Genomic DNA, 56,700 nt, shown 5'->3' with positions numbered 1-56,700 from the left:
GTCGCAGCCATGTGCTCTCGGTGATCGTGGGCGTGGGCGTGATCTGGTTGGCCTATGCCACCTCCGGCTTGACCTCGTACATTGTCGGCGCGCTGTCGTTCTCGCTGGTGTTGTACCTGAGCATCAGCGTTGCGGTTGCCCGGCGTAAGCCTGCTCCGGTCGCCGAGCCTTACCGCGACCGCAAGATCGCGCCCAGCGAAGCCGAGGCGACCTTGCGCGCCCTGCATGCGCTGATGGCCGACGAGGGCCTGTACAAGGACGCGGGCCTGACCCTGGCCAAGCTGGCCAAGCGGCTCAACATACCTACTGCCCGCTTGTCGCAGCTGCTCAACGACAACCTCAAGACCGCCTTCAAGCCCTACCTGGCGCAGGTCAGGATCGAAGCGGCCAAGCAGTTGCTGCGCGCGCAGGCGTCGGCATCGATGGACGATGTGGCGGAAGCGTCCGGCTTCCTGTCCACCTCCACCTTCTACAGCAGCTTCAAGAAGGTGGAAGGGACCACGCCTGCGGCGTGGCGGCAGGCCCAGTCGCGCTTGGCGGCCGACTCCTGAAACGTGTTTGGTGAGTCCGCAAACACGCTTCAGTAGATTGATTCGTAAAGGAATTCCGCAGACTTCGGGGCACCCATCCTGCGGAGTCTCTTCATGTCAGTAACGCGTTCCAAGCCGGCCACTGCCGGTGTGATGTCGCTGCCAGCACGCCTCATCCGATGGTTCGCCGTGGCCAGCCTGGCGCTGTGTTTCGGCGGGCTTGCGCATGCCGATCCAGGCGCGGATCAGCGTGAGATCTCCGCAGTCATCCAGGACTATCTGCGCGGCAGTTCCTACAACCAGCGCGATCGGCTCAGTCGGGCCTTCCATCCCGATGCGCGGCTGTACCTGAGCCAGGGCACGGACGGCATGCGCGAGGTGGGCATCGCCGAATACACCAGCTGGTTCGGCAAGGAGCCGGGGCTGTTCAATGGCCGTGTCGGTCGCCTGCTCGGTATCGAGATCGAAGGCAATATCGCCACCGCCAAGGCGGAGATTCTGGTCAGCAAGGATCAGGCGCGCTTCGTCGATCTGTTCCTGCTGAAGAAGCTGGAAGGGCGCTGGCTGATCATCAGCAAGACCGCCACCCGCGAAACCGCACCCGCCCATGGCCGCCAGGTGCTGCTGGCGGTGTCCAATGTGGACACCATGCCCGGCACTCGCCTGAGTGCGGGCAATAGCTTCTTGGAGCTGATCCATGCCTATGCGGACTTCCGTAAGGCCGGCTACGGTGTGCAGTTTGTCAGCCCGGAAGGCGGCGCCGTGCCGCTGGCTTACATCGACACCAGCAACCCCGAGCACAAGGCCAGCATCTACGACGCCGACCTGATGTGGGCGCTGTCCAATACGCGCCGGCCCGACGAGGTGACCGCCAGCGATTATGCCGCGCTGATGTATATCGGCGGCAGTGCTGCGATGTATGGCGTTGCCGAGCATCCAGGCATGCAATGGTTGGCGGTGCGCATCTATGAGCAGCGGGGCGGCATCGTCTCGGCGGTCTGCCACGGCAGCGCAGGGCTGGTGAACCTGACCCTGTCCGATGGCTCCGCGCTGGTCAGCGGAAAGCGTGTCACCGGCTATCCAGACGCCTACGAGGACATAAGCGCGGCGTACTACAAGACCTTCCCGTTCTCGATCGAGCAACGCCTGCGCGGGAGCAAAGGCCAGTTCAGCTACGGCGCACGCGGCACATCGCATGTGGAAGTTGATGGTCGGCTCATCACTGGCATGAACTGGGAATCCACCCGTGGTGTGGTGGCAGCGATCATCCAGCGCTTGGAGGCTGATAGTGCTGCGCTACAGAACGAAACCCAAGCGGGTGGTTGAGTAACTGTAGCCAAGCCGGAGTGCCCGTTGCTGGATGGGAGCGGGCAGGATCGATGACCATTCCGGATGAAGGCAGTTCCAGCCCATCGCTTGCTGCACATCCGGCATCCATAACCTGCTCGCAAGTCTTGTGGTGAATGCGAAGCGTCTGAACTAGGATTGCGCTTCAAGTCGAACAAGGCAGTTGACTATGCATCGCTTGGCCTTTCTGCTTTCTATTGCGTTCTTCAGCGGCTGTGCCCAGGCGGATACGGCTTGGCGGGGCACCAGCACCCAGTCGCTGGTCAGCGGCTCAGGCGATATATCAAATGCCGGCGGCGCAGCAGTGACCTTGTCCGCCGAGTCGACGGGTGCAAATCAGTTCGTCGGTGCCATCACCACAATTGACGCGGCGGCCTTTCAAGGGCGGGAAGTAGTTCTCACCGGCACGCTTCTGGTCAAAAGCGGCACCGGCAACGCTGCGCTCTGGGTCCGCGCGGACGGCCCCGAAGAGCCGTTGGCCTTCGCAAGCACGGGTGACCAGCCTGTGCGCCTCAATGAGGGTTCCCAAGCGAGAGAGGCCCGGCTTTACATTCCGTCTGGGGCGACCAGTCTCAAGCTTGGGGTGACACTTTCGAGTGCTGGGCGTGTAGATGTGGAGCACCTCACGCTCAAAGCCGAGAGTGCAGCCCAGAGCAGCGTGTCTGCTTATGACATGCTCGATAACGCCATTTCCATCATTCGCGCGAACGCGCTGAACGCAAACCGTGTGGATTGGGCGTCCGAGCAGAAGTCACTTCTTACCCCAGACTTGAAGAAGCTTCCCGCACAGGAGGCGTACAGCAGGATCCAGACGGTTTTGACTGCGCTTGCAGACCGACATAGCTCCGTGCAGGCGCCCAGTGCCGTTTCGACCTATCGCGCAGGTGCAGTCGCGACGCAGGCCATGGAAGCCAGGCCAATGCAGGACATCGGCTATCTGTTGGTGCCGGGCCTGCGCGGCTCTGATCCCAAGGCCGGGGATATCTTCAGCACCGAACTTTGTGAGCACATCGCAGGCTTGGCAAGGACGGCGAGCAAGGGCTGGATCATCGACCTTCGTGACAATACGGGGGGCAATATGTGGCCGATGATCAAGGGGCTGAGGCCACTGTTGGGTGACGCCGATCTTGGTGCATTCAGGGACCGCAATGGTGTAGCAACGGCGTGGCGCGCCCAGCCTTCCAAGGGGTGCGATGTCGATCTTTCCCACAGCCGCGTCGCGGTGCTTCTGGGTCCCAGGACGGCAAGCTCCGGCGAGGCGGTGGCTGTTGCCTTCCAAGGCCGCCCTATCACCAGCTTCTTCGGGCAGCCAACGGCGGGACTCTCGACGGCCAACCAGTCGTTTGCGCTTCCCGACGGAGGCGCTATTGCATTGACGACAGCGGTATTTCTCGACCGTACGGGAGTTGCGTATCTGCAAGGTATTCAGCCGGAAAATCCCGTGCCCCGCGAACAAGATGCAGTTGCAGCAGCGGCAGCATGGTTGCGCTCGCAGCCTTGATGGTGTGCTGCCGGCTGGAGCACGAAACCGGGGTCAGAGTCGAATTGTTCGAACTCGGTTTCCGATGCTCCCCTCGCAGGGCCATGGCCTGACGTCGTGAGCAAGCAGAAACCTCGAGCCTTCAGTTGACAGCTGGAGGTGACGCCGTGCTGCTCATTGGCGCATAGAGGCCGTCATAGCCGGGTATCACTCCAACTGCTGGCAGGTAACCCCGCTTGTCGCCAACGTGCCGATTGCCCGCGATCGAGGTGACACCGCATTCCGGCACACAGACCCAGGCTGTGCCGGCCGGCCCGCGCACATAGAGGCTGTGTGGGTTCAGGTCGGACAGCAGGTATCCGGCTGGCTCATAGTCGGGTGCCGACTGTCTGCCCTTTTCGCGACTGGCATGGACGTTCCCCAGCAGCGCAATCACTGCGGGCACGGCGTTGTGTGCTGCCCTGATGCGCGTGGCCATGCCGGCGTCCCGCGATCCTGGCATGCTATCGTCGATGGCCAGCACGCTGATTCGTGCGCCTTCCGCAAGCAGTGTTCGCAGCCGGTGCAACAGTTTCAGCATGGCCGCGCTGGATCGCCCGTCCTGGGGCTGGCGTGTCCAAAATTGGCTGCCTAGAAGTGCCGCCTGGTCCGCATCGGAACCCTTGCTTGCCAGGAAGTTGTCCAGGCTTGTCTGCTCTTCGATTGGAATCTCCAGCGCGACTACCACTGGATTTCCTGACGTTGCGCTGGCGCAGGCCAGGTCGCCAATCAGTGCTGGCGCCTCGTTGGTGCCATGGACCTCACCTACGAGCAGCAGGCCCGCAGAGGGCATGTTCAGAGGCCAGCTGCAGTTGGTGTTCTCATTGGCTGAAGCAACGTCATTTGCGAATGCACCTGACGCCAGCAGCAGAAGTGGAAGGAGTGACTTCATGTCGAGACCCTTTGTCGAGATGCATCCGTGGCACGCCGTCACTGTATACGGTTGCGGCCGACTGCCGTCTTTGTGGAACAGGCAAGGGACGTATGATGCAGGACTTGGTTTTCCTTCGCTTGATCGCTCGGCATCCCCATGACCAAACTGCTCATGACAAGAATCGATGTGCCCGGCTGGGCACGTCCGTTTGCAATGGATATCGATGCGGAGTTCGGCGCGCGGCTCCATCAGGCCGATTCTCAGATGGCTGAGATCCATGCCGCTGCTCATCAGCTGGTCCAGCGTTACGTTGACGAGGTGGCGGACGACATGCTGTTCCCCGACAAGGGGAGAATGACCGGGGATTACTACGTTTCCGAGCTGCGTTGTGACGTTTCGAAGACTGATTCTTTCCAGGAGGCTGGAGCGCACCGGCTAAGCCTGTTTGTGCGATGTCTGGAACATCCCTTCGTGCAACAGCAAACAGATCTCGACTACCTCGGGCTGGAGGTGCATTTCCTCTGGAACGAGGAAAGCACAAGGTTCGAAGCTACCGGCGATATCGATTCAAGTTCGATCTGAGCAGGCCGGTGCTAAGTGACCATCTGATTTGAACTGCCACGCTGAAAGCAACGTCACCAGCGAGAATCGCGCTAAAAAGTGGAATCAGGTGATTGCAGGTCCCGTGCCCCTGCATCTCGGGAAATTGCTGCAGCCCAGGAAGCGTTGCCCCGTGCTTCTATTGACCCGCTGCACCAATGCGCCTCCGCAACGAGGGCAGGGCGCGGCATCTGGCGCTGGATGTTCCGGTGCGGCCAGCGTTGGTTCCATACGCTGATTGATTGGCACGGGTGCATCTTCCACTGTCTTCAACGACTGGATCATTGCCAGCAGTTGTTCGCCGCCGATCAGTTCGATGGGCTTGTCGCGCGCGAAGGTCTCCGCATCCGCAGTGAATGTGCCGATACAGACAATTTTGACGGCCTGCGCTTGATGATGTGCTAGAAGCCCTGCCATCTCGCGCACCACGCTGACGCCTACCTGTTGGCGCTTCCACTGTTTGCATTGCACCAGCGTGCGTTGGCCATCCTTGCGCAGGATGAGGTCGATGCCGCCATCGGGGCCACCCAGCCCGGTTTCTTCCACCGCATAGCCCTGGCGGCGGAATGCTTCGCCTACCAGTTGCTCGAACTGGCGCCAGCCGCCGGCCGCCAGGCTTTCGAGTGTGGTACGCGTGTCCAGGAAGCGGCGGCGTTTGCGGGCATTGAGGTAGGAAGCCAGGGCGGCGATCCAGCAGATGCCGAGCAGCATCCATGCCAGCAGTGCGAAGACAGGACTGGATTGTTGGCCAAAGGCTTGCGCCAACATGCCGCCTTGAAGGGACAGGAACCACTGGATGCCGTAACGCACCAGGATGAAGCCGATGATCCCTGCGAGGATGCCTATCGGCCACGGCATGAATGCCAATGCGCCGATAGGAGATTGTTTTGTTCTGCGTCCCATGCGAACCCCTTGTTCCAGAGGGCAACTTAGCGCTTGGGTGGGGTGTTGTCAGCAGGTGGGGGATTTGTGGGAGATGCGGTGCAAGGCGCGAAGCTTGTTGTGTTGGGTGTTTGGCAGCGGGTTGTGCTGACGGCTTTCCTGCTTCGCGGCTTACGCCGCTCCTACAAATGCGGCGGAGCGTTATCGGACTGGCAACGCTATCGGGCGTAGCGGGGCTGCGTCGCCGCCGCGGATCTTCAGTGGGCCGCCGATGAAAGCGAACTCGTAGACCTTGTCGCGGGCCAGTTCGTCCAGCGCGATCAGCTCGATGATCGGTGCGCCTTGCTGGGCCAGCAGGTAGGTGTGCAGCGGGACGTAGTCGTCGGCCACTTCCGAGGGGAAGGTCTCGAAGCTGAGGTTGTCGGCGCCTACGATCATCGCGCCGCCGTCCTCGACCAGGAAGCGTGCGGCATCCAGGCCCATGCCCGGCGGGTTGGCCATGTAGGCCTTGGGTTGGTTGAACAGCTGCATGCGCCCGGTGCGGATCAGCACGATGTCGCCTTGCTGCAGGCTGACCTTCTGCCGGCGCAGTGCATCCTGCAGGTCCTGGCGGGTGACGCGGTAGCTGTCTGGCAGCATGTCCACGCCCTTGGCGCCGGCGACGTCGATCAGGATGCCGCGGGCAACCAGCGGTGGGAACTTCTCGATGCCGGTGACCTTCCAGCCGCGATCACCGAGGTGTTTGCTGGCCTCGAAACCGTTCCAGATCTTGTCATGGATGCCGAAGTGATTGAGCGCGTCGATATGCGTGCCGGTGTGGCTGTACATCGAGAACGCGGTGCCGGTGTAGCTGCGGGTGATGTTCATTGTCTCGCCCACGCCCATCGGGTCATCGATCACCGTGCCCTGCGGCGTGTGGGTCATCCAGAACTGGTAATGCGGATCGCCTGCGTCCTGCCAGCTCGGCATGCCGACGTAGTAATCGGTGGCCAGGTCGTAGACCTTGCCGCCATTTACCCGCGACAGGATCGCCGCCCGTGATGCATCGGTGATCAGGTTGAGCCGGCCGATCTCGTCGTTCGGGCCCCAGGGGCTGACGCCGACCTGCTGGCCGGAGGGGAGTGGCTCGGGCGTGGCTGAAGGGTGGGCCGCCGAGGGCAGTGCGGTGGCGGCCAGCAGCAGGCCGAGTGCAGTAGTGAGTTTGCGGATATTCATCGGGTAAAGCTCTGTGCGGGGAACGACGCGATGGCGTCGCAACAGGCACGCGGTGGCGTGCACGGGTCTCTGTTTTGCAGCAGGGCCGCCGCGCGCAATGCGTCGGCCGTCGGTTGCGTTGCTGGTAAGGGCAGCGCGCCGACATCAGGCCCGGCTCAGCGGGAGAACGCAGCTTAGGTAGCTGCCGCAGCGCGAAACAGCGGCTGCCGGGCAGCTCAGTATTCGCTGGGCGTCAGCAATCCAGCCCGGCGCAGCGCGGCAGGGCGTCGTGCAGAAAGTCGATGAAGGCGCGGACCTTGGGCTGCAGGTGGCGCTGGGTCGGGTAGACCGCGTAGACGATGCGCCGCGGGTAGTGATGATCCGGCAGCACCTGCTGCAGCTGGCCGCTGGCCAGGGCGGGCGCGGCCAGGAAGGAAGGCAGCGCGCCGATGCCGGTGCCGGCCACCAGCAACTCGCGCAGCAGCAGGCTGTTGTTGGCGCTGACGCGGGTCGGCTGGGTTACCGTCACCTGCCCATCGGGGCCGTGCAGCGGCCAGCTGCCGGGCGAATCGGACAGGCTGTAGGCCAGCAATGCGTGCTCGCCCAGCTGCGCAACCGTGGTCGGCACTGGATGCTGTTGAAGATAGGCGGGCGCAGCGCACAGCACCTGTTGCAAGGAGGCCAGGCGGCGTGCGACCAGGCTGGAGTCGTGCAACTCGGCGCGTATCCGCAGCGAGACATCGAAGCCTTCGCCGACGGCATCCACCACCCGGTCTTCCATCACCAGGTCCAATGCCAGCTGCGGATGCTCGGCCAGGAATCGTGGCAGCAGTGGCGACAGCGTGCTCAACGCGAACGACAGTGGTGCATTGATCCGCAGCCGTCCGCTGATCTCGCCGCTTTGCTGGGCGATGCCGCGTTCCAGCGCATCCAGCTCATCGAGCAGGCGGCAGCACTCCAGATAATAGGCCTGGCCGGTATCGGTCAGGCTCATGCTGCGGGTGGTCCGCTGCAGCAGCACCACGCCCAGATGCGCTTCCAGTGCACGCAGCTGCTTGCTCAAGCCTGCCGCCGACATGCCAAGGTCCTCGGCCGCACGCGCCAGGCTGGCACGCTCGACAATCCGCCGGAAGGCACGCATCAGGTTGAAGGAATCCACGGCAAGCCTCACGACAGAACGCGCACAGGGTAAAGAAAACCGGGGTCAGAGTCAGGTTCTTGTAACTGCCATGAAGAATGCGGCGCGATGCTGCGTCCCTATTTGGTTCATCGCCGTTGCGGGGGCGTCGCTGGACCGAGAGTTAGATGCACGCGCTTCTCCGCTCCAGCCGTGTATAAGCCGTAGGCTCTCCCGACATCGGTGTCCCGGCTGCCGTGCTTCGGGGGCCATCTCCGGTGGCAAGCATCAAGGAGTCTTTATGACGGTCAAGCGCATGGACAACGTGGGTATCGTGGTCGAGAACCTGGATGCCGTCATTGAGTTCTTCGTTGAACTGGGACTTGTGCTTGAGGGGCGCATGCCAATCGAAGGTGAATGGGCTGGCCGCGTTACCGGCCTACGCGACCAGCGTGTCGAGATCGCAATGATGCGTACGCCCGATGGCCACAGCAGGCTGGAGCTCTCCAGGTTCGATGCCCCGGCGATTGCATCCGATCACCGTGCAGCACCGGTGAATTCCCTGGGCTACCTGCGCGTCATGTTCGCGGTGGAGGACATCGATGACACGCTTGAGCGGCTCAAGAAGCTGGGGGCGTCGGTGGTTGATGACGTGGTCAACTACGAGAACACCTATCGACTGTGCTACATCCGTGGTGTTGAGGGCATCCTGATCGGGCTTGCCCAGGAGCTGGGGCAACGGGTAGCCGAGTGAGCGTCGTGTGTTGGTGGCAGGGGCCTGCGTCTTCCAGTTCGTGTCAGCAATCACCAGGCTCCAGCTCATCAGGCAACGACGACCTCCCGCCGAACGAAGCAACCGTTTAGCCGGGGTGATATGGCCGCGCCGTTTGCTTGACGGCGGGTTTGAGCGCTGTGACTATCCGCCTGTTCATCATGGCTACCAAGGTTCCACCATGTCTGGCTTGCTCGGCGGGTTGATTGAAGGCGTTGTGGATGTTGTTACAGATATCTGGCTGTTGCGCAGGCAGCGCTCGGGCAGAGGTCGCCCGGCAAACTCCGTTGCCAAGGATGCGACGGATATCGTGGAGTTCAATCTGTGGGCGCTATTGTTCTCCGCCATCGCATTGGCCTGCTTTTCGGCGATGTTCTTTGTCATGAAGCTACCGCTGTGGATCAGCCTGGCACCGGTGGCTGCGGTGATTGCCTATCTCCTATGCCGCTGGTTTGTGCTGGTGCGCGCTGAGTAGTGCGCGTACAAAGCAGATCAGCGACGGTTGGGCGTGGAGTTTTCCGTCCGGTCAGCCGTTGGATGCTGCGTCTGATCATGGCGAGCAGCAGCTCGCGGAGAGTGGGATGTTGCGGTTCCTTGATCCATGGAATGCAGCATGTCGTCTTTCCTGTTGAGCGGTTTGAATCCCGCATTGTTCGCCGATCTTTTCCAGCTTGATGATGCTGCGCTTGCTGCGCGGCAGATTGCCCGCGTCACTGCTACCGAGGCTTCAGGATTTCCCTGCCGGGTCAGCCTCGCTGATGCGATGGTCGGAGAGGAACTGTTGCTGCTTTCCTTTCAGCACCAGGCAGCGGATTCGCCGTACCGGGCGAGTGGGCCGATTTTTGTCCGGCGCGGTGTGGCCCGGGCGGAACTGCAGGTCAACGAGGTGCCATCGCTGGTGCAGCGTCGGCTGATGTCATTGCGGGCGTACAGCGTGGAGGATCGGATCACGTTTGCCGAGGTCTGCGATGGAAGAGATGTTGGCGAGTGGCTGCAAGGCGCGTTCGATGATGCTGCTGTGGCTTATATGCATCTGCATTTTGCTCGCTATGGTTGCTTTGCGTGCCGGGCGGACCGGGTATCGTGAACCTCGCCGTTGTTTGTAGGAGCGGCGTAAGCCGCGAAGCAGATGGTCCGTCAGGTTGCGGGTGTTTGCGCGCTCCGTAGGTGCGGTGGCTTTGCGGCTTACGCCGCTCCCACAATGGGGTCGGTGGGGTTGTGGGGAAGGCTTCTGCCGAGCATGGCTCGGCACTACAGGGCGGGGTTTTGCGAATAGACTGAAGCTACGAATATGGAGATTCCGTTATGAGCTTTGGATCTGGGCACGAGGCTGGTGGTTCTGCCGGCGCGCAGGAAAGCCGTTGTGCATGTTTGTTGCTGCTGGATACATCGGAAGTGATGGGGCGGCAGCGCATCGATCTGCTCAACGCTGGGCTGATGCAGTTCAAGCAGGCCTTGTACGCTGATCCTGAGGCGGCCAAGCGCGTTGATATAGCCATTGTCACTTACGGCCCGGTACGGACAGCCTCTGATTTCGTGGCCGCCGAGAGTTTCTATCCGCCGTTCCTTGTCAGTACTGTTGATGCCCCGCTTGGGGCAGCGATCGAACAGGGTCTGGAACTGATTCGCCAGCGCAAGGATGCGTATACAAGCAGAGGCCTCACTTATTACCGACCGTGGGTGTTCCTGATCGGCGCGGGTGCGCCCAGTGATAGCGTCAAGCGCGCAGCTGAGCTGGTGAGGGAAGGTGAGGCCAACAAGGACTTCCAGTTCTTCGCGGTTGCTGTGGAAGGTGCGGACATGGATGCGCTGCGACAGATCTCGGTGCGTGCGCCGCTCACGTTGAAGGGACTGCAGTTTCCGGAGCTTTTCAGCTGGTTGTCCAGTTCCATGCGCGCGGTTGTTGCTTCAGCGCCGGGCGATACGGTTCCGTTGAGCAACCCGACTTCCGCGGATGGCTGGGCGGCAAAGTAGCGCAGAGGCGGGCTTGCCCGCCTTTTTGTGGGAGCGGCGTGAGCCGCGAAGCTGAGATTGGTGAAATGACCTGTAGCCCGTAGCCGGGAGGATTTTTGGCTTCGCGGCTTACGCCGCTCCTACAAAAGCGGGGGCGGTGGGTTTGTGGGGAAGGCTTCTGCCCAGCATGGCTCGGCACTACCGCGCTGGGGTTGCTTGATTTACATCAAGGTGGGCATTGCCTTGGCGGCGCATGGTTGCTCTCCTGGCATGGAGGGTCGTGCGATGGCAAAGCCATTTCCGTTGAATCCCAAACATCCTGAGCGGATCTGCTGGGGCTGCGACAAGTATTGCGCGACCGATGCGCTGGCCTGCGGCAATGGTTCCGGCCGCACGCAGCATCCGGCGGAGCTGCAGGGCGAGGACTGGTATCTGGCGTGGGGTATCGAGCCGGAGCCGGGGCGACCGGGAAGGGCGGCGTTGGAGAAGAAGTTGTAGGACCGGTGTGAGCCGCGAAGCTGGTGGTTTGTCAGGGTGCGGGCTTTCTTGTGGTTGCAGTGGTGTTGGCTTCGCGGCTTACGCGGCTCCTGCAAGGTGATCGCTGGGGTTTTCGGGAAGGCCTCTGCCGAGCATGGCTCGGCACTACCTGTTGGGTTTTTCTGAATGGTGGCTGTCGCTGGCGGGGGGAGGCTTGATCGTGGCGGTGACCGGCCCCATTACCGGAGAACAGTATCCCGGAGGCCGTATGGACCCCAGTCAGAACCCGAATGTTTTTCATGCCACCACCATCTGCTGCGTACGTCGCGGCGAGCATGTGGCGATTGCTGGCGATGGTCAGGTCACCCTGGGTCATACGGTGATGAAGGGCAATGCGCGCAAGGTGCGCCGGCTTGGCCGCGATGGCCAGGTGCTGGCCGGTTTTGCCGGTGCGGCCGCTGATGCCTTCACCCTGTTTGAATTGTTTGAAGCCAAGCTTGAGAAGCACGGACAGTTGACCCGCGCTGCCGTGGAGCTGGCCAAGGATTGGCGTACCGATCGCCGCTACGGCAAGCTCGAAGCGCTGCTGGCCGTGGCCGACCGCGAGACCTCGCTGATCATCAGCGGTACCGGCGATGTGATCGAGCCGGAAGACGGCATCATCGCGATTGGCTCGGGCGGTTCCTACGCGCTAAGCGCGGCGCGGGCACTGCTCAAGCACACCGATCTGGATGCACGTGGCGTGGCCACCGAGGCGATCAACATCGCTGGCGGTATCTGCATCTACACCAACACCAACGTCGTGGTGGAAGAGCTCTGAGCTCTTCGGCCATCAATCGCGAGTACCCCATGAGCCACAAGATCGAAGTTTCCTCCGCCACCATGACGCCGCGCGAAATCGTGCAGGAGCTGGACCGTCATATCGTCGGCCAGCACGACGCCAAGCGTGCGGTCGCCATCGCCCTGCGCAACCGCTGGCGCCGCATGCAGCTGCCCGTCGAGCTGCGCAACGAAGTGATGCCGAAGAACATCCTGATGATCGGCCCGACCGGCGTCGGCAAGACCGAAATCGCGCGCCGCTTGGCCACGCTGGCCAATGCGCCGTTCGTCAAGGTGGAGGCTACGCGTTTCACTGAGGTCGGCTACGTCGGTAAGGACGTGGAGCAGATCATCCGTGACCTGGCTGATACCGCGGTCAAGTTGTACCGCGAGCAGGCCAAGGTGCGCGTGCGCACGCAGGCCGAAGAGAAGGCTGAAGACCGCATCCTGGATGCGCTGCTGCCGCGTCGCAGTACCGGTATTGGTTTTGATCCGGAGGCGGCACGCAATGAGCCGTCTGCTGCCGATAACGAAACCCGCATCAAGTTCCGCCGCATGCTGCGCGCTGGCGAACTGGATGAACGCGAGATCGAACTGGACGTTGCTGCCAACGTCAGCATGGACATCATGACCCCGCCGGGCATGGAAGAAATGGGCCAGCAACTGAAGTCGATGTTTGCCAATCTCGGCACCGCCAAGTCGAACAAGCGCACGCTGAGCATCAAGGCCGCGCGTCCGCTGCTGATCGAGGAAGAAGCCGGCAAGCTGGTCAACGAAGACGATATCCGCACTGCTGCGGTTGAAGCCTGTGAGCAGCATGGCATCGTTTTCATCGACGAAATCGACAAGGTTGCCAAGCGCAGCGATGCCGGTTCCTCCGGTGGCGATGTGTCACGCGAAGGCGTGCAGCGTGACCTGCTGCCGCTGGTGGAAGGCTCCAACGTGTCGACCAAGTACGGCACGGTGAAGACCGACCACATCCTGTTTATTGCTTCCGGTGCGTTCCATCTGGCCAAGCCGAGCGATCTGATTCCCGAGCTGCAGGGCCGTTTCCCGATCCGCGTGGAGTTGGGTGCGCTGAGCAAGAATGACTTCGTGCGCATTCTCACCGAGCCGAAGGCGGCGCTGACCAAGCAGTACGAGGCTTTGTTGGCGACCGAAGGCGTCAAGGTCAACTTCACTGCCGAGGCGGTGGACCGTCTGGCGGAGATTGCGTTCCAGGTCAACGAGCGTCAGGAGAACATTGGTGCGCGTCGTCTGCACACCGTGTTGGAGCGCTTGCTGGATTCGCTGAGTTATGAGGCGCCGGATCGTGATGGCGACAGTATTGCGATCGACCCGGCGTATGTGGACAAGCACCTGGGTGAGTTGGTGAAGGACCCGGATCTGAGTCGCTATATTCTGTGATTGGTGGTTTGGGTTGGTGAGAAGCGGCGGCACGTTGGTGTCGCCGTTTTTTTTGCGTGTGTTTTGGTTGTTGGCATTGCGAGTAATGCCCCTGCCGAGCATGGCTCGGCACTACGGAGGGGAGGCGGCGCGCCGGCTTTAGCCCTCCCTTTGCCGTAGGCAAGGGGAGGGTTGGGAGGGGTGCTTTGCTTCTGCGTTTGCCTTCGCGTTCGCTTGCTTCGCGGCTTATGGCCCGAGGCCACCCAGCGCCGCTCCTACAAGGTCGCTGTTGCTCTGCAAGGTTGCTCGGTAAGGCCTCTGCCGAGCATGGCTCGGCACTACCGGGCTGGCTTATTCTTCTTCTGGGTCTGGTGGTGGCAGCGGCGAAGGATCTGAGCCGGGCTCGAATACGCCGGGCTTCACGTAGTGCGCCATCAGCGCGTCCAGCATCTCCCGGCTGTCACGCTCCAGGTCGAACTGGGTCGGCTCCAGCATGGCGCTGTACAACACGCCGGTCAGGCCTGCATGGATGATGCGTGCGCTACTTGCAGTGTTCACTCCATCGCGCAGCTGGCCCAGCTCGCGCGCGCGTTCGAGGGCGCGGCGGAAAATCGCCATCTCCTCTTCGACGCTGTCGTGCTGCAGTTGCTGCATCGCCACGATTTCAGCGGACAGGTCGTTGCGCAGCATGATTTCCATCATCTCGCGCAATCGCGGATCGTTGGCCAACTCACTCAAGGACACCAGCATGGCCGAACGCAGGTCCAGGATCGGCGTGTTGCGCAGCGGCGAGTAGGTCTGGCGCAGGCGTTTGATGAACGGCACGCGCTCGCGGTTGATCATCGCTTCCAGCACTTCGGTTTTGTTCTTGAAGTGCCAATACACCGCGCCACGGGAGACGCCCGCGCGCTCGCCTATCGCCGCCAGCGAGCTGCCGGCGACGCCGTGTTCATGGAAGCAGGCCAGCGCGGCATCCAGGATGCTTTCGCGGGTGACTGCTGCCTCTTCTTTGGTCTTTCTGGCCATTGCTCTGTGCAAATGCTGGATGAAACCGACCTGAATTGTACGCGTTTACAAACATGCGTGTATGTATGTATATTTCCCCGGCTTGCTTTGCAGGATGGCCGTGATGTGTGTGGTGGTGGCGGTTGCCACGGCTGTGCCCGTAACGTATGCGGTACGGAAGGATATGCCTCGGCATACCTCAGGTTCCGCCCGATCCTCGAGCGCCACTTTTCCCCATTGAGCTCCTCTCCCATGCCTGCTATCAGTCGCTACCGTCTCGTCGCGCTTTCCCTCGCACTATCCGTCGCGCTCGTTGCCTGCAAGGGCGGCGGGGAGCAGCCGCAGCAGGGTGGGCCGGGTCAGGTCACCGTGGTCACGCTGAAGCCGGAAACGGTCACCTTGACCCGCGAACTGGCCGGCCGTGCAAATGGCTACCAGGTCGCCGAAGTGCGCCCGCAGGTCAGCGGCATTGTTGCCAAGCGCCTGTTCACCGAAGGCAGCGTGGTCAAGGCTGGCGATCCGCTGTATCAGCTGGATGACGCCGCTTACCGCGCGCAGGCCAACAGCGCCCGCGCGCAGCTGGCACGTGCCGAAGCCAGCGCCAATGCCGCCCGTCTGGCCGCACGCCGCAGCAGCGAGCTGGTCAAGTCGCGGGTGATCAGCGTGCAGGACGACGAAAACGCACAGGCCGCCTGGAAGCAGGCCGAGGCCGATGTGCTCGCCGCCCGCGCATCCCTGGATGCGGCCAACGTGACGCTGGGCTATGCCCGCATCACCGCGCCGATCAGCGGCCAGATCGGCAAGTCCTCGGTTACCCAGGGCGCGCTGGTCAGTGCCGGTCAGGCTGAGCCGCTGGCCACCATCAACCAGCTTGATCCGATCTATATCGACGTCACCCAGTCCTCGGCCGAGCTGCTGCAGCTGCGCCGCGAACTGGCCGCCGGTCGCCTGGAAGGCGCCTCGGAACTGCCGGTCGATATCGTGCTGGAAGACGGCAGCACCTTTGCCCACAAGGGCAAGCTGGAGTTCTCCGAAGTCAGCGTTGACCCGGCCACCGGCAGCTACGCCATGCGCGTGCGCGTCGAGAATCCGGATCAGGTGCTGATGCCTGGCATGTTCGTGCGTGCGGTGCTGGGCAGTGGCGTGCGCCCGAACGCTCTGCTGGTGCCGATGCAGGGCGTTGCCCGCGATCCCAAGGGCGATACCTCGGCGATGGTGGTTGATGCCGAAGGCAAGGTTGCTGTTCGCCCGGTCAAGGTCAGCCGCACCATCGGCGACAAGTGGCTGGTCGAGGACGGTCTGAAGGCTGGTGACAAGGTCATCGTCGAAGGCCTGCAGAAGATCGGCCCGGGGATGCCGGTGCAGGCCACCGAGAAGGGTGCCGAAGCCGCCAAGCCAGCCGCCGCGCCTGCCGCGGCGCCGGCTGACAAGCAGTAAGCGGAGAACTACATGGCACGCTTCTTTATCGACAGGCCCATCTTCGCGTGGGTCATCGCCATCATCATCATGCTTGCCGGCGCGCTGGCAATGCTCAAGCTGCCGATCTCGATGTATCCCGAGGTCGCGCCGCCTGCGGTGTCCATTTCCGCCAGCTACCCGGGCGCTTCGGCCAAGGTGGTCGAGGACTCGGTGACGCAGATCATCGAGCAGAACATGAAGGGTCTGGACGGCCTGATGTACTTCTCCTCCAACAGCTCCTCCAACGGCCAGGCCAGCATCACCCTGACCTTCGAGAGCGGCACCAACTCCGACATCGCCCAGGTGCAGGTGCAGAACAAGCTGCAGCTGGCGATGCCGCTGTTGCCGCAGGAAGTGCAGCGCCAAGGTATCAACGTTGCCAAGTCCAGCTCGGGCTTCCTCAACGTGCTGGGCTTCGTCTCCGAAGACGGCAGCATGGATGAGAACGACATCTCCGACTACGTCGGTTCCAACATCGTTGATCCGCTGAGCCGCGTACCGGGCGTGGGTTCGATCCAGGTGTTCGGTGGCAAGTACGCCATGCGCATCTGGCTGGACCCGACCAAGCTGCAGACCTACAAGGTCTCGGTTGACGAGGTCACCGCCGCAGTCAAGGCGCAGAACGCACAGGTCGCCGTGGGCCAGTTGGGTGGTGCACCGGCCGTCAAGGGCCAGCAGCTCAACGCCACCATCAATGCGCAGGACCGCCTGCAGACGCCGGAGCAGTTCCGCAACATCGTGGTGCGTACCGAAAGCGACGGCTCCACCTTGAAGCTGGGCGATGTTGCCCGCGTCGAGCTGGGCGCTGAAACCTACGACTTCGTCACCCGTTACAACGGCAAGCCGGCCTCCGGCCTGGCCATCACCCTGGCAACCGGCGCCAACGCGCTGGAAACCGCCGAGGGCGTCAGCAAGACCCTGGACGAACTGAAGGCCAACTTCCCGGCCGGCATGAAGGCGTTGATCCCGTACGACACCACCCCGTTCGTGCGCGTGTCGATCAAGGGCGTGGTCAAGACGCTGCTTGAGGCCATCGTGCTGGTGTTCGTGGTGATGTATCTGTTCCTGCAGAACTTCCGCGCCACCCTGATCCCGACCATCGCCGTGCCGGTGGTGTTGCTGGGTACCTTCGGCATCCTCGCGGTGCTGGGTTTCTCCATCAACATGCTGACCATGTTCGCGATGGTGCTGGCGATCGGCCTATTGGTCGATGACGCCATCGTGGTGGTGGAGAACGTCGAGCGCATCATGTCCGAGGAAGGACTGTCGCCGCTGGAAGCCACCCGCAAGTCGATGAGCCAGATCACCGGCGCGCTGGTCGGCATCGGCCTGGTGCTGTCGGCGGTGTTCGTGCCGATGGCCTTCATGAGCGGCTCCACCGGCGTCATCTACCGGCAGTTCTCGGCGACGATCGTGTCGGCGATGGCCTTGTCGGTGCTGGTCGCCATCGTGCTGACCCCGGCACTGTGCGCCACCATGCTCAAGCCGCTGAAGAAGGGCGAGCACCACGTTGCCCACAAGGGCATCTCGGGTCGCTTCTTCAACTGGTTCAACAACAGCTTCGACCGCACCAGTGGTACTTACCAGCGTGGTGTGCGCGGCATCCTCAATCGCCCGGGCCGTTTCATGGCGGTGTTCCTGGCGTTGGCGGTGGTGATGGGCCTGCTGTTCGTTCGCCTGCCCAGCTCGTTCCTGCCCAATGAAGACCAGGGCATCCTGATGGCGCTGGTCAATGCACCGGTCGGCGCTACCCAGGAACGTACCCTGGAGTCGATCTACAAGCTGGAAGACCACTTCCTGAAGAACGAGAAGGACGCGGTTGAATCGGTGTTCTCGGTGCAGGGCTTCAGCTTCTCGGGCATGGGCCAGAACTCGGGCATGGCCTTCGTCAAGCTCAAGGACTGGAGCGAGCGTAGTGCCGACCAGGGCGTCGGGCCGATCACCGGGCGCGCGATGGCGGCGCTTGGCCAGATCAAGGACGCCTTCATCTTCGCCTTCCCGCCGCCGGCCATGCCGGAGCTGGGTATCGCCTCGGGTTACACCTTCTTCCTGAAGGACAACAGCGGCGCTGGCCATGATGCGCTGGTCAATGCACGCAACCAGTTGCTGGGCATGGCCGGTGAAAGCAAGCTGCTGGCCAACGTCCGCCCGAACGGTTTGGACGACACCCCGCAGCTGCGTCTGGATATCGACGTTGCCAAGGCCGGTGCGCACGGTCTGTCGCTGGACACCATCAACAGCACGCTGGCCACCGCCTGGGGTTCGAGCTACGTCGATGACTTCATCGACCGTGGCCGCGTCAAGCGCGTCTATGTGCAGGCCGATGACGGCTTCCGCATGAACCCGGAAGACTTCAACCTGTGGACGGTGAAGAACACCTCCGGCGAGATGGTGCCGTTCTCGGCCTTCGCAAGCCAGCGTTGGGATTACGGCTCGCCGCGTCTGGAGCGTTACAACGGTGTCTCCGCACTGGAAATCCAGGGCGAAGCCGCACCGGGCGTGGCCTCGGGCGACGCCATGCTGGAAGTGGAAAAGCTGGCCAAGCAATTGCCGGCTGGTTTCAGCATCGAGTGGACGGCCGTGTCCTACCAGGAACGCGAGGCCGGTTCGCAGACGCCGCTGCTGTACACGCTGTCGCTGCTGATCGTGTTCCTGTGCTTGGCTGCGCTGTATGAAAGCTGGAGCGTGCCGACCGCGGTGCTGATGGTTGCCCCGCTGGGTATTCTCGGTGCGGTGCTGGCCAACACCATGCGCGGCATGGAGCGTGACGTGTACTTCCAGGTGGCGATGTTGACCACCGTGGGTTTGACCTCGAAGAACGCGATCCTGATCGTCGAGTTCGCCAAGGAGCATCTGGAGAAGGGCGCGGGCGTGATCGAAGCGACCATGCATGCGGTCCGCGACCGTCTGCGTCCGATCATCATGACCTCGCTGGCCTTCGGCCTGGGCGTGTTGCCGCTGGCGATCGCCTCCGGCGCGGGTTCGGGTGCACAGCGCGCCATCGGTACCGGCGTGCTGGGCGGCATGGTGGTTGGCACCTTGCTCGGCCTGTTCTTCATCCCGCTGTTCTTCGTGGTGGTGCAGCGCTTGTTCAACCGCAAGCAGCTGGCCAAGAACGGCGACCTGCCGCAGCCGTAACGGGGCAGGGGTGTTGCAAGCAAAAGGCGCCGAAAGGCGCCTTTTGTTTTTAGCCCCTCTCCCGCTTGCGGGGTGAAAGAGGGGCGTTTACAAACCATCGGTTTGTGCCCCTGTTGAACGAACTTGCGCCAGCGCAAGGGCCGGGGCGCGGAGCGGGGGTTGGGGTGAGGGCAGCTCCGGGCCTGGAAAGCCCAAAAGCCAACCCCTCCCCAACCCTCCCCTTTGCTGCGCAAAAGGGAGGGGCAGAAAGCGCTCGGCCAGGGAGCGGCGTAGTGCCGAGCCATGCTCGGCAGGGGCTTTCCCGACAAACACAAACGGCGTAAGCAGCGCAGCCAGTGATTCATCAAGTGGCATGCATGCCGGTTATTCCAGCGTTGCGAGCTTCGCGGCTTACGCCGCTCCTACAAAACCGGTGCGGCGTCGGTAAGGCCCCTGCCGAGCATGGCTCGGCACTACCGAAATCGGAGCAAAAAAAAACCGGGCCAGGCCCGGTTTTTCTATGCTTCGGTAACCGCCAGCTCCAGTAACTGAGCCTTCTCAACCGCGCCCAGACGTTGGGCAAATACCGCAAGGCGGTTGCAGAGCTCGGCCTGATGTTCCGGATATGCCGCCACCAGTTCACGTTGAACCTGTTGGTAGGCATCCCAGAACGGGGCCGAGCAGCGATGTTGTGCGTACTGCTGTCGCAATTGCTCCCCAGCACGCTGGAGGGATTGGCGACTGCTGTGTTGGATGGGCGTTGTATACATCGCTTCACCTCGATGGCAGTGCCCCTGTACCCCGAGCATACCGCTGTTTTTCTTACGATCTGGCTACAGCGTCTAATTTACTGATGAGATTAATGGGGGTTTGTTCAGATAACGTCACGTTATTCGCCGATATCTTCATTCCAGACGTCCGGGTTCTCGGCGATATAGCGGCCCATCATCTCGATGCAGCTGGCGTCATTCAGGTCGATGACGTTCACCCCGTTCTCGCGCAGCCAGTCGATGCCGCCGGGGAAGCTGACCGATTCACCCACCACCACGGTGCCGATATTGAACTGGCGTACCAGCCCGCTGCAGTACCAGCATGGGGCCAGGGTGGTGACCATGATGGTGTTGCGGTAGCCGCGCTGGCGGCCGGCCTTGCGGAAGGCGTCGGTTTCGCCGTGGATGGACGGGTCGCCTTCCTGGATGCGGCGGTTGTGGCCGCAGCCGAGCAGGCGGCCATCGTTGTGGTACAGCGCTGCGCCAATCGGAATGCCGCCTTCGGCCAGGCCTTGGCGGGCCTCGGCGATGGCGGTTTCAAGCAGGGCGCGGTAGTCCGGGGTGGTGATCATGCAAGGTCCTTGTAGTGCTGTGGCGATCATCATAGCGGCCGGATTCAGCCTGCTGGCGCCGCAATCGGGCTGTCGGTGCGATAATCAGCGGCATGAGCGAATCCCCCTACAAGACCGGCACCACCCACTTCGGCTTCCGCGATGTACCGGCCAAGGACAAGCAGAAGCTTGTCGGCCAGGTGTTCACTTCCGTGGCCGACAACTACGATGTGATGAACGACCTGATGAGCCTGGGTATTCATCGGCTGTGGAAGCGCTACTTCGTAGCCACCGCGCAGGTGAAGCCGGGTGACCGCGTACTGGATCTGGCCGGCGGTACCGGTGATATCGCGGTGCTGCTGAAGGAGCGCATCGGCGCCGAAGGCAGCGTGGTGCTGGGTGACATCAACGCCGGCATGCTGTCGGTGGGTCGCGACCGTCTGACCAACCGCGGCCAGGTCTCGGGCTTCGAGTGGGTGCAGCTCAATGCAGAGGCGCTGCCGTTCCCGGACCAGAGCTTCGATCTGGTGACGATCTCCTTCGGCCTGCGCAACGTGACCGACAAGGAAGCCGCGCTGCGCGAGATGTACCGCGTGCTGAAGGTAGGCGGGCAGGCGCGCGTGCTGGAGTTCTCGGAAGTGACGGTGGACTGGTTCAAGCCGATCTACGATTTCCACTCGTTCAAGGTGCTGCCGAAGCTGGGCAAGCTGTTTGCGCGTGGTGATGCCGACAGCTATCAGTATCTGGCCGAAAGCATCCGCAAGCACCCGCCGCAGGAAGAGCTGAAGGAGATGATGACGGAGGCCGGGTTTGGCCGCTGCCATTACAAGAACCTGAGTGCGGGTATTGTGTCGATCCACTCCGGTTACAAGCTTTGAGGCTTGGATGCTGGGTGGGTTGAGGAAAAGGCGGCCATTGGCCGCCTTTTTTTGTAGGTGGGATTTTGGTTTTTGGTTTTGCCTTTGCCTTTGCTGGTGAAGCCCCTGCCGAGCGTGGCTCGGCACTACATGGGCTGGTTGGGCTTGTTTTTGCGTTAGCCCTTCTCCCGCTTGCGGGAGAAGGGTTGGGATGAGGGGCGCTTTTGATCTTGCTGGTAAAGCCCCTGCCGAGCATGGCTCGGCACTACCGTGGCCCGAGAGCGGGAGCTGATTCACGCATTCCGGCAGCTTCCGCAAAGCCTGCGGAGAGTCGCTTGCAGCACTGCCGCATCCGCCACGGCCTTTCAGGTTTAAAATCACAGGTTGTTCCCTGAACCGGTTCCAGATCAATGCGTTCTTCGTTCCTGATGCTGCCCCTGGCCGTGGCGCTCGTCGCCGGCTGTGCCAAAGAACCCGCAGCCCCCACCGTCGACCCCGTCGCCCAGAAGCCCGCCGCCGCCGTGAATACCGTCAGCCGCAGCCACGATGAAAGCTCCTACGCTGAACCCGAAAAGGTCGTCATCAAGGACGTGGCGCTGGATCTGAAGGTCGATTTCGACGCCAAGCAGATCGGTGGCACCGCCACCTATACGCTGGAGTGGAAGGACAAGGCTGCCAAGCAGCTGCTGCTCGATACCCGCGAACTGACCGTTGAAAAGGTCGAGGCCCTCGCCGCCGATGGCGCTGCTACCCCGCTGCAGTTCGTGCTGGCGCCGGCCGACAAGGTGTTCGGTAGCAAGCTGAGCATCGAAACCCCGGCCCAGCCGACCTCGGTGCGCATCACCTACCACACCGCGCCGACCGCCTCCGGCCTGCAGTGGCTGGAGCCGTCCATGACCGAGGGCAAGAAGCTGCCCTTCATGTTCAGCCAGTCGCAGGCGATCCACGCCCGTTCCTGGGTGCCGTTGCAGGACACCCCGAGCGTCCGCTTCACCTATAGCGCGCATGTCACCAGCCGCCCGGACGTGATGGTGCTGATGAGCGCCGACAACGATCCGAAGGCTGCACGCGATGGCGATTACGCCTTCAAGATGCCGCAGCCGATCCCGTCCTACCTGCTGGCCATTGCGGCCGGTGACCTGGTGTTCGAGCCGATCTCCGAGCGCTCCGGCGTGTGGGCCGAGCCGACCATGGTCAACAAGGCCGTCAAGGAATTCGAAGACACCGAGAAGATGATCGGTGCCGCCGAGAACCTGTACGGCGAATACCGTTGGGGCCGTTACGACATGCTGGTGCTTCCGCCGTCGTTCCCGTTCGGTGGCATGGAAAACCCGCGCCTGACCTTCGCTACCCCGACCGTCATCGTTGGCGACAAGTCGCTGGTGTCGCTGGTCGCGCACGAACTGGCGCATAGCTGGTCCGGCAACCTGGTGACCAACGCCAGCTGGAAGGACATCTGGCTCAACGAAGGTTTCACCACCTACGTGCAGGGCCGCATCACCGAGGCGCTGTATGGCGCCGAGATGGCCGAGATGGAGCGCGAGATCGACCAGACCGATCTGCTCAACGAAGTGAAGGACATGAGCCCGGCCGACCAGGCGCTGGCCTTGCCGCCGCTCAACGAGCGTGACCCGGACGATGCGCTGAGCCAGGTGGCTTACGTCAAGGGCGCGTGGTTCCTGCAGTTCCTGGAGCAGCGTTTTGGTCGTGCGGTGTTTGATCCGTTCCTGCGTGGCTGGTTCGACGACCATGCCTTCCAGAGCGCCAACACCGACCAGTTCGTCGAGTACATGAAGAAGAACCTGCTGCCGAAGAATCCGACGGCGGTAACCGATGCCGAACTGAAGGCATGGCTGGAAGAGCCGGGCATTCCGGCGTTCGCCAGCAAGGCCCGTTCGCGTAACTTCGCCGTGGTCGACACCGCACGCATCGCTTTCCTGGGTAGCGACTCGCTGCCGAACAGCCAGGTGACCCGCGAGTGGAACACCCAGGAATGGGTGCGCTTCATCGATGGCATGGGCGAGAAGCTGCCGGTCGAGAAGCTGGCGCAACTGGACAAGGGTTACCACTTCACCGGTACCCCGAACGGCGAAATCGCGATGCGTTGGTACCCGCTGGCAATCCGCAGCGGTTACACCGATGCACAGGCTGCTGCCGGCGAGTTCATCCAGAAGGTCGGCCGCCGCAAGCTGGTGCTGCCGATCTACGCTGAACTGCTGAAGACGCCGGAAGGTCTGGCCTTCGCCAAGGAAGTATTCGCCAAGGCCAAGCCGGGCTACCACCCGATCACCACCGCCTCGGTGGAGGCGATGATCGCCAAGGCTGAAGCTGCACCGAAACAGTAATCGGCGTCAGCCGGCTTCAACACAAACGGCGAGCTTCGGCTCGCCGTTTGTTTTTGCGTGGTCCCATATCTGCAGGTCTTTGCAGCCAGGGTAGGCGCAGCGCACCCTGCGCCCTTCGCGCGGAGCTTTTTTGTAGAGCCGAGCCATGCTCGGCTGGGCGTAACCGGTAAGGTCTCTGCCGATTTTGTAGAGCCGAGCTATGCTCGGCTGGACCCTACCGGTAAGGCCTCTGCCGAGCATGGCTCGGCACTACATACATGACAGCGGCGGTGTTGAGCAGGTTGTACGACGATGCCGGGCGCGTCGGCTTCCTGCACCGTAGCCGCAATCAGGCTTCGATCGCAGCCCTCAATTGCCGCGCTTTGCCGCCCCAAGCGGCAGGTCCTTCAATACCGACTTGTCGATCTTCGCCGCCACACCAACGCTGCGACCTGCAAGATTGACCACGCTGTACTGCACCGCCACGCCCAACACCTGCGTTGCCTGTGACATATCCAGGCCATAGGACTGGCGCAGCCACTGCAGCATTCCCGACGTCGCCAGCCGCAGTGCATCATCACTGGAACCGGCCTGCCCCAGGGTCATGATTTGAGTAGGCGATTCCACGCGCGGCGTGGCGATGGACTGCTTCTTGATCAGTTCAACTTTCAGCACCACGTCCAGCGATGTTTCCAACGCCCATTGACTGGTCTCGCCGTCGCCCTGCAGCGCGTGGCCATCGCCGACATACAGCAATGCGCCGGGCTGCTGCACCTCCAGGTACACCGTGTTGCCTTCAACCACGGCATTGAAATCCATGTTGCCGCCGAAGTCGCTGGTGTCGCCGGTGGAGAACGGCGGGTAGCCGAAGCCCGGTGCAACGGCGAGGCCGCCGAGCATCGGCTTGACCGGGATCTCGAAGTGCTTCAATGCGCCGCTCGCGCCCTGCGGGCGCGCCATGCCGCGTACGCGGTCCAGTTCCCAGCGGACCGGTTTGCCCAGCGTCGCGGTCTCTGTAGCGATGCGCGGTGTCTTCAGGCGGCCAACGATCCCGTCGAGACTATCGGCGTAATCGCGGTTGAGCTTCAACGAGCTGATGGTGATCGCCAGGGTGTCGCCGGGCTCGGCACCGGCGACGAAGAACGGTCCGACCTGCGGGTTGCCGAACAAGGCGCGGGTAATGCCGTGCTCATCGACACCGCCGGAATCCAGGGTCTTGGTCTGCACCGAGTCGCCCGGCCAGATCACCAGCGTCGGGGCGCGCTCGGCGCTGAAGGTATTGGAGTAATCGCTGGGCGTGAAGTCGTGCACACGCGGTGCGGTGTCTGGCCGAACCGGCACCCGCCAGGCGCTGAAATCGTGTGCTGCACGCGCGCTGCGGTTGTTGGTGTCCGGCTCGTCGCTGCGGCCCTGCATGCGGTTGCCATCGATGCGGCCGTCGTAGTGATAGACCTGACCGTCGCTGCCGGTTGCGGTGAACTTCAGCTGCGTGCCGTTCAACGTACCGCTGATCGGATCACCGCCCAGTGTTCCGCTGACACGCGCGCCTTGCACGTCCAGATTCAAGGTCTGTTTGGCGCTGTTGCCCCATAGATCGGTGGCCAGGATCCATTGGTCGGCGGCGAGGGCGTGGAGCGGTAGTACGGACAACAACAGTGAAGCCCATTTCAGTGAAGTGCGCACGTTGCCTGTGTCTGCGAAGGGCCCGATGGGCGTGTTCGCGGAGTGTACGAATGGCAGCCTTGCCGTCGCAGTGTCAAAGGTAACTACATCTGTAGTCACCCCGGTCGTTCGTGCATCCGGGCGATGATCCCTGCAGCAGGCTGACGGAGTGGGTGTGCGCCGAACTCAGGGCGTGAGCGCACGCACCGCCAGAAACATGTCCACGCAGTCGCGCATCACCCGTTGCTGCGCGCTGTCATCCAAGGGCGCGGCACCCATCGCGATCTGTGGCCAGAACGCGAATGCCTTGACCATGCCCTGCAGCTGGTGGGCGGCGTCGGCCGGGGCGATGTCGTCGCGCAGGCGGCCATCGGCCTGCGCGGCGCGGATCCATGTGGTCAGGCCTTCTTCCTTCTCGGCCAGCTTGTCCATCATCGCCCGCGCCCGTTCCGGCGCATGCACCAGCTCGGCCATGGCGACCCGCGACAGGTCGATGAAGCTGGCATCGCTGAGCAGGCGCAGCTTCTGCGCGACGAAGGCCAGCAACTGCTCACGCAATGGCCGGGCCGGATCGTAGGCAAGCGCATCCAGCGACTGGCTCGCTTCCCACAGCTGCCAGAGGATGGCGGTGAACAGCTCGTCCTTGCTGGCGAAGTGGTTGTAGACCGTGCGCTTGGACACCTCGGCGGTGGCGGCGACGCGGTCCATGCTGGTGCCGGCAAAGCCCAGCTCGCGGAACTCGGCCACTGCCGCGCGCAGGATGGCCTCGCGTTTGCGGTCGGTCAGGCGGAGCGGGCGCTTGGGGTCGTTCATCAGGTCATTTTACACCGTTCAGTTTACTTTCCTTGAAATGGAAGTAGACTCGTCAGTGTACTTTTAACGGCAAGCCCAGCCATGAAGCGTCGCCTGCCTCGTTTCCTCCTCCTCATTACGGTGCTGATTGCCATGTCCATTGGCTTGCTGACTTGCGGTGCGCATCCGGCCGCTTCCTATGACCAGTCGCCGCAATACGGCGAGGGGCGCTTCCACAACGTGGCCAAGCAGGTACCGCTCGGCTTCGTGCGTGGTGCCAAGGTGTGGTGGCGGTTCCTGTTCGACAAGCCGGCCGATGCGACGCCGCAGGTGGCGATCCCTGTGCATGCATTGACCAGGCAGGCGCTGCTGGACGCGCCCGACGACAGCCTGTGGCGGCTGGGCCATTCGACCATGCTGATGAAGCTGGACGGACACTTCTGGTTGACCGACCCGGTGTTCTCCGAGCGGGTGTCGCCGTTCTCGTTCATGGGGCCCAAGCGCTTCCATGCGCCGCCGCTGTCGATCGACGAGTTGCCCGAGATCACCGGCGTCATCATTTCGCACGACCACTACGATCACCTCGATCACGGCGCGGTGTTGGCGCTGGCGCCGAAAGTGCGGCACTTCGTGACTGCGTTGGGCGTGGGTGATCGCCTGTTGGCCTGGGGTGTGCCGCAGGAAAAGATCATCCAGCTGGATTGGTGGCAGGAAACGCGGGTGGAAGGCTTGAAGATCGCAGCCACGCCAGCGCAGCATTTCTCCGGTCGCGGTTTGTCCGATGGCAACCGCACCCTGTGGGCATCGTGGGTGATCGATACCGGCCGCACGCGGATCTTCTTCAGCGGTGATAGCGGTTATTTCGATGGCTTTGCGAAGATCGGTGAGCGCTACGGCCCGTTTGATCTGGCGATGGTCGAGACCGGCGCCTACGACGCCGATTGGCCGGGCGTGCACATGCAACCGGAGCAGAGCCTGCAGGCGCATCTGGATGTGCGCGGCAAGGTGATGATGCCGATCCATAACGGTACGTTTGATCTGGCCTTGCATCCATGGACCGAGCCGTTCGAGCGGATCACCGCGTTGGCGGCGGAACAGGGTGTGGTGTTGACTGCACCGCAGATGGGCGAGCGACTGGATATCCGTGCGCCTGCGCCTTCTACGCATTGGTGGCGGGTTGGCGGGGAATGATGGTTGCGGTTGCGTTTAATGCCGTCATTCCCGCGTGGGTGGGAATGACGGCATAAGAGCCAAAGCCAAAGCGACTCCCGATTCCCCAACATGCTCTAAAGTGAAGCCCATCGCGCGCCCGTACCGCGCCACGTTCACCGGAGCTGTTTGATGAAACCCCTGATCCTCGGCGCCCTCTGCGTCTTCGCCCTGGCCGCCTGTAGCAACCCGGAGGCCGAGCGCCAGCAACAAGAAGCTGCAGCTGCACAGGAGCGCGCCAAGCGCGAAGCCGACGCCGAAGGTATCGGCAAGCTCTACGACACTGCAGTTACCGCGGCCGATTGGGAAAAAGCGCGCATCCACGGCGCCGCCTTGCTCGATCAGTTCCCCGATTCGGAAACGGCCAAGCGCATCGAGCCGGGCTTTGCCGAGGTTCGGGAGAAGGCCACTGTCGCCAGCGAGCTGCGCCGCATGCAGGCCTTGTGGAGCTACAACCAGGTGCCGGTCAAGGGCGGTACCCAGCGCTCGGCAGCGATCCTCAGCAAAGACCGCGTGGAAGTGGATAGCACTGGCCCCAAGCAGGTGAACCTGGTGTTCCGCGATCACCCGGAGTGGAAGCGCCACGCCTATCTGGTGCTGCAGTCCAGCGACTTCGCCAAGGTTTGCTATCGCGCCTGCCAGGTCAAGGTCAGCGTCGATGGGACGCCGGCCCGCAGCATGGCCGCGCATCGCCCGGATACCGATGAGGCCATTGCCATGTTCATTGATGACAACCGCGGCTTATGGCGGCAGGCACGCAAGGCCAAGGTCATCGAGATCGAGTTCCCGGTGTTGGCTGGTGGCACCCGCAAGGCGGTGTTCGAGGTCGGTGGCTTGGACGGCAGTCAGATGCCGAACTGGGATTGATGCCGGTGCTCGTTGATGTGGCGGGGCGTTGCGACGTCGCCGCCAGCCGTCATTGGGTGTTCGACATGGACGGCACCCTGACCGAGCCGGTGCATGATTTTGAATTGATCCGGCACGAGCTGCGGATTCCAGCCGGCGCGGACATTCTTGAACATCTGGCCAGCCTGCCGGCGCAGCAGGCGGCGGACAGCCATGCCTGGTTGATGCAGCACGAGCGTGCGTTGGCCGAAGCATCAGTAGCTGCGCCAGGTGCGGTGGCCTTGATCCGCGCGCTGCATGCCGATGGTTGCCGGCTGGGCATCCTCACCCGCAATGCGCGTGAGCTGGCGGAGGTGACCTTGGCGGCGATTGGTGTGGCGGAGTGTTTTGCCGCCGAGGAAATCATCGGGCGCTGGGAAGTGGAGCCCAAGCCGTCACCGGCTGGGCTGCAGTTCTTTGCGGAGCGCTGGCAGGTGTTGCCGGCGCAGATGCGGATGGTCGGGGATCATTACTACGACCTGGCCACCGCGAAGGCCGCGGGTGTACCGGGGATTCTGATCAATGTGCCGGATGATCCGTGGCCGGGCATGGCGCAGTGGCGGATACGTGATTGCGCGCAGTTGCTGCAGCAGTGGCGGGCCGCAGCCGGTTTGTAGGAGCGGCGTAAGCCGCGAAGCTCGCACACCATCAGATTGCCGAATTCGCCAGCAATCCAGCATCACCAGCTTCGCGGCTTACGCCGCTCCCACAAATGCCATGTGGCCGGCAGATTGCGGGTAAGGCCCCTGCCGAGCATGGCTCGGCACTACGCTTTTAGCCCCTCTCCCGCTTGCGGGGTGAAAGAGGGGCGTTTACAAACCATCGGTTTGTGCCCCTGTTGAACGAACTTGCGCCAGCGCAAGGGCCGGGGCGCGGAGCGGGGGTTGGGGTGAGGGGAGCTTTTCGCTTGTAAAGCCCCTGCCGAGCATGGCTCGGCACTACCGGGTGCGGTTTGCCGTTTGCGTGGTCGGCGACCCATGCAAAAAAAAACGGCGCCGAGGCGCCGTTTTTCTTAGAGGCCGTAGCCGAATTGCTGCTTGAACTGGTCGTTGAACTCGGCGAAGTCGAAGCGCTGGTTCTGCGTGCCCGGGTGTTCAACCTTGAGCGCGCCCATCAGGTTGCTCATGCGGCCGACGGTCAGCCAATCCATGCCTTTCTCGATGCCGAAGATCAGGCCGGCGCGGAAGGCGTCGCCACAGCCGGTCGGGTCGACCACGCGGCGCTCGTGCGCCGGCGGGATGTCGAAGCTCTTTTCCGGGGTATGGATGATCGCGCCGCGCGGGCCCTGGGTGGTGATGTAGGCCTTGGTCCGGGCGACGATGTCCTTCTCGTTCCAGCCGGTGCGTTCCTGCAGCAGGTTGGACTCGTAGTCGTTGACGACCACGTAGTCGGCCTGCTCGATGAACTCGCGCAGTTCCGGGCCGTTGAACAGCGGCAGCGCCTGGCCCGGATCGAAGATGAAGGGAATGCCGCATTCCACGAATTCAGCCGCGTTCTGGATCATGCCTTCGCGGCCGTCCGGAGCGACGATGCCGAAGCTCACGCCCGGCACGTCGCGCACGTGGTTTTCATGCGAACGCATCATCGCGCCCGGGTGGAAGGCGGTGATCTGGTTGTTGTCGTGGTCGGTGGTGATGAAGCACTGCGGGGTGAACATGTCTTCCAGCACCCGCACCTGGCTCAGGTCGATGCCCATGCGCTCGAAGTGCTCGCGGTACGGACCGAAGTCCTGGCCCACGGTGCCCATCGGGATCGGGCTGCCGCCCAGCAGCTTCAGGTTGTAGGCGATGTTGCCGGCGCAGCCACCCAGCTCGCGGCGCATGCGCGGCACCAGGAACGACACATTCAGGATGTGCACCTTGTCCGGCAGGATGTGGTTCTTGAACTGGTCCGGGAACACCATGATGGTGTCAAAGGCAAGGGAACCACAGATCAAAGCGGACATTGCGAACAGGCCTATACGTAAAAGGAAAAAGCCGCCGCGCACGCGCAGTCGACCCGGCGCGACTGCGCGCCAAAGTGCGTAAGGTTACCGGCTGCGGCGGTCCACGGCCACAAGCAAGGATGTACCGCAGCTGCCCGGAGTGGTCGAAAGCCCAGAATTCCCTAGGATTTTCCTTGCCCGGGCGGGGGTGGGTTGATAGGCTAACTGCCCTCATTTTCTGCCCATTTTTTCGCCAACCGGCGTGGGCGCGACACCCCTCAGGATCACTTCCCAGATGTTCAAGAAGCTGCGTGGCATGTTCTCCAATGACCTGTCCATTGACCTGGGCACGGCCAACACCCTTATCTATGTGCGCGGCCAGGGCATTGTGCTGAACGAGCCGTCGGTCGTGGCCGTGCGTCAGGACCGTGCCATCGGTGGCACCCGCTCGGTGGCTGCCGTCGGCGCCGAGGCCAAGCAGATGCTCGGCCGTACCCCGGGCCATATCACCACCATCCGCCCGATGAAGGACGGCGTTATCGCCGACTTCACCTACACCGAGGCGATGCTCAAGCACTTCATCAAGAAGGTGCACAAGTCGCGCGTGCTGCGCCCGAGCCCGCGCGTGCTGGTCTGCGTGCCGGCCGGTTCCACCCAGGTCGAGCGCCGCGCCATCAAGGAATCGGCCGAGGAGGCCGGTGCGCGTGATGTGTTCCTGATCGAAGAGCCGATGGCGGCTGCGATCGGTGCCGGCATGCCGGTTACCGAGGCGCGTGGTTCGATGGTCATCGATATCGGCGGCGGCACCACCGAAGTCGCGGTCATCTCGCTGAACGGCATTGTCTATTCGGCCTCGGTGCGTATCGGCGGCGACCGTTTCGACGAGTCCATCACCAATTACGTGCGCCGCAACCACGGCATGCTGATCGGTGAAGCCACCGCCGAGCGCATCAAGGTGGAGCTGGGCTGCGCCTACCCGCAGGCGGAAGTGATCGAGATGGAAATCTCCGGCCGCAACCTCGCTGAGGGCGTGCCGAAGATGATCAAGATCAGCTCCAACGAAGTGCTGGAAGCCCTGCATGAACCGCTGTCGGGCATCGTCTCGGCGGTCAAGCTGGCGCTGGAGCAGACCCCGCCGGAGCTGTGCGCCGACGTCGCCGAGCGCGGCATCGTGCTGACCGGTGGCGGCGCCCTGCTGCGTGACCTGGACCGCCTGATCTCCGAGGAAACCGGCCTGCACGTACAGGTGGCCGACGATCCCTTGACCTGCGTGGCCCGCGGTGGCGGTCGTGCGCTGGAGCTGGTGGACATGCACGGCAACGAGTTCTTTGCGCCGGAGTGATCCGCAGGGAATGGGGGCTGGGGAATCGGTAACGGGGGGCAGGGTGTCCTGCCGCTGGTTCCACTCTCCAGCATCCGCTTCCCCGAACCAACGGCGTGACTCCAGTCGCGCCGTTTCCATACCCGATTCTTCATTCCCAATTCCCAGCCTTCTGTCGTGCCCCCTTACGCCGGTCCTCCCGTAGCCTCCCGTCAAGGGGATGCCAGCAGCACGCTGCGTCTGCTGGCGTACCTGGCCTTGGCCATCACCTTGATCGTGCTCGACGACCAGGGCGGCTGGATGTCGCGTTTGCGCGCCCAGGCCAATGTGCTGGTGCAGCCGATCTGGGCCTTGGCCGGTGTGCCGGGCCGGGTAGGGGCATCGGTCAAGGACAACGCCGCCAGCCATAACCAACTGGTCAGCGAAAACCGCGAGCTGCGCAACCAGCTGCTGGTCGCCAACGCACGCTTGACTCGCTTGCAGACCGCGGCGCTGGACAACGCGCAGCTGCGCGAGCTGCTCAATGTGGCCGAGCGCAATGGCCTGGACGTGCAGCTGGCGCCCATCCTCGATATCGACCTGGACCCGGTCAAGCAGCGTCTGGTACTGGATTCAGGCAGCCGAGCCGGCGTGCATGTGGGCCAGGCGGTGATCGATGCCGGTGGTTTGATGGGGCAGGTGATCGCGGTAACGCCTGCGCATTCAACCGTGCTGTTGCTGACCGATCCTGACCATGCGGTGCCGGTGGCGGTGGCGCGCAACGGCGTGCGCCTGATTGTCTACGGCCGTGGCGACCGTCTGGAACTGCGTGATATTCCGCTCAGCGCGGGCGTGGAAGTGGGCGACGAGATCGTCACCTCCGGTCTGGGCGGGCGTTTCCCGGCCGGCTTCCCGGTCGGCAAGATCCTGAAGCTGCGCCCGGACGATACCCACGCTTTCCTTGTCGGTGAGCTGGAACCTGCAGCCAAGTTGGACCGTGGCCGCAACGTGTTGCTGCTGCGTTCGGTACCGGCGCTGCCGCAACTGCCCGACAGCACTGCAATCGAATCGGCGCCGGAAGCCGTGGCGGCGGGCGGTCCATCCGCCGCCCCGGTCAACCGCATGGGCGCGGCAGCTGCCGTTGTTCCCGCCACCGGCAACGCCACCAGCCCTCCGGCTGCGATCACTCAGGCCCCGGCCAGCACGCCACCGGCGACGGAACCGGCAGCGGCAGGCCAGACGCCCGCCCCGGCGACAACGCCAGCCAATGAATCCGCAAGCCCGACAACACCAGTGACCACTGACAACCCGACCCCGCCGCAGGTGCGCCCATGAGTCGTCTGCGCACCAAGGGCTGGGTGATGCCGGTCAGCTTCGTGTTGGCCTTGCTGCTGGCGCTGATTCCGCTGCCCGAGCTGCTGTTGCCGGCGCGCCCGTATTGGCTGGCGCTGGTACTGGCTTACTGGGTGATTGAAACCCCGGACAAGGTTGGGCTGGGCTTTGCGTTCTGCATTGGCCTGCTGGCCGATGTGATGTTTGGTGGCATTCTCGGTGAGCAGGCGCTGCGGCTGGTGGTGATGGCCTTCATCCTGCAGCGCTTCCGTGCACGCATCCGCTTCTTCCCGCTGTCGCAGCAGGCCTTGGCGATGGGCGGGCTGCTGTTCAATGACCGCGTGATCGATGCCGCCATCCACCTGCTGGTGGGTGAGCCGATGTTGCCGTGGAGCTACTGGGTGGCGCCGCTGCTGGGCATGGCCCTGTGGTTGCCGCTGTATGTGCTGCTGGATGCGGTGCGGCTGGGCAAGCGCGGGCGCTGACGATGGCGTCGCGCCGCCAGCACAAGAACACGCACGCAGAGGCCGAGCAGTTCCGGCGCCGTGCCGCGATCGGCTTCCTGGGTGTGCTGCTGACCCTGGGTTTCCTCGCCGGCTGGTATTTCAAGCTGCAGGTGCTGGACCACGACATCTACGCCACCCGTTCCGAGGCCAACCGCATCAAGGCGCGGCCGGTGGTGCCGGGACGCGGGCTGATCTACGACCGTAACGGCCGCCTGCTGGCCGAGAACGTGCCGGCTTTCCGTCTGGATGTTACCGCCGACAAGGTCACGGACATGGACGCCACCCTGGCCGGGCTGCAGAAGATCTTCTCGCTCAGCGAAGAAGACATCGAGCGCTTCAAGCAATCGCGCAAGGCACGCCGCGGCTTCATGCCGGTGACGTTGAAGCTGCGGGTCAGCGACGACGAGATGGCACGCTTCGCGGTGGACCGCTGGCGCTACCCGGGTGTCGAGCTTGAGCCCTATCTGACCCGGCGTTACCCCTACGGCGATCTGTTCGGCCACATCATCGGCTACGTTGGCCGGGTCGATGACAAGGATCTGGAAGAGCTGGGCGAGGGCAATGCAGCGCTGACCCACATCGGCAAGTCCGGGTTGGAGCGTTTCTACGAGACCCAGCTGCGCGGCAAGATCGGCTACGAGCAGGTCGAGACCAATGTGCAGGGCCGTGCGATCCGCACGGTCGGGCGGGTGCCGGCGCAGTCGGGCACCGATCTGCGGCTGTCGATCGATGCCGACCTGCAGCGGGCGATGGTGGCGGCGTTCGGTGAGCAGGAAGGCTCGGCAGTGGCGATTGATCCGCGCACCGGTGAGATCCTGGCCATGGTCAGCCTGCCGTCGTTCGATCCCAATCTGTTCGTCAACGGCATCTCCCACGCCGACTTCAAGGCACTCAACGAGAACCCGTCGCGGCCGCAGTTCAACCGGCTGGTGCTGGGCGGTGTGGCGCCGGGCTCGACGGTGAAGCCCTTCCTTGGCCTGGCTGGCCTGGACAGCGGCCTGCGCCGGCCCGAAGACAAGATCCTGTCGCGCGGCATGTTCTACCTGCCCGGCGTCAGCCGTGGCTGGGGTGACGCCAACCGTGGCGGCCATGGCTGGACCGACCTGCGCAAATCCATCTCGCAGTCGGTCAACACCTATTACTACCAGCTCGGTATCGACATGGGCATCGAGCGCTATGACGACTACATGGGCAACCGCTACGGCTTCGGCCAACCCACCGGCATCGACCTGGCTGGTGAGATCGGCGGCATCCTGCCGTCACCGGCAGCCAAGCTCAAGGCGAACAAGGAACGCTGGTATCCCGGCGACACGGTCAATGCCAGCATCGGCCAGGGCCTGTGGAAGGTGACCCCGCTGCAGCTGGTGCGAGGAGTTGGTGGCCTGGCTACCGGCCAGTTGCGCACGCCGCATCTGGTAATGGAGCAGCGCGCTGGTTTCGACCACGATTGGGCGCCGACGCAGCAACCGGCGAGCAAGCCGATCAGCCCCAATCCGGCCAATGTGCAGGCAGTGCGCGAGGGCATGATGGGCACCATGCAGCCTGGCGGCAGTGGCTGGCGCGTGGCTGCCGGTGCGCAGTACCGCATGGCGGGCAAGACCGGTACCGCGCAGGTCATCAGCCGCAAGGGCACGGCTGCGTTGAACCCGCGCAGCCTGCCGATGCACTTGCGTCATCGCGCGCTGTTCGTTGGTTTCGCACCGGCCGAAGAACCGGTGATCGCGATTGCCATCGCAGTGGAAGGCGGCGGCTACGGTGGTTCGGCAGCCGCGCCGATCGCACGCAAGGTGTTTGATGCCTGGTTGCTCGGGGTGATGCCTGAAGGCCTGCAGCCGCTGGATGCCGAGCGCGGCACGGTGGCGGTGGGTGTGACGACGTTTGATACCGAAGACGCCAGCTGGCGTACGCGCGGCGAGCTGGTTGCGCCGCAGTTCGCCGATCTGCCGATCAGGGTTGGTGCTCCCGCACCGCAGCCCGGTGTGCCGCCGCAGCCTGCGCCCGACGCGCTGCCGGGCGTTGCGCCGGCAGTTGCGCGTCCGGCGGTGCCGGCGGCAACGACAGCGGAGATGCGCCGATGAGGGATTTCCTGCGTTGGGCGTTGGAGATGGGTCAGCGCCTGACCCGTGGCCTGGATTGGCCGTTGCTGTTTGCCTTGCTCGCTTTGATGGTCATTGGCCTGTCGGTGCTGGACAGCGCCGGTGGCAGTGGCCTGGTGATGGCGCAGGGCGCACGTTTCGCAGTGGGCCTGGTGGCGATGTGGGCGATATCGCGCGTGTCGATTTTGCGCATCCGCGCGTGGACGCCGATGATCTATGCCTTGTCGATGCTGCCGCTGCTGGCGGTGTTCGTGCTGGGCACCGGCAAGTACGGGCGGCAATGGTTGAACCTGGGCTTGTTCTATCTGCAGCCAGCCGAGCTGTTGAAGGTCAGCCTGCCAATGATGGTGGCCTGGTACCTCAATCGCATGCCCTTGCCGCCGCGTATTCCGGTGGTGCTGGTGGCGGCGGTGATCATTGGTGTGCCGACCGGTCTGGTGATGTTGCAGCCGGACTTCGGTACCGGTGTGCTGATCGCTGCCAGCGGTGCCTTCGTGTTGTTGCTGGCCGGCCTGCCGTGGTGGTGGGTGGGCGTGGGCGTGGGCGGTGTTGCCGCCGCTGCGCCGGTGGCCTGGTTCTGGCTGCTGCGGCCGTACCAGAAGGACCGCATCATGATGTTCCTCGACCCTGAGAGTGATGCACTGGGTGCGGGCTGGAACATCATCCAGTCCAAGATCGCCATTGGTTCCGGAGGGCTGACCGGCAAGGGCTGGGGGCTGGGTTCGCAGTCGCACCTGAACTTCATTCCCGAGCAGACCACCGACTTTGCGTTCTCGGTGCTCAGCGAGGAGTACGGCTGGATCGGCGTGGCGATCGTGCTGGCCTTATACCTGTTCGTGATCGGCCGCTGCCTGTGGATCGCGGTGGATTCGCGCGATACCTATTCGCGGTTGCTGGCGGGCGCGACCGGTCTGGCGTTCTTTGTCTACATCCTGGTCAACGGCGGCATGATCTCCGGCCTGTTGCCGGTGGTGGGCGTGCCGATGCCGTTGATCAGTTACGGCGGTACCTCGGCGGTGTCGTTGCTGGCCGGCTTCGGGCTGGTGATGGCGGTGCGTGCGCACCGGCCGGTGCACGGCGGCTAGCGCAACGCTGTTGCGTGGATCGTCTATTTATCCGCGTCAACATTGCGAGTTTTGATCCAGATCAAACACATGGCTTTACCAAACCTTCACACTACGCCCCGTCACCGGCGCGCAATCCGCGCTGTGACTGCCGGTTCGCCGTATGGGGCAGCTGGCAGGTTGGCATCTGGCGGGATGACGGGGGGAGCCGTCGTCCCGGGTCCCCCGGACGCTGACACGAGTGTCGGTCATCTCAGCGGGATGGGGAGATGACCGACGCTCCTTTTTTTTGTCCCGTCGACTTGGCTACGCGCTTTTCCAGACCGGCTTGCCAGTCCGCGACACGCAGCATCGCGATGCCTATTCATCGGATAGCGTGAATCCGAGGGATTACGGCGCCGCTGGGCGAAGCGTATTTTTCGCTTCAATCTTGTTGTGTTTCATGGTGTTATTGCGGGAAATTCATCTTTGACCTGCTAATCTCGCCCGATGATTAGACGCGCCCTGGTTTGCTGCCTCACCCTCGGCATGGTTGCCTGCGCAACCCAGCCGAAGTCTCCTACACCTCTGCCGGCCCCGGCGGAAACTCCGGTCAAGCCGAGCGCTGGCCCGGCCGAAGCCGTACCCGAGGCCAAGGCTGCGTTGCCGCCGGTCGACCTGACGCCGGTGCCGTTCGAGACCGCCCGCGCCAATTTCGTGCGCGATACGGCGGCCAGGTACCGCATCGATCCGGCCTATATCGAGAGCACGCTGGCCCAGGCGCAGATCCGCGAGCCGATCATTGCCGCGATGTCGCGACCGGCCGAGCGGGTCAAGCCGTGGAACGAATACCGTCCGATGTTCATCACCCAGGCGCGTATCGACGGTGGTCGCGCGTTCCTGGCCGAACACCGCGATGAACTGATGCGCGTGCAGGAACGCACCGGCGTGCCGGCCGAAGTGATCGTCTCCATCATCGGTGTGGAAACCAGCTACGGCCGCAATGCCGGCAATCACCGCGTGCTGGATGCGCTGTACACGCTGGCCTTCAAATACCCGCGTACCGGCGACCCGGCCAAGCTCGAGCGCGAAGTGCGTCGCGAGCTGTTCTTCCGTGACGAACTGGCCAAGCTGTTTGAACTGAGCGCGCTGGAAAAGCTCGACATCACCACGCTCAAGGGCAGCTATGCCGGGGCGATGGGCATGGGCCAGTTCATGCCGTCCAGCTATCTGGACTTCGCGGTGGACGGCAATGGCGATGGCCGCCGTGACCTGTTCAACAGCTATGACGACGTGTTCTCGTCCATTGCCAATTACTTCGTCAAGAAGGGGGGCTGGATCCGCGGCGGCACCGTGGCGGTACCGGCGACGCTGCAGGCCGGCTTCGAGGAGTTCAATCCCACCGATTGGACCCCGACCTACACCGTCAGCGAGCTGGCCGCGCGCGGCTACCAACCGGTCACGCCCGTGCGTGCGGTCAACGCCAAGGCTACCCCGGTGACGCTGGAAGGCAGCGACGGTAAGCAGTACTGGCTGGGCTTCCAGAACTACTACGCAATCACCCGTTACAACATCTCCAAAATGTACGCGATGGCCGTGTTCCAGCTGTCCCAGGCCATCGCCGGCAAGGAGCTTCCCCCGGCATGAACATCAAGTGGCTGGTCCCTGCGTTGATCGTGCTCGGGCTGGCCGCCTGCAGCAGCGCCCCCAAGAAGTCGTCATCCGGCACAGCGGGTGCAAGCGCTGCATCGCGTCCGGCGACGGTGGTGCACGGGCGTGGCAGCGCACGCGGTGAGTGCCCCGAGGGCTCGCCGTACGCCAAGGCGCAGGAAGACCTGTCCACCCGCGGCAATTACACCGCTGGCGGTCTGTACAAGCCCGGTGTAAGCGACACCACGCCGAGCTATGTGCCCAACGTGAACTGCATTCCCGAGCCGTTGGTGACCAACGAGGCGCGCTCGGCGGTCGGCAATAGATCGCCATATACGGTGCTGGGCAAGCAATACCAGATCATGGACCGGGTCGATAACTACGTGGAGCAGGGCACCGCTTCGTACTATGGGCAGAAATTCCACGGGCGGCTGACCTCCAACCGTGAGGTGTACGACATGTACGCCTTCACCGCCGCGCACAAGACCTTGCCGCTGCCGAGCTTCGCGCGGGTGACCAACCTGGACAACGGCGAATCGGTGATCGTGCGCGTCAACGACCGTGGTCCGTTCCACGAAGGTCGCGTCATCGATCTCAGCTATGCCGCCGCAGTGCGGCTGGGCATCACCCAGCGCGGCACCGGCCGGGTCGAAGTGCATGGCCTGACCCCCGGCAGCGAGAACCTGCAGGCCTCCGGCGACAGCCGTCGCGCGCGTCGTGAACGGGCTGCTGCGACGGTTGCCGCCGCAGCGCCGGCGACGCGACCCTCAGCGGCCAGCCCCAGCCGCATGGACCAGCTGGTGGAGAAGCTGCCGACTGCGCCGGCACGCCCGGTTGCCGGCAATGCCGACCATTTCGATGCCTGGATGAAAGAGAACGGTGTGCGTGTCGCGACCGGTCGTCCAGCCACTACCAGCGCTGCCAGCACCGCGTCTGCGCCGGTAAGCGTTCAGGCGCTGCCCGCAGCGTCGGAGTTGTTGCAGTTCACTCCGCCTACGGCCTCGGCTGCGGCGGCAGCGGCGAGGGCTGCGGCGGGGCCGCCACCGAAAACCGTACCAGCCGACCCCGCCGCGCGCGCGCTGGGCGCGATCCTGCTGCAGGTCGCCAGTTTTTCCAATCGTGACAACGCGGCACGGGCCTTGGGCCAGCTGTCGTCTGCCGGTATCGTCGGGGCCAGCCTCAGTGACATCGTCAGTGGCGGTCGTACCTTGTGGCGCCTGCGCGTGCCGGCCAGCGACAGCAGCAATGCCACGGAACTTGCCGGGCGTATTGCCGGTCTTGGATTTGGCCTGCCGCAAGTGGTCCGCGATTAACCCCAGCACACCGGGGTGCCGCCAGCTGGCTGGCGTCGCCCTACAATGACTCCCCGAATTTTTCTTCCTCGTCCATCAGGAACCGTTTTCCGATGAAATTCCGTTTTGCCGCCGCTGCACTGGCCACCACGCTCGCCGTGGGTCTGGCCTCCGCCCAGACACCCACCCCGACGCCGACCCCCGCGCCGGCCGCAGCTGCCGCTCCGGCACAGGTGGCAACGCCGCCGGCACCGGTCCCGACCACCGCCACGGCATGGGTGTTGATGGATTACGCCACCGGCCAGGTGCTGGCAGGTGAGAACATCCATTCGCCGCTGCCGCCGGCCAGCATCACCAAGGTGATGACGTCCTACGTGCTGGCCGCGGAAATGAAGACCGGCAAGATCAAGCCGGACGACCAGGTGATGATGAGCGAACGCGCCTGGCGCGAAGGCGGCGCAGGCACCGACGGCAGCTATAGCGGCTTCCCGGTCAACCAGACGGCGCGTCTGGAAGACATGGAAAAGGGCATGGCGATCCAGTCCGGCAACGATGCGGCAATCGCCCTGGCCGAACATGCGGCTGGCAGCCAGGAAGCCTTTGCGGCGCTGATGAACAGCTACGCAGCCAAGATCGGCATGAAGGATTCGCACTTCGTGAATGCGCATGGCCTGAATGCAGAGGGTCACCAGTCCAGCGCCTACGATCTGGCGTTGCTGGGCCGCGCCTTCGTGCGCGATTACCCGGAGACCTATGCGTACAACAAGATCAAGGAATTCACGGTAGGCAAGATCACCCAGCCGAACCGCAACCTGCTGTTGTGGCGTGACCAGAGCGTGGACGGCATCAAGACCGGCCATACCTCGGCCGCCGGTTACTGCCTGCTGAGCTCGGCCCAGCGCGGTGATCAGCGTCTGGTGGCGGTGTTGATGGGCGGTGCATCCGAGAAGCAGCGTGCTGACGACAGCCTGGCGCTGTTGAACTGGGGTTTCCGTTTCTTCGAAACCCATCGCATGTATGAGCCGGGCAAGGCGGTGACCACGCAGCATGTGTGGAAGGGCGCGGCCGATGAGGTGCAGTTGGGCGTGGCGCAGCCGATGTTGGTGAGCGTGCCGCGCGGCCGTTACAACGATCTGAAGCCGTCGATGGACGTGCCGAAGGAGTTGGTGGCACCGATCGCAGCAGGTCAGCAGATTGGTACGGTCAAGGTGTCGTTGGATGGCAAGGTGGTTGCCGAGGCACCGTTGGTGGCTGTGCAGGCGGTGGAAGAGGGTGGTTTCTTCAAGCGTCTGTGGGATGCATTCATGATGTGGTGGAAGTCCGAGTAAGGGCTTTCATCGGCTGAAAAGCCGAGCGGCGTTGCGGTGTTCTGTCGACTGGAGTTCAAGTCGATGGGGCGCAGCAACGCCGCTTTTGTTTTGTCTGCGGAGTGGCGCTGCTCCGCTCAGCCCGTTTCTTTGCCAAGCCCCGCTGAGCGACCTTTCTTTGCCAAGTGCAGCTCTGCTCCCTCCCTTTGCCGCAGGCAAGGGGAGGGTTGGGGAGGGGTAGCTTTTGCCGTTGTAGTTGTAGTTGTAGTTGCAGTTGCAGTTGCAGTTGCAGTTGCCGTAGCTGTTGCTGTTGCTTTGGACTTTGACTTACCGGGCCCCTTCCGCAGCGACGGAGCCAGTGGGAAGAACCCGAAGGGCGACGTGCATGGATGCACGTCGTTTTTCGCCACGACAAGGATGTCGTGTCGAAAAATCCCGCTGGCGGAGTGTACCTGGAGCGCGCAGCGCGGAAGGCGCGTAGGCAGGGTGTGCTTTCTTTTGGTTATCTTTTCTTTGCACAAGCAAAGAAAAGTAACTCGCTCCCCGAAGGGGAGTGAAAGCTCTTGCTCTTGCTCTTGCTCCAATCGCAATCGCAATCGCAACCAAGATCAAGATCAGGATCAAGATCAAGATCAGGATCAAGATCAGGATCAGGATCAGGATCAGGATCAGGATCAGGATCAAGATCAAGAGCTTTCGCCCGCCTGCGGCGCGCGAGCACACCTTTCTTTGCTTGTGCAAAGAAACGTGGCCCAAAGAAGAGCTCCTCAACAGCCGAATGGCTGGTCAAGCACACCCTGCCTCCGCGCCCACGTCGCTGCGCGACGCGGGTCCACTCCGCTGACAGGATTTTTCGACGATACATCCTTGTATCGTCGAAAAACGACGCACATCCATGTGCGCCGCCCCGTTCGGGGTCTTGTCTGCCAGCTCCGTCGCTGCGGAAGGGGCCCGGTAAGTCAAAAGCTGAAGAGCAAAGGCCGGAGCCGAAGCCGAAGCCGAAGCTGTGGAGCAGAAGCGCCCTCACCCCAACCCCTCTCCCGCACGCGGGAGAGGGGCTCGGAATGCGTCTACTGCTAGTGCACTAGCCCCTCTCCCCCGGGGGGGAGAGGGGTTGGGGTGCGGGCGCTTTTTGCTTTGTCGCTTTTACAGCGCGAGTGGCTGCAATTTTTCACCGCTGCAGTTAAAGCGTGCGGCTGATGGTGAAGCTTCCGAATACCGGCGTCTCTTTCTGCCCGTCGAATTCGCGGGTGCGGTGGTAACGCGCCAGCGCGAACTTCCACTTGTCGCGCATCACTGCCACGCCATAGCCGATGTCGCCGACAAATGGACGCTTGTCCACGCTGTGGCTGTTGCGGAAGGTGTTGCCGTCCAGGGTGATGTCGCGCACTACCCAGCGTGCGTCGCTGGTGACGAACAAGTGGCTGGACCAGCCTTCGGCGCGGCCGCGACGGGTGGGTGCGGTGTTTTCGCCGGCTGGACGCATCGGTGAGCTGCCGAAGTCATCAGGCAGCTTCCAGCCGAAACGTACTTCGCCACCGACATTCGCATACGTGGCCAGGTTGCCGAGTGCGCCACCCCAGTGGCTGATTGCATCCCAGCCCCAACCTCCGGCGTTGCCGTCGGCAGGCCAGCGTTGCATGCGCTCATGCAGAAGCTTGAACACCGGTTCGTCGTGCAACTGGTTATCCCAGCCCATGAACTTCTCGTCGCCAAGAACGCTGTGCACAGCGTCCTGCACCTGCTTTCCCTGCGCGGATGGGCCAATCATTCCCAGTGCCAGCTGGGTGGTGCGCAGGTGATTGCCGTTACGCGCGTTGTAGCCGAAGTTGACCATCAGCACCGCCGCATACGGACGGTCATCTTCGATCAGGTCGCTACGGATGTTGTCGGTCGGTGTGTACAAACCCTGGCCGAAACTGAAGATCATGTTCTGCTGCTGGAACTCACCCGGATGCAGCTGTTCCAGATGGCGGTTCATCCAGCGCGCAAGGCGTGGCAGGCAGGGGTCGTCGGTGTAGTCCTGCAGGTTCGGCGATACCAGTGTGAACATCGCGCCATTGGTATAGCCCTGGTCCTGCTGCGCGCCGCCCAACAAGTCATTGTCGACGCGGAAGTTGATCGCAGGCGGGTGATCGCTCAAGGCACTTTGTGCGCATTGTTGCGCTGCCCAAGCAGGGGTGATTGCAAGACTGCCTGCCATCAGCAACAGCAGTCGGGTGCCTCTTTTCACGTACGGACTCCTCGCCGGCAGAGTGACATGCAGCTTAGTGATCCGTTGTGGGTCGGCATATCGCTATCGAGCGGACAGATTGTTGTGGGTGTGACGGTGGATTTCGCCGCGTGGATGCGCGCACCAGACGAGGTGGTTGGTCTTGGCTGGAGGGCGCTTCTCATGCATGCGCGTGGCGCGGTTCAACTGCGCTCGTCATTGTCGCTGCTTTCCTCGTCTGGCTTTCGTCGGTCTGGCGGGATGGAGGTTTTCCCAGGTGAGACAGTCATCGTGTGGGGGCGCGGTTCGCCTGCGCAGGCAGATGGCAACGTGGCTGTGGTTCATGCCTACTGCCCTGTATTCCGTCGGTAGCTGGCGCTGCTTCCCGAGTCCGTCCTGGCTCAGCGGTTCAGGCGGCTGCGCGTGCTCTTGGCTGAATGGGGGGCGGCCCGCGATCTCTACGCTTGAGGAGGCTCTGGTGCCAGGCGATGCCGAATGGCGTCCGCCATTGGAAGTGGGACGGGTCGGAGGTGGTCGATCTCTTCTGGCCGTCTTTTTGCGGGGAGATGTGGCAAGACAGGGGCAGTTTCAGTGCATGTAAAGGGAGACGCCTCACAAAAACGTCATGCATCCTGACATCGGTCTGGGTTAGGATTCCGGCGGACCGGACCGTACTCGTCTGCTAGGTAACATCAGGGACAGAGTCTTACCGCAAGGTCTCTAAGCCAAAGGAACGCACCTCGTAAGGTGCAGGTTAATGGGGAAGTATCAGATGCGTAACGTTTTTTCGCCGCTCACCGCAGCGGTCATCACTCTGGGTATTGCTGCGGCTGTCAGCAGCCAGCCGGCCCAGGCAGCATTCAAGGCCAAGGGCACCCAGGCGCAGGAACAGCGCCAACAGGCTGCCGCACAGATTCCAACCTGCCAGCGCCCGATCGGCACTTTGTCGGTGATCGAGCCGGAAGACTCTACCCATTGGTGGACCGGCCAGCAGTTGCCGGCGCCGTCGCGCCTGATCAAGGCCTTCGTCAATCGCTCGCGCTGCTTCACCCTGGTGGACCGTGGTGCCGGTATGGCCGCCGGTCAGTTCGAGCGTGAATTGGCAGCCAGTGGCGACCTGCGTGGTCGTTCCAATGTAGGCAAGGGCCAGATCAAGGCCGCCGACTACGTGATGATTCCGGACCTTATCTCGCAGAACAGCAACGCCGGTGGCAGTGGCATCGGTGGCCTGCTGGGTGGCCTGATCGGTGGCCGTGCCGGTGCGGTGGTGGGTGGTTTGAACTTCACCAGCAAGACCGCCGACGTGGTGCTGACCGTGACTGACGTGCGTTCGTCGGAACAGGTCGCCATCTCCGAAGGCTCCGCGCGCAAGAGCGACATGGGCTTTGGTGCCAGCGGCGGCCTGTTTGGCGGCAGCGGCCTGGGCGCGGCGGGCGTTGGCGGTTATGCCAACACCGAAATCGGCCAGGTGATCACCATGGCCTACCTGCAGGCCTATACCGACATCATCGCCCAGCTGGGTGGTTTGCCGGACAACGCTTCTGCCGCCAACGCGCAGCAGGCGGTGACGGTGACCCGTGCTGGTCGTCTGCTGGCCAACGCCCGTGGTACCGGCGCGCCGGTACGCACCCTGGAAGCCGGGATGATGCTGTACCCGACCGGCACCAAGGAAGGCGTGATGTGGGAAGTCGAGGATGAACTGGGTAACCGCGGTTGGGTGTCGTCCACCCTGCTGCAGCTGTCCAAGTAAGCCTGGGTTTACCCCGCAGAAGGGCCGCGCAAGCGGCCCTTCTGGTTTCTGGGCGGGCAGTAGTGCCGAGCCATGCTCGGCAGAGGCTTCACCAGGAGCCCCTTTTGTAGGAGCGGCGTACGCCGCGAAGCCCGTAGATGTTCAGGTTGCCGGCATTGCAGGTTGATGTAGATGGTCAGTTTCGCGGCTGAGGCCGCTCCCACATTGATCGCCGGTGAAGCCCCTGCCGAGCATGGCTCGGCACTACAGGTGGGGCTGGCATGGAAGGCTGTAATCCGGCTATGGCCTTGGGTTTGTCGGCGTTCGCCCCGATAATGGCGGCATGGAAATCAAGTCCGACAACCCTGAACACGGCTTCCAGTTCCCCGGTACCTTTGAGCTCAGCGCCATGGGCGCGGCCAATATCGGTCTGGAGGCGGAGCTGCCCAAGTTGCTGCAAGGCGCCGGTATCGAGGTACTGGAAGAGCGCATCAGCTGGAAAGAATCCTCCAACGGCAAATACGTCTCGGTGCGCATCGCTTTCAAGGCGGAGAGCCGTGAGCAGTACGACGCCGCCCACGCAGTGATGCGTGATCATCCGGAAGTGAAGTGGACGCTGTAACCGCCTGCACGGTGGAGGCGCCGCGCAAGGCGCTGCGTCCTGCATTGCTGCGGGACCTGGGCCGGCATGGCTATGAGCCCGTCTGGCACGCGATGCAGCAGTTCACCGATACCCGTACCGACGACACCGCCGACGAGCTGTGGGTAGTCGAGCATGACCCGGTGTTCACCCTGGGTCAGGCCGGCAAGCCCGAACACGTGCTGGCGGCCGGCGATATCCCGGTACTGCATGTGGACCGCGGTGGCCAGGTGACCTATCACGGCCCCGGCCAGATCGTGGTCTATCCGCTGCTGGACCTGCGCCGGCTCGGTATTGGTGTGCGCGACTACGTGTGCCGGATCGAGCAGGCCATCATCGACACCCTGGACGAATGGAACATCGGTGCCGAACGCATGGACGGCGCGCCCGGTGTCTACGTCGGCGGTGCCAAGATCGCCGCGCTCGGCATCCGCGTGCGCCGCGGCTGCAGTTTCCACGGGCTGGCGTTCAATGTGTCGCTGGACCTGGAACCCTTCCACCGCATCAACCCCTGCGGTTACGCCGGGATGCAGGTGACCTCGGTGCTAGACTTGGGCGGTCCTTCGGGCATCGAAGCGGTCAAGTCGGTGCTGCTGTCCCATCTGGCCCAGCAGTTCGGCCTGGCCTTGCAGCCGACGCCCGAACTGCCCGATCTGACTACGCGGCTCTGAGACCGCTGATAACGCCATGACTGAAACCACCACGCGCTCCATTCCCCTGCAGGTCGTGCAGGGCGACATTCCGTCCGCGCCGTTGCAGGCCGGTGTCAAACAGCTTGGCGGGGACAAGATCAACCGCTCGCCGGTGCAGTTCGCCGACGCGCCGGTGCTGCGCAAGCCTTCGTGGATCCGCGTGCGCATTCCTTCGGGCAATGCCGTGGCCAACCTCAAGGCCAAGCTGCGCGAGAACCGTCTGGTGACGGTGTGCGAGGAAGCCAGCTGCCCGAACATCCATGAGTGCTTCGGCCATGGCACCGCCACCTTCATGATCCTGGGTGAAGTGTGTACCCGTCGCTGCTCGTTCTGCGACGTGGCCCACGGCCGGCCCAAGCCGCCGGATGCCAACGAACCGGCCAGCCTCGGCCAGACCGTGGCCGACATGGGCCTGAAGTACGTGGTGGTGACCAGCGTCGACCGCGATGACCTGCGCGACGGCGGTGCCCAGCACTTCGTCGATTGCATCACTGCCATCCGCGAAAAGTCGCCCAAGACCCGCATCGAAGTGCTGACCCCGGACTTCCGTGGCAAGGGCCGCATGGAGCGCGCGCTGGAGATCCTTGCGCAGAATCCGCCGGACGTGTTCAACCACAACATCGAAACCGTGCCGGACCTGTACCGCAACGTACGCCCGGGCGCGGACTACCAGTGGTCGCTGACCCTGCTGAAGAACTTCAAGGCACAGCATCCGAACGTGCCGACCAAGTCCGGCATCATGCTCGGCCTGGGCGAAACCTTCGAGCAGGTGCAGGCCACCCTGCGTGACCTGCGCGCGCACGACGTGGAAATGGTGACCATCGGCCAGTACCTGCAGCCGACCGCCCACCACCACCCGGTGCTGCGTTACTGGACGCCGGAGGAATACAAGGCGTTCGAGGAGTACGGCTACGAACTGGGCTTCACCCACGTTGCCTCCGGCCCGATGGTGCGTTCGTCCTACCACGCCGACCAGCAGGCGGCCGGTGCCGGCGTCGCTGTCTGAACCAGACCCCGGCATCCCGTTGCGGCCCACCGCCGCAGTCGGGATCGTGTCAATTCGAGTGGCGCCACGGCAGCGATTCACAAACTGCTACGGGGCGGCAGCTACTCTGGAGCTGAGCAAGGTGACAAGTGCCGAAACTTTCGGCACTGTCGGCATGTCGTACTTGCCCGCAGTCTCCCCACAACATTCGGTGCCACGAGTACTTTGATGAACTACCGAGTTCCCGTTTTCCTGCTGGCCCTCGCGCTGACCGCTCCCGCCGCCTTGCTGGCGCGCGCCGATACGGCCTTGCCCTCGGCAGCGACCATCGACCAGGCCACCACCTCCAAGCTGGTCTACGGCCTGCTGTCGGACAGCCGTTATGCCTACCGCCCGCGTCAGCTGGACGCGGCGACCTCGCAGGACGTGTTCAAGCGTTACCTGGAATCGTTGGACAGTGGCAAGCAGTTCTTCACCAAGGAGGACGTGGATCGCTTTGCGCCGTTGGCAGCGCGGACCGGTGACGCCATCCGTTCCGGTGAGCTGGACCCGGCTTACCAGGTGTTCGCGGTGTACCGTCAGCGGGTGGGTGAGCGCGTGGCCTATGCCCGTCGCCTGCTGCGTCAGGAGCCGGATTTCACCGTTGAGGAGCGCTTCAACTACGACCGCAAGGACGTGCCGTGGGCAACCAACGCCGAGTTGGACGACCTGTGGCGCAAGTCGGTCAAGAACGATTGGCTGCGGCTGAAGCTGGCCGGCAAGCCAGCCGCTGACATCCGCAAGACCCTGGACAAGCGTTACGACACCCTGCTCAAGACCATCAATGAGCTCAAGGGCGATGACGTGTTCTCGTTCTACATGAACGCCTACACCAGTGCTGTTGACCCGCATACCGATTACTTCACCCCGCGCACCGCAGAGAATTTCAACCAGGCCATGTCGTTGTCGCTGGAGGGCATTGGTGCCCAGCTGCAGCGCCAGGACGACATGGTGGTGATCCGCGAAGTGGTGCCGGGTGGTCCGGTAGCGATGGATGGCACGCTCAAGGCCGGTGACCGCATCGTCGGCGTTGGCCAGGGCCGTTCCGGCCCGATCGAAGACGTGATCGGCTGGCGCATCGATGATGTGGTCGGCAAGATCCGCGGCGCCAAGGACACCCAGGTACGCCTGGAGTACATCCCGGCTGCCGAAGGTGTGGACGGCAAGCACCGCATGCTGACCCTGACCCGGCAGAAGATCCGTCTGTCCGAGCAGGCTGCCAAGGGCGAGACCATGACCATCCCTGCTGCCGCTGGCCAGCAGGAGCGCCGCATCGGTGTGGTCAAGCTGCCGACCTTCTACCAGGACTTCGAGGGCCGCCGGCGCAATGCCGCCGACTACGCCTCGGCTACCCGCGACGTGGCCAAGCTGCTGGCTGGCTTCAAGGCCGACAAGCTCGATGGCGTGGTGCTGGACCTGCGCAACAACGGCGGTGGTTCGCTGGACGAAGCCATCGAACTGACCGGCCTGTTCATCGAGCAGGGCCCGGTGGTGCAGGTGCGTGAATCCGGCGGCCGCGTCACCGTCAACAATGACCGCAACCCGGCAGTGGCCTGGGATGGCCCGCTGGCAGTGCTGATCAACCGTGGCTCGGCCTCGGCCTCGGAGATTTTCGCTGGTGCCATCCAGGACTACGGCCGTGGTCTGGTGATCGGTGAAACCACTTTCGGCAAGGGCACCGTGCAGAACGTGGTGCCGTTGGACCGTTGGCCGGCCAGTGAGAAGGAGCGCTTTGGCCAGGTCAAGCTGACCATCGCCCAGTTCTTCCGCGTCAGCGGCTCCAGTACCCAGCACAAGGGTGTGGTGCCGGACCTGGCCTTCCCGGCCAGCGTCGATGCCAGCGAGTTTGGCGAGAGCACCTACGACAACGCGCTGCCGTGGACCCGCATCGCCGCCGTGCCGCACACCCAGTACGGCAACTTCGCGCCGATCGTGCCGCGCCTGGAAACCCTGCACGCCACGCGCATTCGTGCCGACCGCGAGTTCCAGTGGTGGGAAGAAGACGTGCAGCAGTTCCGCACCGAGGCCGCCAAGAAGTACGTTTCGCTCAACGAGGCTGAGCGTCGTGCCGAGCGCGACAAGCAGGAAGCACAGCGCAAGCAGCGCCAACAGATCCGCAAGGAACTGGGCCTGCCGCTGGATCCGCTGGCCGAGGACAGCACCGATGACGGCCTGACCGGCAATGAGCGCGACATCGTCAAGGATGCCGCCCGCGAGAAGGCTGCCGAGAAGCGTCCGGACCCGCTGTTGAAGGAATCGGCATCGATCCTCGCCGACGCCCTCAATGTGCTGGAGAAGGACCGTCCGCTGTCGGCACAGGTGCTGCCGCAGTCGACCGGCCCGGGCCGCTGGGCTGACTGACGCCGCACAGGCGAGCTGAGCGCAGCGACAACAGCTTCCGCACGCATTCAACGCCGTCAACGTAGCCCTACGTTGGCGGCGTTATGCTGTGGGTCTTCGCTGACTGTGGAGTTGCCCATGCGCCGACATCTGCTGCCTGCGCTGGCCGCTATGAGCCTGCTGCTCACCGCTTGCGGTGGCAAAGCCGTCAACAGTACCTTGCTGCGCGAATCCTTCGATTCTGGCGATACCTATACGCGCAGCGTCGATGCCGAACCGGCACAGGCCTGTGAGGCCGCCCGCCGTGCCTTGCTTGGCCAGGGCTATGCGATCACCCGCGCCGATGCCAGCAATGTGGAAGGCAACAAGAACTTCCAACCCAAGGATGAGGTACACGAGCAACTGGTGCTGCGGGTGTCCTGCGCCGCACAGGGCCTTGGCAAGGCGCAGGTGTTTGTCAGTGCGGTGCAGGACCGCTATGCCTTGAAGAAGTCGCCGACCTCGGCCAGTGTCGGCGTGGGTGCCTTGGGCTCGGTGTCACTGCCGTTTGGCAGCAATGATGACTCGCTGGTGCGGGTCGCCAGCAGCACCGTGCAGGACGCGCAGTTCTACCGCAATTTCTTTGGCCGCCTGCAGTACTACGTTGATCAGGCGGCAGTCGCTGTTCCGGTGGAACCGGCACGATGAGGTTTGGCTGGCACGCGAAGCAGCGCGCTGGCCGATGGACCTTGTTGTTGTGTGCGTGGGCGGTGCCGTTACTGGCTGAAGCGGGCTGCAACACGGCGGTGCTGCAGGAGTTGGGTTGGCAGCTGAAACAGGGTGAAGCGCCCGCGCCGCAGATCATCGGCGGTGATCCCTGCCGACGCGCTTCGCTGGCCGACGCACAGGCGCAGGGCGACCTGCGCCTGCAGGTGCCACGCGGCTACAGCGCCGCACAACGCGAGCAGTTGGCCGACCAGGTGTTGCAGCAGCCGGCGAGCATCTGCGCCTACGCTTTCAAACTCGGTGATGCGGCGCGCACAGCAAGTTCGCGGCTGCAGGACAACCCGGGCTATCGCTTCTCGGCGCTGCAAATGGGCTGGATTGGATTTGGCGCGCGCGGTGCCCGCGCGCAGGGCTGGCAGCGGTTCCGTAGCTTTGGTCGCGGCTATGCACCGCAGGCACGCAATTCGGTGGCCATGGAGGCCTTCTATTCCGGCCGAGTGCGTTCCGAGTGCGGGGTAGGGCGGCAGGTGGCGCAGCTGGCGACGTTTCGTGAGTTGTTCGGTGATGCTGCCTTCGATACCGCGTTCAGTTCCGGCGAACTCTCGATCGGTACCTTCCTGAGCCTGCATGACACCCAGAGCATTCTGCTGGGCAGCCGCGCCGGCGCATTGTTCGCCGACGGCAAAGCGGTGCGGACGTCCGCGCTGGGTCGGCAGGCGTTCATGGGCGCGCCGGGTTACATCGTGCATGCTTTCGATGCTGCGTCCTTGGATGACATCAACAACCAGGCAGAGAACTTCGTCATCACCGATGTCAGTGCGGCGGCAGCCGAGGCCTTGGCGCGGCATGGCGGCTTTGTCCATTACGATGCACTCAACAAGAAGTTGTGGACGCTGGCCCAGCAGTTGCCAGGCAGCGGTTGGCGGCGCTTCGAGCGGCTGCTGTATGAGCGTGACGCAATCCTGCGCGCAGCCTTGCCAGTGCCGCAGCAGGCGGTGCTGGCACAGATGGATGCGGTGCTGGCCGATCCGGTGTACCGCGAGCTGATGCTGTACGTGCACCGGCAGGGCGTGCGTCCGCTCGGGTATCACATCGCGCGGCTGCTGGACCGAAATCCGCGTACACCGTTTGTCATCGAGCTGGTGCTGCACAACCTGCACACCACCATTTACCAACGCTGGTTGCAGGCCCGTCTGCGGGCTTGCGCAGCAGCCTATTCACTACCGTCGGAGGAGCTTCAGCATGGAATTGGGAATGATCGGCCTGGGCCGCATGGGCGCCAACATGGCGCAGCGTCTGCAGCGTGCGGGGATTGCGGTCACCGGATTTGATCCGGGTGAGCAGGCGCGGGCGCAGGTCGCGGGTCACGGCATCGCCACGGTGGATGCATTGTCGACGTTGGTGCAGGCGCTGCCGTCACCGCGCGCACTGTGGCTGATGGTGCCGTCCAAGGTGGTCGATGCCACGCTGGACAGCTTGCTGCCGCTGCTGTCCGCCGGTGATGTGGTGATCGATGGTGGCAACTCCTGGTACAAGCAGTCGCAGCAGCGCGCTGCACGTTGCGCTGACGCCGGGGTCGCCTTTGTGGACTGCGGCACCAGCGGTGGCGTGTGGGGGCTGCAGGAAGGCTATTGCCTGATGATCGGCGGTGAAACCCAGGTGGTGACGCGTTTGTCGCCATTGTTCGAGGCGCTGGCACCGGCAGCTGATCGCGGCTGGGCCCATGTCGGCCCGGTGGGTGCCGGACACTTCAGCAAGATGGTCCACAACGGCATCGAGTACGGAATGATGCAGGCCTATGCCGAGGGCTTCGCGCTGATGGAGAAGAAGGCCGAGTTCGCGCTGGATGTTGGCAAGGTGGCGGAGGTCTGGCGGCATGGCAGTGTGGTGCGTTCATGGTTGCTGGACCTCAGTGCTGACGCCTTGCAGAAGAACCCCGCGCTGGATGGCATCGCGCCGTATGTGGAGGACTCCGGTGAAGGCCGTTGGACCGTGGCCGAGGCCATAGAACTGGATGTGCCGGCACCGGTGATCACCTTGTCACTGCTGGAGCGGCTGCGCTCGCGGCAGGCAAATTCCTTCAGCGACCGCATGCTGGCAGCAATGCGCAACGAGTTTGGTGGGCATGCGATCAAGCCTGCAGGTGAGGCGGACTGAGGCTTGCTGGCAGAAGAGCTCTGCGTTCGCACAGGTCCGGTTGACAGGGGGTGCACGGGTACACGTATTCGTGCAATCCTTGGCCGACAGTCAGCGATGCTGTCGTGCAGGTCACGCCGCCATCGATTGACTCCGGATCGACACTGTCGATGAACTCCGGGCCGGCGCGACCCGCGCCGGTCCGTCAGCACGCAGGGGAATGGATGGTGACGCGATTGACCGACGATGGCTGGAGCCGCTGGCGCCTGTATGGGCTGGGCCTGGCGGCGCTGTTGATCATCGTGGTGCCGGCCTTGACCTTGCAGCGGTTGGCGGCCGATAGCGTGAATGCGTCCAACTGGGTCGTGCATACCCAGGCGGTGGGCGCGCGCCTGTACAACCTGCAGGCGGACATCCGCGATGTCGAGTCGGCGGCGTTGACCTTGTCCAAGGGCGTCGATTCGCCGGCACTGCAGGAGCGCTTGCAGACGGCCGACCGCATCGGCGTCAACCTCGGTGAACTGGCGCAGCTGGTCCGCGACAGCCCTGAGCAGCTGGTGCGTATCGGCAAGATGGAATCGTTGCTGGAGCGGCGCATGGCGTTGGCCAGGGAAATCGCCGCCAGCACCGATTCGCCCCGGCAGCGTGCGCTGATCGAGGAAATGACCTTCCAGTACCCGATCCGGCAGCTGGTGCAGGAGCTGCAGGAACACGAGGACGCGCTGCTGGTGAAGCGCGCAGCCAAGGCGAGGGACCAGCAGCAACTGGCGTCGATGGTTACCTGGACCGCGCTGGCGGTGCAATTGCTGCTGTTGGGCCTGGTGCTATGGCTGCTGCAGCGGCAGATCGGTGGCCGTGCCGATGTCGAGCTGCGCTTGAGCAAGGCCAGTGCCCGCGCCAGTGCGGTGCTGCAGACCGTGCGTGAGCCCATCGTTCTGCTCGACAGCAAATTGCGGGTAGTGCTGCACAACACCGCATTCACCGAGTTGTATGGCGTTGACGAAGCCGATATCAGCCTGCAGCAGTTGCAGGACATCGGCGAAGGTGCCTGGGAGGACCCGCTGGTGCGCCAGCGCCTGGCCGATGTGTTGCTGCGTGGGCGCGAGCTGTGGGATTTCGAACACCAGCAGCGCAGCGTGGACGGCATGCATCGCACCATGCTGATCAATGCCCGGCGCATGGCCTTGCCCGATGCCGATGATGATGTGGTGTTGATGACGATCAGCGACATCACCGTACAGCGCGCCGTGCAGCAGCACGTGGAAGATCTGAATCACCAGCTGGAAGGCAAGGTCGAGCAGATGGCCGACGTCAACCGCGAGCTGGAGGCCTTCAGCTATTCGGTCTCGCATGATCTGCGGGCGCCACTGCGGCATGTGGCCGGTTTCTCCGACAAGTTGCAGCGACACCTCGGCGCGGAGGTCGATAGCAAGACCCAGCATTACCTGGAGGTGATCAGCAACTCGGCGCAGCTGATGGCGGCGCTGATCGATGACCTGCTGGTCTACTCGCGGCTCGGGCGTGGCGCGATGCGCCTGCAGCGGGTGGACATGCAGTCGCTGGTGGCCGATACCCGCGCCCTGCTGGACTCCAACCTGAAGAACGAAGCTGGCGAGGATGGCAAGCCGCGCGAGGTGGAGTGGAAGATCGGACGGCTGCCGGTGTTGATCGGCGACGAAAACATGTTGCGCCAGGTCTGGCTGAATCTGCTCGGCAACGCGGTCAAGTACACCGCGGCGCGGGACAAGGCGGTCATCGAGGTCAGCGCCAAGCAGCTGCCCGACGGCAGCCATCAGTTCAGTGTCAGCGACAACGGCGCTGGCTTCGACATGCAATATGCCAGCAAGTTGTTCGGTGTGTTCCAGCGCCTGCACAAGGCCTCGGAATATCCCGGCACCGGCATTGGCCTGGCCAGCGTACGCCGCGTGCTGACACGCCACGGCGGCCGCATCTGGGCTGATGCACAGGTGGATCAAGGCGCCACTTTCAGTTTTGTTCTTCCCCAGGCAACCGAAGCATCCAACAAGGACACCGTGGAATGAGTCCCCTGCGTACCATCCTGCTCGCCGAAGACAGCCAAGCCGATGCCGAAATGGCGATCGACGCGCTGCGTGATGCCTCCCTGGCCAACCCCATCGTGCATGTCGAAGACGGGGTTGAAGCAATGGACTTCCTGCTCAGGCGCGGCGCGTTCGCCCAGCGTGAGGAAGGTTTGCCGGCCGTGCTGCTGCTGGACATCAAGATGCCGCGCATGGACGGGCTGGAGGTGCTGCGGCTGATCCGCGCCGACGAGGATCTCAAGCGCCTGCCGGTGGTGATCCTGTCTTCGTCGCGCGAAGAAAGCGATCTGGCCCGCAGTTGGGATCTTGGCGTCAATGCTTACGTGGTCAAGCCGGTGGACATCGACCAGTTCTTCCAGGCGGTGCGGACGATCGGCACCTTCTGGGCGTTGATCAACCAGGCACCGGAGCACGAGTAAGCACAGATGCCGAACAAGGGAGCGCCATTGGGGCCGTTGCGAATCCTGCTGGTGGAGGATTCGCCCGTGGATGCCGAGCTGGTCGTCGACCAGTTGCTCGAGGCCGGTCTGCAGATCGCGTTCGAGCGCGTCGACAACGAGCCGGCGATGCGCGATGCCCTGGCTGAAAATGTACCGGATGTGGTGCTGTCAGACCTGAGCATGCCGGGCTTCTCCGGCTATCAGGCGCTGCAGATCCTGCGTGAGTTGCACCCCAGGGTGCCCTTCATTTTCGTCTCCGGCACGATGGGTGAGGAGACTGCGGTGGAGGCGCTGCAGCAGGGCGCCAATGATTACATCATCAAGCACCAGCCAGCCCGGCTGCCGTCGGCGGTGGCACGGCTGGTGCGCGAGACCCGCAGCGAGCTGGAGCGCCTGCGGGTTGAAGATGAGTTGATGCGTGCGCAGCGGCTGGAGAGCCTGGCGCTGCTCGCGGCAGGACTCAGCCATGACCTGCGCAATATCCTGCAACCACTGCTGATCATTCCCGACCTGATCCGCGACCGCAGCGATGATCCCAAGATCGTCCGCTTGGCCGATGTCATCGCCGAGTGCGGACGCCGTGGCCATGAGATGGTCGAATCGATGCTGTCCTTCGTGCGCGGCTCACGCCAGCCCAGCGAGCGGATCGTGCTGCAGCGCCTGTTCCAGGCGGTGGGCATGCTGCTCAAGAGCAGCCTGCCGCGCAATGCCGAGCTGCATCTGGAGGTCTCCGATGATCGCATGGCGATCGAGGCGAACTACACCGAGCTGCAGCAGGTGTTGCTCAATCTTGCGCTCAATGCCATCCAGGCAATGCCTGACGGTGGCAGCTTGAGCCTGGTTGCCGAGCGTGTCGCCGGCGAAGAGGGCATGGTGCGCATCCGCGTCAGCGACGATGGTATCGGCATGGATGCTGCCACCGTGCAGCGTTTGTTCACTCCCTTTTTCACCACCAAGACCGAAGGCACCGGCTTGGGTCTGGTGTCCTGCCATCGCATCGTCGAAAGCATCGGTGGACATATCCAGGTGCAGAGCGAGCTGGGCGCGGGCACTACCTTCGAGCTGCTGTTGCCGATGTGCGAAAGCGCCGGCAGTGAAGACGCCGAGCCGCTGGAGAGGACCCGCGTCGGCCATGGTGAGCGCCTGCTGGTTGTTGATGACGAGGCCACGCGTTTGTCGCTTTTGGGCAATGCGCTGTCCAGCCAGGGCTATCGCATGCGCTTGGCCAGCGATGGCGCGGTAGCGATGCGGCATCTGCAGGAGGCGGGGTTGCCGGATGTGGTGCTGGTCGACAGCGGCATTCCGCTGCTTTCGGCGGGTCAGTTGCTGGCGGAGATGCAGGCGATGGGCTATCGCGGTCCGGCGATCGTGCTGGAGGACGCCAACGCGCCGGCTTTCGCCGATGGCGAGGCACCCTCGGGCATCAGCGTGCATGTGTTGCCCAAGCCGCTGGAAATGCAGCGGGTATTCAGGGCGGTAGCTGATGCGTTGGGCGTGGGCTGAGACAGCCGCCTTGGCATATGCGGGCTGGCAATCGCTGGCCTATGATGTGCGCCCCCTCCTACGATGCAGTGCTCAAGCTCGCCCATCGTGGTGCGGGCGGGCCTGCAGGCAAACCAACTCATGACCACCGTGCTCCTCAGCCTGGGCAGCAACCTGCAACCGCAGCATTACCTGCAAGCGGCCGTTGCCGTATTGCGCGAACGTTTTGGCTCGATCAGCGTCTCTCCGGCGTACCGCACCCCGGCAGTGGGTTTTGACGGCCCGGACTTCCTCAACAACGCAGTGATGCTGGACACCGACCTGCCACTGGGCGAGTTGGACGATTGGCTGCACGCGGTGGAGGACGCGCATGGTCGCGACCGTTCCGGCCCGCGTTTCAGCGACCGTACCCTGGATATCGACGTGGTGTATTACGGCGACCTGGTGGTTGAAGGCCCGGGTCATCTGCGCATCCCGCGCCCGGAGTTGAAGCACGCCTTCGTGCTCAAGCCGCTGGCCGACATCGCCCCGGATTTCATCGACCCGGTACGCGGCCTGAGCCTGCAGCAGATGTGGCAGCAGCACCCGCAGCACGGGCAGGCGTTCGATACGGTGGAGTTGTAACGCTGCACCTGTAGTGCCGAGCCATGCTCGGCACTGGCCTTACCGGTGAAGCCCCCTGCCGAGCAT

Annotated in this window: 50 protein-coding genes (1 of these 50 only partly in view); 38 read left to right on the top strand and 12 right to left on the bottom strand. The window is 63.4% G+C overall.

Features of this window, described 5'->3' with window-relative positions:
- The 3 genes from ACVOLS_RS11660 to ACVOLS_RS11650 form a co-directional block, all read left to right on the top strand.
- A protein-coding gene (locus ACVOLS_RS11660) for a helix-turn-helix domain-containing protein (RefSeq protein WP_481545746.1) crosses the window boundary here: on the top strand, window positions 1-551 show its 3' portion. The gene continues 493 nt to the left of window position 1, outside the view; 551 of the gene's 1,044 nt are visible here — the last part of the coding sequence; the start codon falls outside the window, past its left edge; it ends in the stop codon at window positions 549-551.
- 93 nt (window positions 552-644) lie between these two features.
- Window positions 645-1,856: a nuclear transport factor 2 family protein gene (locus tag ACVOLS_RS11655; protein WP_481545745.1), complete on the top strand. Its 1,212-nt coding sequence runs from the start codon at window positions 645-647 to the stop codon at window positions 1,854-1,856.
- Between the two features lie 190 nt (window positions 1,857-2,046).
- Window positions 2,047-3,378, top strand: a complete 1,332-nt coding sequence (locus ACVOLS_RS11650; protein ID WP_481545744.1) for a S41 family peptidase — start codon at window positions 2,047-2,049, stop codon at window positions 3,376-3,378.
- Between the two features lie 121 nt (window positions 3,379-3,499).
- On the opposite strand, the gene ACVOLS_RS11645 is transcribed toward ACVOLS_RS11650, so the two are convergent.
- The gene (locus tag ACVOLS_RS11645; RefSeq protein ID WP_481545743.1) at window positions 3,500-4,288 is read right to left on the bottom strand and encodes a hypothetical protein; all 789 of its coding nucleotides are present in this window, start codon (window positions 4,286-4,288) and stop codon (window positions 3,500-3,502) included.
- A gap of 138 nt (window positions 4,289-4,426) precedes the next feature.
- Here ACVOLS_RS11645 and ACVOLS_RS11640 point away from each other — a divergent pair, with 138 nt between their 5' ends.
- Window positions 4,427-4,852, top strand: coding sequence for a hypothetical protein (locus ACVOLS_RS11640; RefSeq protein ID WP_481545742.1), 426 nt, complete (start codon window positions 4,427-4,429; stop codon window positions 4,850-4,852).
- Between the two features lie 84 nt (window positions 4,853-4,936).
- On the opposite strand, the gene ACVOLS_RS11635 is transcribed toward ACVOLS_RS11640, so the two are convergent.
- The 3 genes from ACVOLS_RS11635 to ACVOLS_RS11625 all read right to left on the bottom strand — a co-directional run bounded on the left by ACVOLS_RS11635 (window position 4,937) and on the right by ACVOLS_RS11625 (window position 8,105).
- Window positions 4,937-5,773 carry a restriction endonuclease gene (locus tag ACVOLS_RS11635; RefSeq protein ID WP_481545741.1) on the bottom strand — a complete coding sequence of 279 codons (837 nt, stop codon included), beginning with the start codon at window positions 5,771-5,773 and terminating at the stop codon, window positions 4,937-4,939.
- Window positions 5,774-5,953: 180 nt separating this feature from the next.
- Window positions 5,954-6,967 (bottom strand): cyclase family protein, encoded by a 1,014-nt coding sequence (locus tag ACVOLS_RS11630; RefSeq protein WP_481545740.1) that lies wholly within the window; start codon window positions 6,965-6,967, stop codon window positions 5,954-5,956.
- A gap of 232 nt (window positions 6,968-7,199) precedes the next feature.
- On the bottom strand, window positions 7,200-8,105 hold the full coding sequence (locus ACVOLS_RS11625) for a LysR family transcriptional regulator (protein ID WP_481545739.1): 906 nt from the start codon (window positions 8,103-8,105) through the stop codon (window positions 7,200-7,202).
- A gap of 259 nt (window positions 8,106-8,364) precedes the next feature.
- On the opposite strand from ACVOLS_RS11625, the gene ACVOLS_RS11620 reads away from it, so the two are divergent.
- From ACVOLS_RS11620 to hslU, 7 genes are all read left to right on the top strand, one after another.
- Window positions 8,365-8,817: a VOC family protein gene (locus ACVOLS_RS11620; protein ID WP_481545738.1), complete on the top strand. Its 453-nt coding sequence runs from the start codon at window positions 8,365-8,367 to the stop codon at window positions 8,815-8,817.
- A 40-nt stretch (window positions 8,818-8,857) separates the two neighbouring features.
- Window positions 8,858-9,310, top strand: coding sequence for a hypothetical protein (locus ACVOLS_RS11615; RefSeq protein ID WP_481545737.1), 453 nt, complete (start codon window positions 8,858-8,860; stop codon window positions 9,308-9,310).
- A gap of 138 nt (window positions 9,311-9,448) precedes the next feature.
- Complete coding sequence (locus ACVOLS_RS11610; RefSeq protein ID WP_481545736.1) at window positions 9,449-9,922, top strand: DUF1203 domain-containing protein; 474 nt, start codon at window positions 9,449-9,451, stop codon at window positions 9,920-9,922.
- A gap of 218 nt (window positions 9,923-10,140) precedes the next feature.
- A complete protein-coding gene (locus ACVOLS_RS11605; protein WP_481545735.1) occupies window positions 10,141-10,809 on the top strand; it encodes a vWA domain-containing protein in 669 nt (222 codons plus the stop codon).
- A 264-nt stretch (window positions 10,810-11,073) separates the two neighbouring features.
- Window positions 11,074-11,286, top strand: a complete 213-nt coding sequence (locus tag ACVOLS_RS11600; RefSeq protein ID WP_481545734.1) for a DUF3079 domain-containing protein — start codon at window positions 11,074-11,076, stop codon at window positions 11,284-11,286.
- Between the two features lie 247 nt (window positions 11,287-11,533).
- The gene (gene hslV, locus ACVOLS_RS11595; RefSeq protein ID WP_055772387.1) at window positions 11,534-12,085 is read left to right on the top strand and encodes an ATP-dependent protease subunit HslV; all 552 of its coding nucleotides are present in this window, start codon (window positions 11,534-11,536) and stop codon (window positions 12,083-12,085) included.
- A gap of 29 nt (window positions 12,086-12,114) precedes the next feature.
- Window positions 12,115-13,491: an ATP-dependent protease ATPase subunit HslU gene (gene hslU / locus ACVOLS_RS11590; RefSeq protein WP_481545733.1), complete on the top strand. Its 1,377-nt coding sequence runs from the start codon at window positions 12,115-12,117 to the stop codon at window positions 13,489-13,491.
- Between the two features lie 330 nt (window positions 13,492-13,821).
- Here hslU and ACVOLS_RS11585 read toward each other — a convergent pair whose 3' ends face one another.
- Complete coding sequence (locus ACVOLS_RS11585; protein WP_481545732.1) at window positions 13,822-14,496, bottom strand: TetR family transcriptional regulator; 675 nt, start codon at window positions 14,494-14,496, stop codon at window positions 13,822-13,824.
- A gap of 231 nt (window positions 14,497-14,727) precedes the next feature.
- On the opposite strand from ACVOLS_RS11585, the gene ACVOLS_RS11580 reads away from it, so the two are divergent.
- Window positions 14,728-15,912, top strand: coding sequence for an efflux RND transporter periplasmic adaptor subunit (locus tag ACVOLS_RS11580; protein ID WP_481545731.1), 1,185 nt, complete (start codon window positions 14,728-14,730; stop codon window positions 15,910-15,912).
- A gap of 12 nt (window positions 15,913-15,924) precedes the next feature.
- Window positions 15,925-19,071 (top strand): multidrug efflux RND transporter permease subunit SmeE, encoded by a 3,147-nt coding sequence (gene smeE, locus ACVOLS_RS11575; protein ID WP_481545730.1) that lies wholly within the window; start codon window positions 15,925-15,927, stop codon window positions 19,069-19,071.
- A 497-nt stretch (window positions 19,072-19,568) separates the two neighbouring features.
- On the opposite strand, the gene ACVOLS_RS11570 is transcribed toward smeE, so the two are convergent.
- Together ACVOLS_RS11570 and ACVOLS_RS11565 are read right to left on the bottom strand one after the other, a co-directional pair.
- On the bottom strand, window positions 19,569-19,820 hold the full coding sequence (locus ACVOLS_RS11570) for a hypothetical protein (RefSeq protein WP_303747503.1): 252 nt from the start codon (window positions 19,818-19,820) through the stop codon (window positions 19,569-19,571).
- Between the two features lie 119 nt (window positions 19,821-19,939).
- On the bottom strand, window positions 19,940-20,392 hold the full coding sequence (locus ACVOLS_RS11565) for a nucleoside deaminase (RefSeq protein ID WP_303747502.1): 453 nt from the start codon (window positions 20,390-20,392) through the stop codon (window positions 19,940-19,942).
- A gap of 92 nt (window positions 20,393-20,484) precedes the next feature.
- Between ACVOLS_RS11565 and ubiE the strand changes: the two genes are divergently transcribed.
- Both ubiE and ACVOLS_RS11555 read left to right on the top strand, forming a co-directional pair.
- Window positions 20,485-21,249 carry a bifunctional demethylmenaquinone methyltransferase/2-methoxy-6-polyprenyl-1,4-benzoquinol methylase UbiE gene (ubiE, locus tag ACVOLS_RS11560; RefSeq protein WP_481545729.1) on the top strand — a complete coding sequence of 255 codons (765 nt, stop codon included), beginning with the start codon at window positions 20,485-20,487 and terminating at the stop codon, window positions 21,247-21,249.
- A gap of 389 nt (window positions 21,250-21,638) precedes the next feature.
- Window positions 21,639-23,573 carry a M1 family metallopeptidase gene (locus ACVOLS_RS11555; RefSeq protein ID WP_481545728.1) on the top strand — a complete coding sequence of 645 codons (1,935 nt, stop codon included), beginning with the start codon at window positions 21,639-21,641 and terminating at the stop codon, window positions 23,571-23,573.
- Between the two features lie 348 nt (window positions 23,574-23,921).
- Here ACVOLS_RS11555 and ACVOLS_RS11550 read toward each other — a convergent pair whose 3' ends face one another.
- Entirely contained in the window at window positions 23,922-25,235 is a 1,314-nt protein-coding gene (locus ACVOLS_RS11550) for an acetamidase/formamidase family protein (protein WP_481545727.1), read from the bottom strand.
- Window positions 25,236-25,400: 165 nt separating this feature from the next.
- A complete protein-coding gene (locus ACVOLS_RS11545; RefSeq protein ID WP_481545726.1) occupies window positions 25,401-26,027 on the bottom strand; it encodes a TetR/AcrR family transcriptional regulator in 627 nt (208 codons plus the stop codon).
- A 132-nt stretch (window positions 26,028-26,159) separates the two neighbouring features.
- On the opposite strand from ACVOLS_RS11545, the gene ACVOLS_RS11540 reads away from it, so the two are divergent.
- The 3 genes from ACVOLS_RS11540 to ACVOLS_RS11530 all read left to right on the top strand — a co-directional run bounded on the left by ACVOLS_RS11540 (window position 26,160) and on the right by ACVOLS_RS11530 (window position 28,717).
- Window positions 26,160-27,197: an MBL fold metallo-hydrolase gene (locus ACVOLS_RS11540; protein ID WP_481545725.1), complete on the top strand. Its 1,038-nt coding sequence runs from the start codon at window positions 26,160-26,162 to the stop codon at window positions 27,195-27,197.
- A gap of 150 nt (window positions 27,198-27,347) precedes the next feature.
- On the top strand, window positions 27,348-28,082 hold the full coding sequence (locus tag ACVOLS_RS11535; RefSeq protein ID WP_481545724.1) for a hypothetical protein: 735 nt from the start codon (window positions 27,348-27,350) through the stop codon (window positions 28,080-28,082).
- On the top strand, window positions 28,082-28,717 hold the full coding sequence (locus tag ACVOLS_RS11530) for an HAD family hydrolase (protein WP_481545723.1): 636 nt from the start codon (window positions 28,082-28,084) through the stop codon (window positions 28,715-28,717). Before ACVOLS_RS11535 ends, ACVOLS_RS11530 begins: the two co-directional genes overlap by 1 nt.
- Window positions 28,718-29,112: 395 nt before the next feature.
- On the opposite strand, the gene ACVOLS_RS11525 is transcribed toward ACVOLS_RS11530, so the two are convergent.
- A complete protein-coding gene (locus ACVOLS_RS11525) occupies window positions 29,113-30,045 on the bottom strand; it encodes a carbohydrate kinase family protein (RefSeq protein WP_481545722.1) in 933 nt (310 codons plus the stop codon).
- 274 nt (window positions 30,046-30,319) lie between these two features.
- Between ACVOLS_RS11525 and ACVOLS_RS11520 the strand changes: the two genes are divergently transcribed.
- From ACVOLS_RS11520 to ACVOLS_RS11485, 8 genes are all read left to right on the top strand, one after another.
- Window positions 30,320-31,366 carry a rod shape-determining protein gene (locus ACVOLS_RS11520; protein ID WP_005419402.1) on the top strand — a complete coding sequence of 349 codons (1,047 nt, stop codon included), beginning with the start codon at window positions 30,320-30,322 and terminating at the stop codon, window positions 31,364-31,366.
- Window positions 31,367-31,522: 156 nt separating this feature from the next.
- Window positions 31,523-32,659 (top strand): rod shape-determining protein MreC, encoded by a 1,137-nt coding sequence (mreC, locus tag ACVOLS_RS11515; RefSeq protein ID WP_481545721.1) that lies wholly within the window; start codon window positions 31,523-31,525, stop codon window positions 32,657-32,659.
- Window positions 32,656-33,141 (top strand): rod shape-determining protein MreD, encoded by a 486-nt coding sequence (mreD, locus tag ACVOLS_RS11510; RefSeq protein ID WP_282271525.1) that lies wholly within the window; start codon window positions 32,656-32,658, stop codon window positions 33,139-33,141. The genes mreC and mreD overlap by 4 nt, the downstream gene beginning before the upstream one ends.
- A 2-nt stretch (window positions 33,142-33,143) precedes the next feature.
- On the top strand, window positions 33,144-35,240 hold the full coding sequence (mrdA, locus tag ACVOLS_RS11505; RefSeq protein WP_481545720.1) for a penicillin-binding protein 2: 2,097 nt from the start codon (window positions 33,144-33,146) through the stop codon (window positions 35,238-35,240).
- Window positions 35,237-36,343, top strand: coding sequence for a rod shape-determining protein RodA (gene rodA / locus ACVOLS_RS11500; RefSeq protein WP_481516789.1), 1,107 nt, complete (start codon window positions 35,237-35,239; stop codon window positions 36,341-36,343). The genes mrdA and rodA overlap by 4 nt, the downstream gene beginning before the upstream one ends.
- Before the next feature lie 468 nt (window positions 36,344-36,811).
- Complete coding sequence (gene mltB, locus ACVOLS_RS11495) at window positions 36,812-37,948, top strand: lytic murein transglycosylase B (RefSeq protein ID WP_481545719.1); 1,137 nt, start codon at window positions 36,812-36,814, stop codon at window positions 37,946-37,948.
- Window positions 37,945-39,264, top strand: a complete 1,320-nt coding sequence (locus tag ACVOLS_RS11490; RefSeq protein WP_481545718.1) for a septal ring lytic transglycosylase RlpA family protein — start codon at window positions 37,945-37,947, stop codon at window positions 39,262-39,264. Before mltB ends, ACVOLS_RS11490 begins: the two co-directional genes overlap by 4 nt.
- Before the next feature lie 92 nt (window positions 39,265-39,356).
- Entirely contained in the window at window positions 39,357-40,571 is a 1,215-nt protein-coding gene (locus tag ACVOLS_RS11485) for a D-alanyl-D-alanine carboxypeptidase family protein (RefSeq protein ID WP_481545717.1), read from the top strand.
- 481 nt (window positions 40,572-41,052) lie between these two features.
- On the opposite strand, the gene ACVOLS_RS11480 is transcribed toward ACVOLS_RS11485, so the two are convergent.
- Complete coding sequence (locus ACVOLS_RS11480) at window positions 41,053-41,340, bottom strand: hypothetical protein (RefSeq protein ID WP_481545716.1); 288 nt, start codon at window positions 41,338-41,340, stop codon at window positions 41,053-41,055.
- Window positions 41,341-41,733: 393 nt separating this feature from the next.
- Entirely contained in the window at window positions 41,734-42,753 is a 1,020-nt protein-coding gene (locus ACVOLS_RS11475; RefSeq protein WP_481545757.1) for a lipid A deacylase LpxR family protein, read from the bottom strand.
- 781 nt (window positions 42,754-43,534) lie between these two features.
- On the opposite strand from ACVOLS_RS11475, the gene ACVOLS_RS11470 reads away from it, so the two are divergent.
- From ACVOLS_RS11470 to folK, 12 genes are all read left to right on the top strand, one after another.
- Window positions 43,535-44,512, top strand: a complete 978-nt coding sequence (locus ACVOLS_RS11470; protein ID WP_481508702.1) for a CsgG/HfaB family protein — start codon at window positions 43,535-43,537, stop codon at window positions 44,510-44,512.
- 322 nt (window positions 44,513-44,834) lie between these two features.
- Complete coding sequence (locus ACVOLS_RS11465; RefSeq protein ID WP_481545715.1) at window positions 44,835-45,113, top strand: DUF493 family protein; 279 nt, start codon at window positions 44,835-44,837, stop codon at window positions 45,111-45,113.
- Complete coding sequence (lipB, locus tag ACVOLS_RS11460; protein ID WP_481545714.1) at window positions 45,101-45,802, top strand: lipoyl(octanoyl) transferase LipB; 702 nt, start codon at window positions 45,101-45,103, stop codon at window positions 45,800-45,802. Before ACVOLS_RS11465 ends, lipB begins: the two co-directional genes overlap by 13 nt.
- Window positions 45,803-45,818: 16 nt before the next feature.
- A complete protein-coding gene (gene lipA / locus ACVOLS_RS11455) occupies window positions 45,819-46,829 on the top strand; it encodes a lipoyl synthase (RefSeq protein WP_481535652.1) in 1,011 nt (336 codons plus the stop codon).
- Window positions 46,830-47,036: 207 nt separating this feature from the next.
- Window positions 47,037-49,208 (top strand): carboxy terminal-processing peptidase, encoded by a 2,172-nt coding sequence (locus ACVOLS_RS11450; RefSeq protein ID WP_481545713.1) that lies wholly within the window; start codon window positions 47,037-47,039, stop codon window positions 49,206-49,208.
- A 117-nt stretch (window positions 49,209-49,325) separates the two neighbouring features.
- Window positions 49,326-49,874, top strand: coding sequence for a DUF2242 domain-containing protein (locus ACVOLS_RS11445; RefSeq protein ID WP_481545712.1), 549 nt, complete (start codon window positions 49,326-49,328; stop codon window positions 49,872-49,874).
- Window positions 49,871-51,223 (top strand): hypothetical protein, encoded by a 1,353-nt coding sequence (locus ACVOLS_RS11440; RefSeq protein WP_481545711.1) that lies wholly within the window; start codon window positions 49,871-49,873, stop codon window positions 51,221-51,223. The genes ACVOLS_RS11445 and ACVOLS_RS11440 overlap by 4 nt, the downstream gene beginning before the upstream one ends.
- Window positions 51,135-52,049: a phosphogluconate dehydrogenase (NAD(+)-dependent, decarboxylating) gene (gnd, locus tag ACVOLS_RS11435; RefSeq protein ID WP_481545710.1), complete on the top strand. Its 915-nt coding sequence runs from the start codon at window positions 51,135-51,137 to the stop codon at window positions 52,047-52,049. Before ACVOLS_RS11440 ends, gnd begins: the two co-directional genes overlap by 89 nt.
- 203 nt (window positions 52,050-52,252) lie before the next feature.
- Complete coding sequence (locus tag ACVOLS_RS11430) at window positions 52,253-54,070, top strand: sensor histidine kinase (protein ID WP_481545709.1); 1,818 nt, start codon at window positions 52,253-52,255, stop codon at window positions 54,068-54,070.
- Window positions 54,067-54,507 carry a response regulator gene (locus tag ACVOLS_RS11425; protein ID WP_282271069.1) on the top strand — a complete coding sequence of 147 codons (441 nt, stop codon included), beginning with the start codon at window positions 54,067-54,069 and terminating at the stop codon, window positions 54,505-54,507. Before ACVOLS_RS11430 ends, ACVOLS_RS11425 begins: the two co-directional genes overlap by 4 nt.
- Window positions 54,508-54,513: 6 nt before the next feature.
- Complete coding sequence (locus ACVOLS_RS11420; RefSeq protein WP_481545708.1) at window positions 54,514-56,031, top strand: ATP-binding response regulator; 1,518 nt, start codon at window positions 54,514-54,516, stop codon at window positions 56,029-56,031.
- 120 nt (window positions 56,032-56,151) lie between these two features.
- Entirely contained in the window at window positions 56,152-56,634 is a 483-nt protein-coding gene (gene folK, locus ACVOLS_RS11415) for a 2-amino-4-hydroxy-6-hydroxymethyldihydropteridine diphosphokinase (protein ID WP_481545707.1), read from the top strand.
- Window positions 56,635-56,700: the final 66 nt, after the last annotated feature.

The sequence above is a fragment of the Stenotrophomonas sp. STEN038 genome, from assembly GCF_056759895.1.
This window is presented reverse-complemented; position numbering and strand designations above follow the sequence as displayed.

Bases quoted from the DNA above. Each gene is read 5' to 3' on its own strand.
- ACVOLS_RS11655 (WP_481545745.1), top strand. From the start codon at position 645: ATGTCAGTAACGCGTTCCAAGCCGGCCACTGCCGGTGTGATGTCGCTG.
- ACVOLS_RS11650 (WP_481545744.1), top strand. From the start codon at position 2,047: ATGCATCGCTTGGCCTTTCTGCTTTCTATTGCGTTCTTCAGCGGCTGT.
- ACVOLS_RS11645 (WP_481545743.1), bottom strand. From the start codon at position 4,288: ATGAAGTCACTCCTTCCACTTCTGCTGCTGGCGTCAGGTGCATTCGCA.
- ACVOLS_RS11640 (WP_481545742.1), top strand. From the start codon at position 4,427: ATGACCAAACTGCTCATGACAAGAATCGATGTGCCCGGCTGGGCACGT.
- ACVOLS_RS11635 (WP_481545741.1), bottom strand. From the start codon at position 5,773: ATGGGACGCAGAACAAAACAATCTCCTATCGGCGCATTGGCATTCATG.
- ACVOLS_RS11630 (WP_481545740.1), bottom strand. From the start codon at position 6,967: ATGAATATCCGCAAACTCACTACTGCACTCGGCCTGCTGCTGGCCGCC.
- ACVOLS_RS11620 (WP_481545738.1), top strand. From the start codon at position 8,365: ATGACGGTCAAGCGCATGGACAACGTGGGTATCGTGGTCGAGAACCTG.
- ACVOLS_RS11610 (WP_481545736.1), top strand. From the start codon at position 9,449: ATGTCGTCTTTCCTGTTGAGCGGTTTGAATCCCGCATTGTTCGCCGAT.
- ACVOLS_RS11605 (WP_481545735.1), top strand. From the start codon at position 10,141: ATGAGCTTTGGATCTGGGCACGAGGCTGGTGGTTCTGCCGGCGCGCAG.
- ACVOLS_RS11600 (WP_481545734.1), top strand. From the start codon at position 11,074: ATGGCAAAGCCATTTCCGTTGAATCCCAAACATCCTGAGCGGATCTGC.
- hslV (WP_055772387.1), top strand. From the start codon at position 11,534: ATGGACCCCAGTCAGAACCCGAATGTTTTTCATGCCACCACCATCTGC.
- hslU (WP_481545733.1), top strand. From the start codon at position 12,115: ATGAGCCACAAGATCGAAGTTTCCTCCGCCACCATGACGCCGCGCGAA.
- ACVOLS_RS11585 (WP_481545732.1), bottom strand. From the start codon at position 14,496: ATGGCCAGAAAGACCAAAGAAGAGGCAGCAGTCACCCGCGAAAGCATC.
- ACVOLS_RS11580 (WP_481545731.1), top strand. From the start codon at position 14,728: ATGCCTGCTATCAGTCGCTACCGTCTCGTCGCGCTTTCCCTCGCACTA.
- smeE (WP_481545730.1), top strand. From the start codon at position 15,925: ATGGCACGCTTCTTTATCGACAGGCCCATCTTCGCGTGGGTCATCGCC.
- ACVOLS_RS11570 (WP_303747503.1), bottom strand. From the start codon at position 19,820: ATGTATACAACGCCCATCCAACACAGCAGTCGCCAATCCCTCCAGCGT.
- ACVOLS_RS11565 (WP_303747502.1), bottom strand. From the start codon at position 20,392: ATGATCACCACCCCGGACTACCGCGCCCTGCTTGAAACCGCCATCGCC.
- ubiE (WP_481545729.1), top strand. From the start codon at position 20,485: ATGAGCGAATCCCCCTACAAGACCGGCACCACCCACTTCGGCTTCCGC.
- ACVOLS_RS11555 (WP_481545728.1), top strand. From the start codon at position 21,639: ATGCGTTCTTCGTTCCTGATGCTGCCCCTGGCCGTGGCGCTCGTCGCC.
- ACVOLS_RS11545 (WP_481545726.1), bottom strand. From the start codon at position 26,027: ATGAACGACCCCAAGCGCCCGCTCCGCCTGACCGACCGCAAACGCGAG.
- ACVOLS_RS11540 (WP_481545725.1), top strand. From the start codon at position 26,160: ATGTCCATTGGCTTGCTGACTTGCGGTGCGCATCCGGCCGCTTCCTAT.
- ACVOLS_RS11535 (WP_481545724.1), top strand. From the start codon at position 27,348: ATGAAACCCCTGATCCTCGGCGCCCTCTGCGTCTTCGCCCTGGCCGCC.
- ACVOLS_RS11530 (WP_481545723.1), top strand. From the start codon at position 28,082: ATGCCGGTGCTCGTTGATGTGGCGGGGCGTTGCGACGTCGCCGCCAGC.
- ACVOLS_RS11525 (WP_481545722.1), bottom strand. From the start codon at position 30,045: ATGTCCGCTTTGATCTGTGGTTCCCTTGCCTTTGACACCATCATGGTG.
- ACVOLS_RS11520 (WP_005419402.1), top strand. From the start codon at position 30,320: ATGTTCAAGAAGCTGCGTGGCATGTTCTCCAATGACCTGTCCATTGAC.
- mreD (WP_282271525.1), top strand. From the start codon at position 32,656: ATGAGTCGTCTGCGCACCAAGGGCTGGGTGATGCCGGTCAGCTTCGTG.
- mrdA (WP_481545720.1), top strand. From the start codon at position 33,144: ATGGCGTCGCGCCGCCAGCACAAGAACACGCACGCAGAGGCCGAGCAG.
- rodA (WP_481516789.1), top strand. From the start codon at position 35,237: ATGAGGGATTTCCTGCGTTGGGCGTTGGAGATGGGTCAGCGCCTGACC.
- mltB (WP_481545719.1), top strand. From the start codon at position 36,812: ATGATTAGACGCGCCCTGGTTTGCTGCCTCACCCTCGGCATGGTTGCC.
- ACVOLS_RS11490 (WP_481545718.1), top strand. From the start codon at position 37,945: ATGAACATCAAGTGGCTGGTCCCTGCGTTGATCGTGCTCGGGCTGGCC.
- ACVOLS_RS11485 (WP_481545717.1), top strand. From the start codon at position 39,357: ATGAAATTCCGTTTTGCCGCCGCTGCACTGGCCACCACGCTCGCCGTG.
- ACVOLS_RS11475 (WP_481545757.1), bottom strand. From the start codon at position 42,753: ATGGCAGGCAGTCTTGCAATCACCCCTGCTTGGGCAGCGCAACAATGC.
- ACVOLS_RS11470 (WP_481508702.1), top strand. From the start codon at position 43,535: ATGCGTAACGTTTTTTCGCCGCTCACCGCAGCGGTCATCACTCTGGGT.
- ACVOLS_RS11465 (WP_481545715.1), top strand. From the start codon at position 44,835: ATGGAAATCAAGTCCGACAACCCTGAACACGGCTTCCAGTTCCCCGGT.
- lipA (WP_481535652.1), top strand. From the start codon at position 45,819: ATGACTGAAACCACCACGCGCTCCATTCCCCTGCAGGTCGTGCAGGGC.
- ACVOLS_RS11450 (WP_481545713.1), top strand. From the start codon at position 47,037: ATGAACTACCGAGTTCCCGTTTTCCTGCTGGCCCTCGCGCTGACCGCT.
- ACVOLS_RS11445 (WP_481545712.1), top strand. From the start codon at position 49,326: ATGCGCCGACATCTGCTGCCTGCGCTGGCCGCTATGAGCCTGCTGCTC.
- ACVOLS_RS11440 (WP_481545711.1), top strand. From the start codon at position 49,871: ATGAGGTTTGGCTGGCACGCGAAGCAGCGCGCTGGCCGATGGACCTTG.
- gnd (WP_481545710.1), top strand. From the start codon at position 51,135: ATGGAATTGGGAATGATCGGCCTGGGCCGCATGGGCGCCAACATGGCG.
- ACVOLS_RS11430 (WP_481545709.1), top strand. From the start codon at position 52,253: ATGGTGACGCGATTGACCGACGATGGCTGGAGCCGCTGGCGCCTGTAT.
- ACVOLS_RS11425 (WP_282271069.1), top strand. From the start codon at position 54,067: ATGAGTCCCCTGCGTACCATCCTGCTCGCCGAAGACAGCCAAGCCGAT.
- ACVOLS_RS11420 (WP_481545708.1), top strand. From the start codon at position 54,514: ATGCCGAACAAGGGAGCGCCATTGGGGCCGTTGCGAATCCTGCTGGTG.
- folK (WP_481545707.1), top strand. From the start codon at position 56,152: ATGACCACCGTGCTCCTCAGCCTGGGCAGCAACCTGCAACCGCAGCAT.